Origin of the sequence: Sporolactobacillus sp. CQH2019, assembly GCF_028765345.1 — a bacterium.
Taxonomy (GTDB): Bacteria; Bacillota; Bacilli; order Bacillales; family Sporolactobacillaceae; genus Sporolactobacillus.
Genome location: NZ_JARAJZ010000009.1, coordinates 1 through 57,671, shown reverse-complemented (window position 1 = coordinate 57,671; position 57,671 = coordinate 1). Strand labels below are relative to the sequence as shown.

The following is a 57,671-nucleotide window of genomic DNA, read 5'->3' as shown; positions in this document are numbered from 1 at the left end:
AAAAAGACAGTTGTTCCCAGACGCTTTAATTTTCGGATCTGGTCCCAGAGATGGGTGCGGTTCTGAAGATCCAGGCCCGTCGTCGGTTCATCGAGAAACAGAATTTCAGGTCGATGGATCATGGCGAGAGCAATCTCCAAACGGCGTTTCTGACCGCCCGAATAAGTTTTTACTTTTCTTTCCTGCAGCTCGCCGAGATCGAATAATTCAATCAGTTCATCCGCTTTTTTCTCGGCATCGTTTCGGCTGATCCCATAGAGCCGGCCGGCAAGAATCAGATTCTCCCGCCCGGTCGCCGGCAGATCGCTTCCGCCCAGCTGACTGACATAGCCGATTCGGCGCCGCACTTTCCGGGGCTGCCTTTTGACACTGAAACCGGCAACCAGCGCGTCTCCGCGCCCGATCGGCAGGAGGGTCGTCAGCATCCGCATCGTTGTTGTTTTGCCGGCACCGTTCGGTCCGAGAAAGCCGAAAATTTCACCTTGCTTTACATTTAAGCTGATTCCCTGAACCGCCCTGACCGTTTTTCTTCGTCGGGAAAATTCTTTCTGCAAATCTCTGACTTCAATAATATTTTCCATAAGTGCCGTCCCTTTTCTAATTCACAGTATGGTTACGTTTTTAAGATCGGCCCGGTAGCCCTTAAGAAGTGCATAGGTTCCCTTATCCATCGCCGCACCGTCAAAAATGGCCTCGCTTGCTTTGGTTTTAAAGCAGACATTTTTCAGAATAGCGTTCCGAAAAGAAGTTTTTTTAAGGCCGGCATAGGTGAAATTTACATTGTCCAGGGTCATGGCGTCGAAAGATACGCCCGCCAGACTGGATTTGCCGAAGTCCGTCCGCTTCAGAATACAATGATCGAAATTGACTTTTTTAAGATTGCATGCAGTGATTTTGCAATCCGTGAGATTGGCATATGAAAAATTCGAATTTTCCAGATTGCTGGCTTTAAATACGCACTGAGTTAAATTCGCGTACTGAAAATCTGAGCCTTTCAAATCACTGTAGTTAAATTTTCCGCTGCTCAAGTCGGTTGATGCGAAATCGGAGCCTTCCAGTTTACTGAGCGAAAAATCCATTCCGATCAGCTGCTGCAATTCCCGGGTCTTGTCCTTTATTTCTTCAATAAGCTCTTCAATATTGCCGATCGATTCCGTTGCTCTTTTAAAAGCCTTATCTTCGTCATGTCCTTCTTTCTTTAAGTCATTTATTTTTTCCTGAAGGTCATGGGACAGTTCCTCTTTTAATTCTTTAATCTGCGGCAGCTCTTCATAAGGCGAGAAAATTTCATCCAGGTATTTAGATAATTTTGCTGACATTGGGAATCTTCCTTTCTTAAATGAGTTCATCCAGAATATGCTTGGCATATTCCCAGTTCTGTTTATTTGTGTGAAATTGTTCCACACCGTTCGTGTTTATATGGTAATACTTCCTTCTCCCTCCCTGAGACTCGTCGCCCCAATAAGAGCTGATCGCTTTTTCCTTTTCCAGACGTCTCAGGCTGGCATACAGGGTTGCCTCTTTGAGCTCGTATTCTCCTCCCGACTTGACCGTCACTTGTTTTGCCAGTTCGTAGCCATATTTATCGCCCTCCATAAGCAGCTTTAAAATAATGGTGTCTGTATGCCCGCGAAGGAGATCCGCGGAAATTTTTCTATCCGACAATTTCAACACCGCCTTGAATACAATATACGCTTAAATACTGTATCTGTCAAAGTAATTCATTGCTTATAGATATCGCTGAAATGATATTTACCCGGGCACTTTTTAAAGGCTGGATGAAAACAATGTACGGACGATTCGCAGCGCTTTATCCGCGGTTCATCCTAAATGAAGCTGAGGATAGACAGGATGGACGGCAGAAAATAGTTATCATAGGCAGGCCTATGGTATAATATGGATATTGAGACTGCCGATACTCACCGGTATTGGATTGGGCCTGTACAGAACAAAAGGGGCCGGTGGCATTCAGAAACAGGCAGCTGCCTGAAAGACGCGGATGGATTAACCGGAAACAGGACAGGGTCCCGACGGTCTGCAGCGGCAGGAATCAGCAAGGGCGAGTCACAGCCGTAAGCCAAACAAACGCACGGGTAAGGTGCCTGGCCGCCGGGCCGTAATTTATACGCCTGATATAATCAGTAAGCCATTCCGAAGCTGCTGCGGCGCAGACGGTTCCGCATCTTATTTCTGCAGAATATTTACTGAATCCAAATGTGATTTGATAGATAATAAGATTGTCGTTTATTTGAAAAAAATATACGGCAGTCATGCCATTCGCCTTTTGTTAAGACGATGATCGGACGGTCCATAATCTATAGTGTGATCAGGTGATGGCGGTGATTTATTTAATTGTGGACTTCGAGGCCAATATGGGGCACTTATATCCAAACGGCATTGATGAAATTATCCAATTCAGTTCCGGTTTATATGAAAAAAGCGGGACAAACAGCCGCATAAACTATTTTAATTCTTATATAAAACCACAATTTGGAATACAAAAGCCGATCCGGGAATTAACCGGCATTACGCTGGATCTTGTCAGGGATGCACCGGACTTTCAGGCGTATGTATCCAGACTTCAGAACAATTTCTATGAATCAGTCATTTTTGTCAGTTTTAGTAGTCATGATATTTGTTATTTCCTGGAAAACGCCTTGAAATATAAGGCAAGCACAAGATGGATCAAAGGATATATGGATTTGCAGGAAATAGTGATGTATGACTGTCATTTAGATCAGCAGCCGAGTTTAAAAAAAGCTCTTTCACTGTTCGGGCTTGAATTCGTCGGGAAGCAGCATAACGCTTACTATGATGTTTTGAATACGATCCGATTATTCAGACGGATAGACAATAAATACCCCTCGCTGGATCGATGGGTGTATGACAGAAAAGAATTGCTTCGAAAATTCAATTTGTTAATACGTTATGATAGGGAAGGGCATTTAATCGTAACAAAGAGCGGAAAAAAGATTTTAAAAAAAGTATTTTTTCATTATAAACACAGAGATGTAAATTTTATTCTGAATACCGGCACCATGAAAAAAATATTGGAGCAAAATTTTATTGACCGTCATGATAAGCAGTATATAAAAGTCGTTCGCAATTATTTTGAGAATCTGCTTTTCAAGCAAGAGACCAACCGTTTTCGGGGAAGATTCCGGGTTCATTGATGATTAAATAGGGCGGGCTTTAAGAATCCCTGAGCGAACCGGCCGGCCGAACAGAGCCCGTAACCGGCTTTGAATTTGCAGAACACAATCAAGGGCACCTTAGCCGGGTGCCCTTTCTCAAGGGAGGTCTGATATGGGTGCCTATGGATACGGCATTTGTTTTTAGTAAACGAAAGCAGTGCCTACAATGATCAACAGAATAAATAAAACGACAATCAGGGCAAAACCGCTGACGGGACTGTATCCATCCATGGATGACACCTCCTATCACGTGATAATCCACTATATGTGCGGGCGGGCATTTACGTGAGGGACAAATGGAGGAGTATAAAAGACCATTTTGAGCAGACCATTGCGGCTGTACTCCTGGCGCACCCTTTTCCTTCAATAATCACTTAAGAAGGGCACCGATGGAGCGTGCCCTTAAAGGGATGGAACAAATAAGGTTGTGTGCGGCGATGAAAATGGGCCGTGGCATTGATCAATAAACAAAAGTTGCACCGACAATAATCAACAGAATAAACAGGACAACAATTAAAGCAAAGCCGTTTCCGAATCCGTAACCGCCATAGCCGCCGTATCCACCCGGGCATCCGCAATATCCGCCATAGGGCCGATTATTAAACAAGAGACACACCTCCTTATATTTCATTCATCGGTTAACGCACAGAGATAGTACTTTGTAAAAAGAAAGGACATCCAAACTACAGGGCAGGAGGCCTTCCGCGAAGTCCCGGACAAGGCCGATTAAACGGTGGAACAGAGAACAACAGGCGGCATTCCGCGCCCGGTTCGCCTTTTATCACACCTGCGGCTTCGCTCCCTGCCATGCTTAATGATTGGACGATTTATTCATATGCCAGCCGATCCTTTAAGGAGCCTTTCCTTCAGAAAAATAGGCGTGCGTTTTGACCTGAATGATCCGCCGGCAATGAATCAGCCTCCGCTTCCTGTCCGGACGGCAGTCAAAAAGCACAGCGAGGGATCGGCTGTGCTTTCGAACGGTATTGGAACATCCGGCGCAGGCTATTCTCGTCCGATGAGCATCTGGGCGCACCGCCTGCTTTTAGTAACAAAAAGCAGTACCGACAATAATCAACAGAATGAACAGAACGACGATCAGAGCAAATCCACTGCCGTAGCCGTATCCACCAGTAGCAGGATAACCCAATGCAGACACCTCCCATTACGTGATAGTACATTATATGAGCGGAAGGGAAGGGGTGCAAAGGGTGCGAACAAGAAACATGAGCCTATTTCTTCATATAAAGAATAAGCTCCGGAACGCAGGAAGCCGGAACGGAACGGCGGGAGAGATAAAAGCACTGACCATGGTTGTGAAATTATGGTGAAATGCAAAAAGTGAATTTTTTCGGCGGTTTCTAAATGGTTTCGTCAAAATAACCGGTACGAAACCGGCTTGACGGCATTCATAGATTCAGGCCGGCCGGTATCGTTCCCCGATCCTTGATTCAGCGTTCCAATCTGTTTTAGAAAAATTTAAGGAAACTGTGAAATACTAAATAAGACATTTTTGGAAATGGCCGGGACAGACCGCCGTTAATTCAAAACGTGCAAAAAAACAGATGGATGATCAACACTTTTTAATCGCCGTTTCATTCTGATCAAGGCTCTATTAATGACGGGATTTTTGTTTTTTCTCTGTGATAGAATGTAAGTAAATTACCGCTCCGACTGAGAAAGGAGAGAAGTGAAAATGGATGTATCTGAAAGCCGTCTGAGAGTGCCAAAGAAATGCCTCCTCGGCATCTGGTTTCTCTGGGAAGCGCTGTATCACAAGTTGCATCACTTGTCACTGAGAAATGCCAAGGATCTGCTGTACTATAAAATAAAACCCTATCACGGACGTTTTCTGCCGCTTCATGACGGCGAAGGGCTGCATCGGGGTGATTTAATCGTTGAACTTCACTTTAATAATAAAATGCTTCTGAATATTTATTTGAACTCCAAAAGTCACATTCAGATGGCATCCATCCTTATCCGGACGATGAAACGAACGTTTATTAGGCTAAATGCCTATCTGGAACAGGTGAAAAACCGGAAAATCGATGTCAGAGCTCTTTATGGCGTATCGTTACTGCATCAAGGGGCGGAACAATTCGGGTTCGATGTCATCGATCTGCCTGCGGGACAAAGAAAAAAGTGGCTCCGTTTCTTTATGCTGGTTCTTCTGATCATCGTCCATCCGGACGGCGGCAGAAGATTGACGGACCATTCAAAGAAATTATTTCCGATGATTATTGTTTCTTCAACGAAATCATTTCGTGACAATATTGTGAAACTGTCGGCCGCTGAGGAAAAAAAGAAAGAGATCATGGGATGAAATGCGGGGAGCTTTTTACATATTCAAAAATATTTTGATAAGGAGGCTGTGCTATCTGTAAAAACATTTGTCGACGGAATCTTTTTCGGAGATAGACCTCCGACTGGCCCTGTGCTATATTAAAGATCGGAAACGCTTACAAATAAAATCTTTTACATTTTGACTTTGAGGAGACCCCGGCTCTATGAAAAACAATCAGCGCAATAATCGAACTTATCGAATTGTTTTGATGGGAATATTCACCGCAATCATTATTTTGCAAAATTTCGTCCCTTTTTTGGGCTATATACCTGTAGGCCCATTGAGCCTGACTGTGATTCACATTACTGTCATTATCACGGCGATCGTACTGGGACCGGTTGACGGAGCGATTATAGGAGGGATCTGGGGGATGACGACGTTCATCAGAGCCTTTACATTCCCCAGCAGCCCGATCGCCCCAATTGTTTTTACCAATCCCCTGATATCCATCGTTCCGAGAATACTTATCGGGCTGTTTGCCGGTTACGCTTACCGGCTGCTAAGAAGAATAAAACGGTTTGATCTCGCGGCGATGTCGCTGTCGGCCATCCTCGGATCGTTGACGAATACAGTTCTGGTTTTAGGGCTGATTTATTTGTTTTACAGAGTTCCTTATGCCAATTACTATCAAATGGACGTGTCCAAACTTCTTCCCGCCCTGTTATTTATCGTTTGTACGAACGGTTTGGCAGAGGCCTTTGCGGCGGCCGTCATCTCGCCGCTTGTTGCCAAACCCCTGCTTAGAATAAGAGGAAGAAAGAATGGCGGCTGATTTTCGGCATCCGCCGTTTATCGATTCTGCCTGCAATGCTTGCAAAATGAATAGATCATAAATAGAGTCCTGCAGAAATACAATGGACGGTAGAAGGGAGCGCGATTGCTATGGAAACCATTCTCGTGCTAGCTACCATTCTTTCACCGATCATTACCGCGTTAGTCGGACTCCTGAAAAAATCGGTTTCATTGCCTAAAAATCTTGTCCCCGTGTATGCCGTTGTCATCGGTATGATCATCGGTTATCTTGCAATACCGTTCACCGATCTGGATGCGGCTTACAGGCTTTGGGCAGGCGGACTCTCGGGGCTGTCTTCTACGGGCTTATTCGAACTGGCCTTCAATCCCCGGCAGGGAAGAACCAAGTAGACAGGGAAAGACAACATAAAGAGGGGCACATTCTCCGCGCTGTTTCGAGAGAGTGTGCCTTAATCTGTTTATCATCGGTGTCATAGATTCCGGTCAGAAATAGTGAGCAATCAGTTATATAGGTTCGGGCGGCCCGGCGAAAAATAGGAAAGAAGATAGATGAGGGAAAATTTTCTATTAACGGCATAACGGCACGAAAGAATGAATCGGCAATAAAAAATCGAGACACTTTTTTGTCTAGATTTTTTTGAACAGATAAACAGGAAGGGATCCTTTTCAAGCGGCATAAAAGCCGGATTTCACGGCTGCTGCCCGCCTTATGCCCGATCGGATAAATCTTCTGATTTTCCGTTTCCTTGGCAATGGCATGTGCAGCTTATACATGAGATCTTCTGCGCTGGAGGTACTGGGACAGGTGAAAATGGATAAAGCAGCCGATGCAGAAACCAAGGATGGCGATAAAGGCCGCCAGTCCGACGATCGCCGTGAAAATGATGGCCGCTACATGCCAGTTCAAAAGATAGCTGATAAAAGCAAGAGAAAGACAGGATACGGCAATCGTCTGATTAAATTTTTGCTGATCGCGGTCCTCCGGTATATAGGAAGACGCAGGCTTGCGTAAGAAAAGTTTTGCAAGTTTCATAACCGGATTGAATTGAAAGAAGAGTCCTGAGAGCCCGGACAGAAGCGGAATCAGCAGAATCCAGAACTGGCCGGTCAGCCAGGTGGCAGCTACGCTCAGTACAATAATCCACTGGTTCGTTCGGACGAGAGGACGAGGAATGGACGGCGGTTGTTGAGCCATTTAAAACACACCTTTCATATGTGATTACATCAATTTTACGCTTTTTCGACAGGGTTGTGAACTGTTTTGTTTTCCCTTTGAACGAATTTGACAGATTCATAGCTAAATCTCAGGGGCATGATCCGTTCTGTCTAAAACAGTGTATGAATTGTATCCGATTTAAAATCAGATAAAATGAAAGAATGCTGGGCTCAATGCTTGAGCATAAACGATCCGGGTGACGATGATGAGCCGCTTCCGGTAAAATCTGAAGCCGGTCGCCGCCTCTTGTCATAGATAAATCAGAAACGGATGGCTGAGAAGGGAGAATGGCATTGGATCCGTCTCGGTACGGTGGATGAACTGTATGACCGAATAGAAGATGAATGGGGAAAAAGATTCCGAACGCTCAGATCCTGATCCGTTCCGAACTGGAACATGAGCGCCTGAATTGCCAATAAAGACCGCTGCAGAGCGGGAAAAACACTATTTTTTATAATCGGACAATCATTCTGCCGCGTGACCGGCCCTTCAAAAGAAGAGGCAGTGTCCCAGGCAGATCCTGCAGGCCGATTTCTTTTCGAAGCGATGCCAGCACTTTTCCCGGGTTCAGATCGGAGGCCATTCTCTGCCAGATTTTTTTTCGCAGATCCATCGGACAATAAACCGAATCGATGCCTAAAAGGCTGACACCTCGCAGAATAAACGGATAAACGGTTGTCGGCACGTCTGTTCCGCCGGTCAGGCCGCTGACGGCGACCGCACCTCCGTAGCTTGTTTTGCTTAAAACGGCTGCAAGAGTATTCCCGCCGACCGGATCAACCGCCGCAGCCCACAGCTGTTTGTCCAGCTTCCTCATCTTTCCCGGACAGACGTCCTGCCTTGAAATGACTTCTTTTGCGCCGAGCCGATGCAGATAATCCCGCTCGGTTTCCTTGCCGGTACTGGCAACAATCTGATAGCCCGATTTCGCCAGCATGGCAACCGCAAGACTTCCGACACCGCCGGTAGCTCCCGTGACGAGCACTTTCCCGTCCGCGGGGGTCAGGCCGCTATCTTCCAGTTTTTGAATTGACAATGCCGCAGTAAAACCGGCGGTGCCGAAGATCATCGCCTCCGCCAATGTCAGTCCGTCAGGCAGAGGAACAAGCCAATCCGCAGGGATTCTGGCATATTCACTGTAGCCGCCGAAATGGGAGACCCCGATTCCGAAACCAGTTGCAATAACCCGATCTCCCTTGCGAAATCGACGGTCTTTTGAAGAGACAACCGTGCCGGCCAGGTCGACGCCGGGAATAAAAGGGTAAGACGAAACAATTTTGCCGTCCGGGATCGATGCGAGGCTGTCTTTATAATTTACGCTGGAATAACGGACTTTAATTAAGACATCACTCTCGGGCAAATCATGCAGTGAAAGTGTTTCAATGCTTACGGAAAAACGGTCATTCTTCTTGTCTACGACCAAAGCTTTGAATCTTTCAGACATAAAGCCCCTCCCTGAATGTGATTGCATTTAATAATACTCTCTCCGGTGAAGCCGGAGAGAGCTGACAGAAACGGTATGAAAAATGGACCGGCAGGCAAGAACCTGCAGTTGGCCGATTGCATCGGAATCGTGCGGCTTAATTGATCTGTGTCGTTGGGCGCACCAGTACTTCATTGACTGCGACGCCGTCCGGCTGGCTGACGGCATAGGCCACTGCATTGGCAATGTCCTCGGCAGAGATGCCGTGAAATTTTTCCCGGTCGATTATATTTTGTTTCAGTTGCGGATCAGTGATCGTGCTCGGGAGCTCGGTTAAAACGGCACCGGGGGAAATGCTGGTGACACGAATCAGGCTGTCGGGCGATTCTTCCTTTCGCAGGCCTTCGGAGATTGACCGAACAGCAAATTTTGTTGCGCTGTACACGGCACCTCCGGGGCTGACGACGTGGCCAGCAACGGAAGCCGTGTTAATGATCTGGCCCGATTTTTGCTTCCTCATAATCGGCAGAACGGCGGCAATACCGTAAAGAACACCCTTGATATTGACGTCAATCATCCGCTCCCATTCGTCGATTTTAAGATCACGAAGATATGAGAGAGGCATCAGCCCGGCGTTGTTAAACAGGACGTCTACACGATGGTACCTCTCAACGGCCGTATCGACGAGTTCCTGCACTTCCCTTGCAGAAGTAACGTCTGTTTTCTTGCTGACGGCTTCCCCTCCGTTTTGGCGGATCGTGGAAACCAGCTCCTCCAGACGCTCTGTACGTCTTGCACCGAGAACAACCGCCGCGCCTTCTCCGGCCAGCTTTTTGGCGGTGGCTGCTCCGATACCGCTCGAGGCGCCTGTAATAATAATGACTTTCCCTTTGATGTTTTCCATCAGAAGCATCCTCCTTCTATACGTCCGGTTAGTCTATTCACAAAAACTATATGCCAACGGCTGATTAAATTCAAAGGAAGTGACTCGAATAGATTTTACAAGCTTTTGCGGATCTGTTATTTTAGTAATGGAAGTTATTGAAATATATATGAATGATTTTGATGTAAAAAGATTGATTTTGAACGGAATCATGGTAAAATAATGGCATGGAGGAATGGAGTATGTTGGCCGAAGAGAGACAGCAAATTATTTTGAAGAAATTGGAGAATGCCCGTGTCGTCAAATTACAGGATTTAGTTCGTTTTCTTAATTCTTCTGAGTCGACGGTCCGCCGCGACCTGCAGGAGCTGGAAAGCCGCCATTTGCTGCGCCGTATTCACGGAGGGGCTTCCTTGCTGCTACCGCGCAGTGAAGAGCCTGACATGGAAACGAAGACTTCTAAATATATGCAGCAAAAGAAAATAATTGCTCAACTGGCCGGACGTCTGGTGAAAGATAATGAATGCATTTATCTGGATGCGGGAACGACGACTTTGGAAATGATTCCTTATATTGATGCGAAGAATGTAACCGTTGTCACCAACAGCCCTGCTCATGGTGAGGCGCTTGTCAGCAGGCGGATTGTGTCCTACCTGATCGGCGGCTTGATGAAAGGGACAACCAAGGCGCTTGTCGGCAGCATTGCCGCCCGGACTCTGAATCTTTTCCGGTTCGATAAAGCCTTCATCGGCGTCAATGGAATAGACGCCGAAATGGGCTACACGACACCCGATCCCGAAGAGGCGGCGCTTAAGAGACGCGCCAGAGAGCTGGCTGCCCAGTCATTTGTCGTGGCGGACGGAAGTAAATTTTCCGAGATATCTTTTTGCAAAATGTTCGATATTGAGCAGGCTTTGATTATTACCGACAGACTGCCTGAAACCATCGGTTCTTCGATACTCGAGAAGACGAAAGTCATTTGTGCCGATGATGAACATGACGTTGAATAATCATTGACTGAAAACTCCTTAATTCCTGGCAGACGGGGTGTTACTATGTTTCTTTTTGGGGAGACTGAGGCCATATGTGAAATCGTTTCCTCCGAAAGAACGGCCTTCAGATTCTATTTCCTTCATGAGGATGCTGAGAAAAAGGGGTGGACCAAATGAAGATAACGGATCTCATGATTGAACGCGCCATGGTTATGGACATGAGAGCGACGACAAAAGAAGCGGCCATTGACGAGCTCATCTCGAGTCTGATGAAAAATGGAAGAATAAATGATCCCAAGTTGTTTAAAGAGATGATCCTGAAGCGGGAAGCGGAGTCAAGCACGGGGATCGGCGACGGCATCGCCATGCCTCATGCGAAGACAAAAGCCGTCAATGAGGCGACGGTCGTTTTCGGACGAAGCAGGAGCGGTGTGGATTACGAAGCCCTGGATGGGAAACCGTCCTATCTGTTTTTTATGATTGCCGCTCCCGAAGGCGCAGCCGACGTCCATCTTCAGACGCTGGCGGCTCTCTCAAGATTGCTCATTGATCAGAAATTTGTCGCACAAGTAAAAGAGGCCGGAACAGCCGGCGAGGTCGTAAAATTATTTAACGATCAGCAGGCGAAAAAAGAAGCTGAAGAGAAGAATGACGAAGCGGGCGGCGACAGAAGCGCGTCGAAGGATTCACAGTTCGTGCTTGCCGTGACAGCCTGTCCAACCGGTATTGCCCATACGTATATGGCTGAAGATGCGCTCAAGAAAAAAGCAAAAGAAATGGGCATTCCGATTCGTGTTGAAACACAAGGCTCAGAAGGTGTTAAACATCGTCTGACGAAGGAAGAGATTAACCGGGCGGCGGGCATCATCGTTGCCGCGGATAAGAAAGTGGACATGGCCCGTTTCGACGGCAAACCTGTGCTTCAGACCCCTGTCAGTGACGGGATCCGCAAGCCGCAAGAACTGATCAATAAAATAATAAACGGGCGGGCGCCCGTCTACCATGCCGAGGGCGGTCCGGCTGAAGACGAGCCGACCGGCGGCTCTGTCTGGAGCAGGATCTACAAGGATCTGATGAACGGTATCTCTCACATGCTGCCCTTCGTTGTCGGCGGCGGTATTCTTCTTGCCATTTCGTTTCTGCTTGAAAATACGCTGGGCAAAACGAATCCGATTTATCTGATGCTTGGCGCGATAGCCGGCGGCGATACGGGTGCCTTCCATTTTCTGATCGCCATTCTGGCAGGCTATATAGCTGTCAGCATCGGCGACCGGCCGGCGTTAATGCCGGGGGTGGTCGGCGGTTTCCTTGCCTCTTCATCCAATGCCGGTTTCCTCGGCGGCCTTGCCGCCGGCTTTCTTGCCGGCTGGGTGATCGTTCTGCTGAAGCGAATGTTTAAGAATCTGCCGCAAACATTGGACGGTCTGAAACCTATCCTGCTCTATCCGGTTTTCGGGTTGCTGATCAGCGGAGCGCTGATGTACTTTATTCTTGATCCGATTTTTAAATGGATCAATAGCGGACTGATCGGGGCGCTGAATAATCTGGGAACGGGGAATGCCGTTATTCTTGGCCTGGTTCTCGGCGGCATGATGGCTGTCGATATGGGCGGCCCGGTCAATAAAGCAGCCTACACATTCGCCATCGGCGTATTCACAAGCGGCGCCTCGAACGGCGGTCTGATGATGGCGGCCGTGATGGCCGGCGGCATGGTTCCGCCGCTTGCGATCGCACTGGCTACAACGCTTTTTAAAAATAAATTCACCGAAGATGAACGTAAGGCAGGCATCACGAACTATGTTTTGGGTGCGTCGTTCATCACGGAAGGCGCCATTCCGTTCGCGGCTTCCGATCCGCTGCGGGTCATCGGTTCGAGTATTATCGGCTCGGCCATTGCCGGCGGTCTGACTCAGTTCTGGCATGTGAATATTCCTGCTCCTCACGGCGGCATTTTCGTGGTTTTCCTTGGTAATCACGGCGTGCTGTTCCTTCTCTCAATTATTATCGGGGCGGTTATTTCCGGACTGATTCTCGGCTTCTGGAAGAAAACGGTTGAGCAGAAAGGCACTTCCGAAAATATGGCGAGGCAGAAACAGATTGTCTGACAATGGATGTATAAAGCCGGTCCGGGAATCCGCCGTGGATTCCCGGACCGGCTTTTATTCAATTTTTCGAAGACAGAATGTTTGATAATCAAAAATTTTATGCTACAATGAAAGCAGTTTAATAAAGGATTTATCCTTCGGGGTCGGGTGAAATTCCCAACCGGCGGTGATGGCCTAGTGCCTTAGCCCGCGACCCGCCTGCCAATGTTTTGGCCGGCGGTGGATTCAGTCAGAAGCTGAAGCCGACAGTAAAGTCTGGATGGGAGAAGGATTGGAGAAGGGCGTTCAAATATGTACTGTTTGAATTGCCTGGATCCTGCGGAACCAATTTGTTTGTTTTTTATTGGGAATGACCAAAGAATAAACTGGCTCTGATGCCGTCAAGCCCCCGGGGAAGTTCATCTCCGGGGGCTTTTTCACATTTAACGGGACATTCATTCGGGGGATGATCTTTTGGAAGAAAAATACATGAAACTGGCAATCGATTTAGCGAAAGCCGCCGCCGGCCAGACCAGCCCGAATCCTGCGGTAGGTGCCGTGGTTGTCAATCATGGGGAAATTGTCGGGATGGGTGCGCATCTGAAGGCAGGAGAAGCCCATGCGGAGGTAAATGCGCTGCGCATGGCCGAAGATCGGGCAAAGGGCGGCACAATCTATGTAACACTTGAGCCCTGCTCCCATTTCGGCAGGACGCCGCCATGTGCCGATTTAATTATTAAAAAACAGTTGAGCAAGGTTGTCATTGCGTCGTCCGATCCGAATCCGCTTGTTGCCGGCCGCGGCATTGAGAAGCTTAGAAATGCAGGTATTGAAGTTGAAACCGGCGTTCTTCGGAAAGAAGCAGATGCGCTGAATCCCGTCTTTTTTCATTATATCCGCCATAGAACGCCCTATGTCACGCTTAAACTTGCGTGCAGTCTGGATGGGAAGACAGCGACATCAGGGAAAGAAAGCAAATGGATCACGTGCCGGGCTTCACGGTCCGACGGCTATGCGCAGCGCCGGATCCATGATGCGATTCTGACCGGAATCGGGACGGTCATGGCGGACGATCCTCATCTGACGGCCCATTCGGCATACAAAGCCAATAATCCGATCCGGGTGATTCTGGACACGCATCTGCATATTCGCGAAGATGCCCGGGTTGTGACGGACGGCGCAGCGCCGACATGGATTTTTACAGGAAAAGCGATCGACGGCGCCAAGGCGCGCCGCCTGCAAAACGAATGGGTGAACGTGATCCGGCTGCCGTCGGACCGTATCGCGATTGAAGATGTTCTGAACTATCTGGGAGAGAAGGAGGTGGCTTCGCTGCTCGTGGAAGGCGGAGCAGCCATACACGGGAGTTTCCTGCAGGCCGGAGCATTTAATCAGGTAATTGCCTATATTGCACCCAAGCTGATTGGCGGCAGGGAAGCACTATCGGCGATCGGCGGTACGGGGATTAAACATCTGACTGATGTTCCGGATTTGTCGATTGAACATGTTGAACGGCTGGACCGGGATCTGAAAGTCACATTAATTTTGAAAGAGGGCGATTCTTAATGTTTACGGGACTGATAGAAGAAGTCGGACATGTTGCGTCGATTGAGAAACGGCCTGACGCCATCCGTCTGTCGATTCAGGCCGATCGGGTGCTTGAAGACGCAGCCATCGGCGACAGTATAGCGGTTAACGGGGCCTGTGTAACAGTTACGGGACGGTTAGAGGATGCTTTTAGCGCGGACATTATGCCGGAGACGATACGCGCGACTACTTTGCATTCGCTGCAGGCCGGCGATTCCGTCAATCTGGAACGCGCTGTAAAAGCGGGAGGAAGACTGGGCGGCCATTTCGTGACCGGCCACATTGACGGGACAGGAAAGATTGTCAGGATTGTACCGAAAGGAAATGCCTATTATCTTGATATTCAGGCGTCTCCGGATATTCTGGCCGGTCTGGTGCAGAAAGGATCGGTTGCCGTTGACGGAACGAGTCTGACCGTTTTTCACGCCGGGCCGCAATTTTTTACCCTATCGCTGATTCCGCACACGTACGCCCATACGGTTTTGGGATCTAAAAAAGTCGGCGATTCCGTCAATATCGAGGGCGATATACTGCAAAAATATGTACAAAATCAGCTGACTGCGGGCAAGTCCGACGATTCCGGTTCCCTGACCTATGACATGCTTAAAGAAAACGGATTTAACACATCACTAAATAAATAACGGTGTTACATATGCCGGAAGGATCATAAGGAGGTTAAAGCATATGCCTGCTACAATAGAAGAAGCCCTTTCTGATTTGAAAGAAGGAAAAATAATCATTGTCTGTGACGATGAGGGGCGTGAAAATGAAGGCGATCTGCTTGCTCTGGCAGATAAAACGACAGCGGAGACCGTCAATTTTATGATTACGCATGCCAAAGGGCTGCTCTGCATGCCGGTCAGCCGGCCGCTTGCCGAATCGCTAGGGTTCAGACCGATGGTGGCAAACAATACCGACCATCATGAAACAGCATTTACGATCAGTGTCGACGATAAAGATACGAAAACGGGCATTAGCGCATTTGAACGCGCACAGACAATCAGAAAGATTGTTTCTGACGATGCCACCGCATCGGATTTTAATCATCCCGGCCATGTCTTTCCGCTGATCGCGAAAGATGGCGGAGTACTGGAACGCGAGGGCCACACAGAGGCGGCCGTGGATCTTGCAAAGCTGGCCGGTGCCAGACCGGCAGGCATCATCTGCGAGGTTGTTCGCGATGACGGCAGAATGGCACGCTTTCCCGAACTTGAGAAGCTGGCCGAAACATTCGGCCTGAAGATCATTACAGTTAAAGATCTGATCGCGTATCGGCAGAATCACGGGGTCAGGAGAGTCGTGACTGCCGATTTGCCGACAGAGTACGGGCATTTTAAAGCCATCGGCTATACCGGCCCGTTCGATGAAAGCGAAACCATTGCGATTGTCAAAGGGGATGTCGGCGGCAGCGATCCGACACTTGTCCGCCTTCATTCAGAGTGCCTGACAGGCGATGTGTTCGGGTCGAAACGGTGCGACTGCGGTCCGCAGCTTCACGCCGCTCTGCGAATGATCGAAAAACGCGGCGCCGGTGTCGTGATCTATTTACGTCAGGAAGGGCGGGGCATCGGGCTGATTAATAAACTGAAAGCCTACAAGCTTCAGGAGGCCGGAGAGGATACGGTAGAAGCCAACGAACATCTCGGGTTTCCCGCGGATCTGAGAAACTACCGCACTGCGGCTGAGATATTATCCGATCTCGGCGTTACCAATGTGCAATTGCTGACAAATAATCCATTAAAAATTTCCGATCTGAAAGAACACGGCATTTCAAACATTGAACGTGTACCTCTGGAGATGCCGATCGGCAAGGAAAACAAACGATACATGGAAACGAAAGCCGAAAAAATGGGCCATCTGCTTCATTTGTGATCGATAAAAAGCGACAGTGTACAGACTGCTGACAGGAGGACTTAAAATGGGAAAAGTATTTGAGGGCAAATTGATTGGTCAAGGGTTGAAAGTGGGTATTGTCGTCAGCCGTTTTAATGAATTTATTACAAACCGGCTTTTGTCCGGGGCAGAGGACGCTCTGCTGCGCCACGGTGTTGACGAGGAGAATATTGACATTGCCTGGGTTCCGGGAGCCTTTGAGATTCCGTTTGCTGCCGGGAAAATGGCTGCGACCGGACAGTATGATACAATATTGGCGCTTGGAGCGGTCATACGCGGTGCAACGTCGCATTATGACTATGTCTGCAATGAAGTGTCCAAGGGCGTTGCAAAGATCGGCCTTGAGACCGGAGTTCCTGTCATGTTCGGCGTTGTCACCACTGAAAATATTGAACAGGCCGTTGAACGGGCCGGAACGAAGGCAGGCAATAAAGGCTGGGATGCCGCCGTCAGCGGCATCGAAATGGCCCGGCTCAACGAGCTGCTTGAAAAAAAGAAAAAATGAAACCATGAACCGGATGGATTATTATAAAATTCTGCGCAGAGTAAACCTGCATAATGAGCCGCCGGATGGCAGCGACGGCGGCCCATTTACGATCAACCGTCAGAAAACCGGGAGCTTCCGGCTGAAGCGGGCGCTCTATCGGTAAGAAATCAAGGAGCCGGCTGACCGGAACGGTTTTATCGGGTTTAAGAGACCGGGTCTTGTCGGCATATACAGGCCGGCAGCGGTACACCATTCGATAATACGAGACAGCAGCCATTGGCGGTCACGGCGATGATAAAGAAGACATCCCGGATAAAAGACTAATTGCGAATATCCGGAAAAATTTGTACGGCAGTGTGAAACAAAATGTGCGAAACGTCCATTTTCGATAAAATAATTTTACAATGCTTTAACGCGGGCTTAATCTGTGACTGGTAAACTATTACTTGAACGAAAGCAAGGCCCCCTGATTTCATCAACTCCACACTTCATTTTTTATTACAGACCTTTTGGGTCTTTTTTTTTCGGCATACAAAAAAAGCTTTCAACCAGTATGAACTGATTCAAAGCTCTTTCAATCTTCAATCCAAGTTAATCAGAGGAAGCGTCTGACGACGTCCTTCATAGGCGGCATCTTTTCCAGTTTATGATTTTCAATCACTGATTTTGATGCAAATCTCGCATAGCCTTTGGCTTCGTCAATCACAATTTTACCGGGCAGCGGTGCGGCATTTGCGTTTACGGCGACATCGAGAATCACGGGAACTTGTGACTCTTTGGCTGCTTCGAATGCCGGCTGCAGGTCCTCATATTTCTCGACTCTGAATCCTTTTCCGCCGCAGGCTTCGGCAAATTTTGCATAATCGATGTCCTGAAGCCCTATTCCATAATTTAACTGCCCCGCCGACTGCTGTTCATACTTAATAAAGGAAAGCTCCTTATTGTTCAGCACAACAACAAGGATCGGCCACTTATATTTGACGGCGGTAACGAAGTCCTGCATAACCATTGAAAAAGCCCCGTCGCCGCAGATCGCGATAGCCTGGCGATTCGGAAAAGCCTGCTTTGCCGCCATCGCTCCCGGAAGCCCGCAGCCCATCGTGCCGAGCCATGCCGAGATAATGAAATCCTGGTTCGTCACATGCAGATAACGTGTAGACCAAACGGTTGCCGTACCGACATCGGCTGAAAAAATCGCATCGTCTTCGGCAATGGACTGGATAGCCTTCATAACAGCCTGCGGAGCAATCGGGGTCGTCGTATTCGCTTTATCCTCATTCATCCATTTCCACCAAACAGCCATTTTTTCCTGGCATGTGTTCAGAAAAGGACGTTCCGGCACCGGTGTCGTGTGTTCGGTCAGATAAGCCAGAGCCTGAGCGGCGTCGCCCACAATACCGACTGTTACCGAATAACGTTTGCCTATATGCACCGGATCGATATCGATCTGGATACATTTGGCACCTTCGGGAAGATAGGCTATATATGGGTAATCGGTACCGACCATAATCAGCAGATCTGAACTTTTCATGGCTTCATAAGCCGGTTTCGTACCTATTTTGCCAATATTTCCAAGAAAATTCGGATGTTCATCCGGAAGTGCGCCCTTGCCGGGGAGGGTCACCGCAACAGGGGCCGAAATCCGTTCGGCGAATGCCCTCAGTTCCTTTTTAGCGCCTTTCGCTCCGACACCCGCAAGAATAACCGGGTTGCTGGCATTATTGATTAGAGCGACGGCGTCGCTCAGGTCATCTTCAATGAGACCCGGAATCTTTTTTTCAAAAACCGTCGACATTTGCGGTGCGTTCTCGGAAATCACACCGAGCGGGATATCATCCGGAATCGACAGAACGGCAACGCCGCGTTCCTGATAAGCCGTGCGAATGGCTTGATTGACAACGGCCGGAAAACTTTCCGCGCTGGTGATTTCTTTATTATAAACGGCAACATCCTTAAACAGTTCAACGGTATTGACTTCCTGAAAATAATCGGTTCCCGTCAGTCTGGACGGAATGTGCCCGACAAGCACAAGCATAGGAACATGATCCATTTTCGCATCGTACATGCCGTTTAACAGGTGGATGGCGCCCGGTCCGCCGATAGCCAGGCAAACACCGATTTTTCCGGTTAATTTTGCGTAGGCTGCGGCGGCCAGTGAGGCTACCTCTTCATGACGGACCTGATAAAATTTAATTTTACTTTCTTTTTTTCTAAGCGCTTCGACCATTGTGTCGATTGAATCGCCGGGGATCCCGTAAATGTGATCAATCCCCCAGTTTTCAAACAGTTTGACAACTGCTTCACTTGCCTTGATCTTTCCCATATTAAATTCCTCCTCCAGAAGGTTTATAGCTAGCCTGAAACATAGGTTCACCATCGTTCCGGGCTTTTTTTTTATATATATTTGACAATCCAGTGAACCTTATGAGTCTATTCTATGACTTTTTATTTAAAAAAGAAATGCTTTTGCTCAATCGCGTCGTTTTTTATCAAAATTAATTTACAAAGAAGAATCGTATTTTTGCCTGAAACACAGGGGATCCGTTTCCGCTGTCGCATGAATCTGCCTGTCCCGTTATAATAGAGGATATATCATTTAATTGTTCTGGAAAAAAGGAGAAAATTCATGAGTTTTGTATCGATTATTGCTACCGATAAAATGGCGTCTTCCGTGAGCGACGGCCGCCTGGTCAATTTAAATGAAAATGGACAACCGGCGATGATTCCCGGCGAAAAGCCCGGCATAATCCGCCTTTCCGGTCGACAGATCCTCGCCTGTACGGGGAGTGCGGCGGCGCTGAAAAGCCTTAGGAAAGTTTTTCCTTATCAGGATCGTGCCTGGTCGTTCAATGAATCACAGATCCATGTACTCGAACGGTTTGTAAGGGCGGTGCCGTATGAAAAACAGGATGTGCTGGTCGCATTGGTGGATGCGGGAGGACCGATGACTTGCCGTATGTTCTCCAATGAACCGGGTGAAAAATGGCATGTGCTTCGGCCGGAGAAGGAGCGTCTGGCTACGATGTTCCTGGCCGGACGCGAAATCGATAAGACAAAAATGAGACGGATTTCAGAAGAATTCGGCCGTTTGCTTCATATGTACGGGGAAGACAGTCCGGAGCATATTTTTGCCGCACAACGAGAACTCAATCATTTTGTTTCTGAAATGGATCCTCTCGTCGGGCGACGGATTTTTCATCAGACCGTCACGAAAATATAAAAAAGGCAGGTTGAAAAAGAACAACCTTTTATACGCCATGCCGTCAGTACAACATGCAGTAGCTTTAGAAGCGCCCGGACCTGAAAATTGCGAGCAGGACGAGAAGAAACATCAGAGCGACAATCATGACGGCGATGTCAAGAAGCGGAATGTTTGTAAACAAAGGGTGGGCGCCGAACGTTTCTCCGATAATCATTGCGCCGAGGATAATGCTGAATGCCAGAAGCATGATACTGAAGGAAATGCGATTGGCCACGCGGTCAAGCCTGGAAAGCAGAAGATCCAGGTGGGGCAGTTCCATTTCGACATGCGTTTTTCCTTTGTACAAATGTGTCAATGTTTTCTTTAAAAGAGAGGGGATCTGTGCACTGTTTTCCAGTGCTTCATAAACGCTTTTTAAAGTTTTCTTTGCCACCCGCTCAGGATTGTAGCGGTTCAGCAAAAGCTTCTGCCCATAAGGTTCCGCAAGTTCCAGTATGCTGATTTGATTATCAAGGCGCGTAATAAGGCCTTCAAGGGTGATCAGTGCTTTGCCGAGAAGTGTATAGTCCTTCGGAATGCTGATATGATGTTTTTTGGTGGTTTCGAAAATATCCTGAATGACCTTTCCAATATGGATTTCTTTGAATGGAAGCTCATAGTATTTGTCGCGCATTAACTCAAGGTCGGCCTTAAAAAGTCTTTCATCCAGGTCTTCAGGCATTGAGGACATCAGGAAGATCGTGCGGAACAGCAGATCTATGTCTCCCCTCATCAGCCCGATAATCAGGCTGGCAAAATTATGTTTCATTTCTTCATTTAATGTGCCGACCTGTCCGAAATCGATATAGCCGATCTTATTCCCCGGAAAGAAAAAAAGGTTGCCGGGATGAGGATCACCATGAAAAACGCCGACAACCAGCGCCTGATCGAGAAATGAGCGCACCAGTCGTTCTGAAATGATTTTTTTATCGATGCCTTCAGGGACTGAAGCAATCAGGTCGGCATATTTTGCACCGTTGATATACTCAAGGGTGAGCAGCTTGTTAGTTGAATAGTCCCAATACACTTTCGGGATGATAATGTTTTCATTGGAAGCGAAATAATTATAGAGCTTTTCAGTATTTCTGCCTTCTCTGAAATAATCCATTTCATTGCGGATGGCAAGGGAAAATTCTTCGACAATATCGCTTATCTGAAATTTTTTTGCCCAGGAATAGCGTTTTTCCACAAGTGCAGCCAGATCCCAGAGAATCTCTATGTCGGTTGAAACCACGGTTTCAATATCGGGACGGCGGACCTTGATCACGACTTCTTCACCCGTCTTCAGAACGGCGCGGTGTGCCTGAGCGATCGATGCCGCCGCCAGGCATTGTTCATCAAAATCAGCAAAGATATCGCCGACCGGCGCACCCAGTTCCTGCCGGATGACAGACTTAATGACTGCCGGATCGATCGGCGTCACGCTGTCCTGCAATTCGCGCAGCTCGTTAGCGATCTGTTCGGGTATGAGATCCGACCTCAGGCTGAGCAGCTGGCCGAGCTTAATGAAAGTCGGCCCGAGTTCTTCGAGCATCAGGCGGATTTTCCGGCCGACCGGTTTTGAATCATTAGTTCCGGAAAAATCGGACACGATCTGTTTCGGGAGCGAGAGCAGATGAAACAGTCCGACATCTTTAACAATATACCCGAATCCGTATTTGACAAGGACGGTTACGATTTCTCGATAACGTTTGATATGGCGTATGCGTTTTCCAAACATTCATTTCACCTGACCGACAACCCGTTATTTTTCCGTGCTCTGTTCATCCGTTCCGTTTTGATCCTTCGATAATCCGGCTTCCAGCGCTTCAACTCTTTCGGCCAGCTTGTTGTACTCCTCAGAGGTAACGAATCCCAAATCGATCAGAGTGTCCTTAATGTCCTGACGGATGTCATTCTGCCATTGTTCTTTTTTAGATTTTCCTTTATCATTCAGAGCGTCGAGAAAAGATTTTGCTTCTTCCGCTGCCGCGCCGCCGCTTTTTGACAGATCATTGAAAAATTTATCTGCTTTTTCCTTACTTGCAACTGTTGCGCCGAGACCGATAAAGAAACCCTTTTTGATCCAATCATTCATGCTGATCCCTCCATTTCTCTTTTCTCTATTTTACCCGACTTTGCAGACTCTGTACATTCATTGGCCGAGGGACAAAAGCGCAGGGACAGCGGACGAAAAAATATATGTATCGTTTTGAAACAAGGGAGGGCTACACGGTGGTACATGTTATTTACCTGGCAATTATTCTAATCCTGATCGGGATCATTTATTTTTTATTCCAGAAGCAGCAAAAAATAAAAAGTCGGGCCGAGGAACAGATCGAGAAAAGCCAAAATGAGACTTCGGCGACGATCAGTGAGACGGAAAACCGGATTAAAGAGGAGTCGGAAACTAAGATTAAGCATATTATGACCGAAAATAGCGCCACGATTGCCGGTATTGAGGAATCTTACGAAAAAAAACTGGGACGCTATGAAGAATTAATTGCTTATTTACGGGGAACACAGAGATCCGAAAAGACATTTGCCGTTTATCAGAATCTAACGGCAATCAGGAAAATTCTTGTCCAATCCAAACGGATTTCGGCCCGGCAAATGGCGTTTGCAGGAAATATCATCGTTCCGGTCCGAGCCGGCGGGAGTGATTTTTCCAGAGCGGATATCATTCTGCTGCTGCCGACAGGGCTGTATTTACTTGATACAAGAAAGTACAAAGGAAAAGTATTCCATGGGATAAGCCCGGAACATGCCCAGGGTTTTGAACGGCTGATCAAGGAAAACATTCCGAGCCTTGCAAATGGTTCTGAAGAAACGCTGGTTATGTCCGGAGACAGGAAACAGAGAGACGGCAATCTGGACTTTCTGAGAATAACGATTGACTGTTATTCCGATCTGGCTGCACCGATCATGCAGGCTGTCCCGGAATTCCGGGCCTATCTTGGCAATCGTCAGGTGAATGCAGAGCGTATCGTTCCCGTCCTCTACTTTATGGACGATTCGGCCGATCACGCAAAAGCAGAGAATTTTTCCGAAAAAGAGTGGCCTTTGATCTGTCTGAACCAGAACGATCTTTATCAGATGATCAGTCAGGAATTAGATCGGGAAGAGTGGATCTTTACGGCAGAAAAACTATTGAAAATCAAGCGGCTCTTCTCTGAATTCAAAGAATGAAAGGCGACCGAAACAAAAATATTTTAAGCCGGAGCAGCCATCAGCATCCATGATGTCCGCCCCGGCTTTTTGCATATTCCGGAGAAAGGAAAAGCGCACGTATCGCTTGCCGCGGCAATCAGTTTATTGTACGGAATACGCCGATTACCTTTCCGAGTATTATACAGTTGTCTAACAGTATGGGTGCCATGGCCGGATTTTCGGGCTGAAGGCGGATGTGGTCTTTTTCTTTGAAAAATCTTTTGACAGTCGCTTCATTTTCATCGGTCATTGCCACGACAATTTCGCCGTTTTCTGCGGTTCTCTGCTGGCGGACAATCACTTTGTCGCCGTCCAGAATACCGGCGTTGATCATGCTTTCTCCCGATACATTGAGTATAAAGACATTTTCCTCGTCAACCATAGATCTGGGTACGGGAAAGTACTCCTCGATATTCTCCACAGCGCTGATCGGCTGACCGGCCGTTACCTTGCCGATCACCGGCACAGCAACCGCTTTTTCACTGAATATATCGCCATCATGATCGAGAATTTCAATGGCACGCGGTTTCGTCGGATCGCGCCGAATCAATCCTTTTTTTTCAAGCCGTTCCAGATGACCGTGAACGGTTGAACTTGAAGCCAATCCGACCGCATCGCAGATTTCACGAACCGACGGAGGATAGCCCTTGGTCGCCACTTCATGCTTAATATAATCGAGTATTGATTGCTGTCGACTTGAGAGTTTCATCTGCCTGCTCCTTTTTCTTCTTCTTAAGCCCATTATATCATGCCATTTTTTGCAATGCAAACATCCGTTCGAATCATTGACGCAAACGGATGTTCGCTATATAATCATTGGTAGCGAACAAACATTCTCGGGAATACATATTCTCAATCATTTATTGGAGGGGCTGCAGATGAATGAGCACTTGAATCGTAAGCTGAAAGGTACATCTTTCGTTATTTTATTTATTGTTCTGACTATCGTCCTTTTTTTTACGCTGACAAATCGTGTGGCCGCAGACGGCAATGATTATAAGACAATAGCTGTCGAAAAAGGGGATACGCTTTGGTCTCTGGCTCAACGTTATCACAGCAGCAATTCCGGACTTTCAGAGGAAGCCTTTGTCAATTGGATTGAAAGGGAGAACGGAATTGACCGCAATTTTATCCAGCCGGACCAGAAATTAATCATACCTGTCCGGAAATAATCCGGGTGTTTCTGCGGACGGTTTAGCGTTCTCCGCCGCGCCTTGCCGTTTCGCACCGGTTTTATTAAATTTACGAAGATGCTGTCTTATCGCTTGCAAGATACATTATTTGTGCTATACTGTTATATAACAAGAGGAAATATTAATCATTGTAATGATACAACAACGAGAGATATTCTTCTTAATTTTGTTTAATCGCGAGCTTTCGCATGCCGATCCAAAGCTGTGAAATCCCGATTAAAATATGTTTGTTTCCCTTCGGCGATTTAACCTTGCCTTTTCGCTGACGGGTTAATTTTCATCCTCCTTCAGAAGAAAGCTTCTATTCACTGAATAAAGGAAAAGAGCTTTCTTTTTTTTTGCTTCCATTCATTGATATCCGGCAGAATGCCGATTCCAATTCGCGTTTTCAGGCAGTAAGGCAGCAACAACGGCTAAAATTGACGGTATCATGTTCCGATATAATTTTTATAGTGCGGATTAAAACCGCATCAACTACTTTGATGATGTCTGATCGTTTTTTTCCTCAGGACAGAGGCAGACATACTGCATGAGGAGGAGGGCGAATGCGCAGTTACCACATTTACCTGATTAAAGACAATATCGCAAAACATTATTTCGGTCAGGAAGAAAAGCTGTTTCAATTATTTAAGGATTTCCGTTCTGCACGGGATAAGCATATGAAGGAAGTGTTGTACAGACAGATTCGTTTTGTTTCTCATCAACTGGATGCCGGCAAGTTCAAAACGCTGCTGCAAACGGCTTGCAAACTCATGACGGACTATACATATGAAGATCCGATTCATTATTTGAAAAGCAAAAGACCGTTTAGCGAGGCCACACTGGAACTTCAGGGCCGGGAACTGAAAATGACGTCGCAAGGAACCTCAGACATGGAAGTGACTTTTTTTGAAATTTTGCGGAAGCTGGACGGACATTTTTTGGCGGTGAATTTCCAAGCGAGACAATGCGCCTGGCTCAATCCTATAAAAAATGCAGATTTCCTCCAAAGTAAGGTTGACCTGATTTCACGCGATAGTGTACACTGAGGTATGGATATTTGACACAAGGAGGAAACAGGGCACATGCTGTGGCTATACATACTAGTGGGCGCTGTCTGCCTGGCCGCCGGATTGGTTCTCGGCTTTTTCATTGCCCGGAGATACATGCTGAGCTATTTGAAGAAGAATCCGCCGATCAACGAACAGATGCTTCGCGTGATGATGACCCAAATGGGCCAGCATCCGTCGCAAAAGAAAATCAATCAGATGATGAAAGCGATCAATAACCAAATGAATAATAAATGAGGGGCCGCAACACGCGGCGTCTGTTCATCAACCGGCGGATTTTCCTTTTTAAATAATCCTGTCGTAAAGGCTTTTTTAGGGATAAAAGCCGTTTGTAGCGATCCTTCATCTGATTTTTGATCACGATCATTTCAGCTTTCTGCTTGATTTTTCGGATTGATTTTCCTTAGTCACTTCTCTTCTGTGAAAGATTCACCACAGAGAGGGGTGACTTTTGTTATGGAATTAAATTTGGATGATGTCATGCAGGAATATTTCTACAGCTGTGAAGCCAAAGGGTTTACCGAAAAAACCATGAAAAATAAGACGTTCGAATGTGAACACCTCCTGACCTACCTCACCGAAAAACGGGGCCTTCAAGATCTGACCCAAGTGACCCCGTTCGACCTCAAATCCTACTTTCACTTAAAAAAGCTGAAAGGGAATAAACCCCAGTCCATTTCCGGTCTTTATAAAATCGTCCATGCCTTCTTCTCTTGGACCGTTAAGGAAGAATACCTGAATAAAAACCCAATGGACAAAGTCGAATGTCCCAAGGTCCCCAGAACCACCATTCATACGTTTACAGCGTCCGAAGTAAACAAAATGATTCACGCCTTCCGTTCAGACTCCTTTGTAGAAATGCGTAATCAAGCCATCCTGTGTATGCTGGCGGACACGGGCATGCGATTCAATAGAGATCCGGAGAATCAAACCCAAAGATATTAAACGGATCTCTATCAACGTTCTGGGGAAGGGAAACAAAGGACGGGTTATTTTTATTTCCCCGGCCCTGAAAAGGATCCTCATTAAATATGAACGTATCCGAAAAAGTTATCTGAAACAGATGGTTCCCCATGACGATTTTTATTTTTTGAATTATATGGGACACAAACTGACACATACCGGCCTGTATAACATCATTCGAGAGGCCGGAAAGCGGGCACATATTACAGGAAAACGGGTTTCGCCCCATACGTTTCGGCACTTCTTTGCCGTACAGTCACTTGCTTCCGGTAAAATTGATGTCTATTCACTCAGCCGTTTACTGGGGCATTCATCGCTAAACATCACGGAACGCTATTTGCGCTCGCTGCAGGATAGCCAGATTCTGGACAAAGCCGTAGCCAGCAGCCCGCTGATGAATTTAAAAAGAAAGGACTGACGTTTTTATGTCAAAAAAATTGAAACACGTTGAAAAATATGTTGAATCCGGAGAACAGATTAAATTCTTGCTACGCGGCGTCTTCAAAGAATGGCTGATTGTGACGGACAAAAAGGTTTACATCATTAAAAAGGGATTCTGGACAGGAAATATTTTTCAGACAGGCCTATTCAAAATTCAATTTAACCGACTGGATGCGGTTAATGCAACCACCGAAAGGGCGTCGGCAGCGCCGACATCCATAGAGGGTTCGTATGATTCGCACGTCCTTACAAGGATGTTTTCTGAAATTTACATTGTAGTTATAAGTTTTATAATGCAAATTCCATAAACAACAGCAGGGGTATAAACCTTGGTTGTAGTAATACAAATACCCCCGTTCTGAGGGGAACTGACGGAAAATTGTATAGAACCATTGTTTACTCAGCAAAGGGAATTTATGAGATCTGTCGGTGGAGTAAGCAGCTAGGAATAACAATGGGTACCCACATTTATAATTCGGGTCCTATTTATTAGCTGCTGGAACTGACGCTAAATCCTGTTTTATTTGATTCACCATGTCATTAGCGATTGTATTCCAACTATAGGTTTGAATGATCTGCGCTTTGTCACGCTCAATATTTGCTTTATATTTGCTGCTATTTAATGTTTCAGTGAGTGCTGCAGCAATTTCATCACTTGTCCCCTCTTTTACGAGAATCCCATAATCTTTTATGATTTCAGGCATGGAATATTTATTTAAGCCAATACATGGAATTCCTCTAACTAAAGCTTCCGGAAAAACAATTCCATAAGCTTCAAAGTAAGAAGGCATACAAAAAACATCGGCTAGCTGATAGTAGTGACTTAACGTTATATGATCGGAATCACCCAGGAAGATTACGTCTTCTGGTACGGACTTTTCATAGGGCCATTTTGACGGACCGGCTATGATTAATCGCAAATGCCGATCCTTGCTGATTTTATGAAATGCCTCAATAACATTTCTTCCATTTTTCCGATCAAAATCACGGCCAATAAATAAAATGTACCGATAGTCATCCTTTTTTAACTCTTCGGGTCTTAACCGCACATTTATGCCGGCATGAACCGTATGCGTTTTTCCAGCAGCACAGGAATAGTTTTTATCGATCGTTTGTTTAAGCCAGTCGCTCATGGTAAAAATACCTTTAGAATTCCTGTATACTTTTTCCTGCCATTTATTCCTTTTCACCAGGTCATCATAGGAATACTGACCAAAGTTTGAAAATCTCGAATAAATAGGCTTGTCCTGGTCGTACAAATTCATTAAGCTTGCTATACACAAGTCCTGGTATGTATAGTAATTCTTGTTTTTAGCAATGCCAATATCCCCGATTTCAATCACAGCGTCACAATCAACATCCTTCAGCTGCTGATTCATCTTGCTTTGAAGTAGCCCCAAACGGAAAACATTAAAATTCTGCTTGTCTTTATACAGTGAATTAAGAAGTTTGTTCTCAATTCGATTCAATTTAAGACTGATATTGACAACGTTTATATTTTCAATAGAATCCAGCGACTGGAACAACGAATAAGGAGTACCAGACCATGTTCTCGCCCGGTCCGGACCCCATTCACAAACAAATGCAATATTAATCATGTCTCTTTTAGCCTCTGTCTTTCTTTTTCTAATCTATCTCTATATATAAATAATGCTGGTTTATGTAGGTATTATACATCAAAAAAAATAAATAATCTTAGAATATAATTTATAATAAATATTATATAAAAAATGGACAATAAATATATAAATTCTGTCATGAAAGTATATAAAAACGGTCAAACATACTATAGTGACAACGATTTCAAATAATGGTATAATTTACAAATTCTTAATGCTAATCTATAATGGCATTTGTAGTTGATACATGGTGTTTATAAATGATAAATGAAGGAGAGCATTAGTTAAAAAAATGATTCGGATTTTCAGCACAGAAACAAGTCGCTGCCTTCTCTGTATATATAAGCTCAAAAAAAGGGAGGCAATAGAGAATCAAAAGCGTTAAAAAAAATAGAAAAAAATGCTGAAAATCTAGAAAAACATCGATATTTTATTATTTTTATGCTCCCGCCTTATTTTCTATTTCCGGGGAACGTGCTGCCGGGAGGTAACTTTTGAGTTTTTTCTGTTTTCTAAGCGTTTTTTTATCTATAATTTAGGGGAAGGATCAAATATGGAATCTGCATTTAAAAAGTTGATTAGCCAGCTAGTTGGGAAGTGACTCAAATCTCTAGTTTCATGCTTTTGTTTTTAGTTTACTTTGCTAATTATCTTATTTTATCTTTGATTATTACGGTGTCATTTTATATTTTTAATGAAAAATACCGGAAAAAGTTTCGGGAGATGTCTAGCCAACAGTTTCATGCTATCGTTATTTATGATCTGTTGTGCGGTCTTTTTATCTCTTCATTCATTGCCGGATTAGTCTATCTTTTTTAAAATTTATGGGTGATGTGGATTGCTGGAACGAAACAAAATTTATAATATAGATTGTTTGATAGATATGCCGATGATGGTTTTTCTGAGCAGCGTAGCTGCTTCTTATATTATTTCTTATTTCGTCACAGGGAATACGCTTCTGCTTTACGGGTTATTTCAGTTTAGATTTTTAATAGAGTTTCATCGCTCATTTTAAAGCTTTTTCCTATTATCCGTCGGCAATGACTTCACACCACCGAGAAGGCCGCTAACTGATTCCAAACTGCAGTCTGAAGAAATTCTTTTAACTATGTCATATTGATCATCGTAACGAGATGAACGGCAGAAAATTGAAGCCATATAGCATAAATCTATCGAATGTCGTATAAAGTTTAATAGCCGTATTTTTAAGAGCCGGCAGTCATGAATAGCATTTGAGGGAGTGATCATGTGGTCGTTAATGTTTCAGCGTGGAGAAGGCTGACAAAAAGACAGAGGTATCTTATGATTGTCGGACTGTACACCTTGCAGCACGGGGATATGAAAAGAAGGCAGGATCGACGGCCTTTTAAGTGATTCATTTTATAGACATACTACAGAATCAATGGTATGGTTTTTCTATTCAGTGATTGCCTGTCTGCCGTGCTGATGGTTCAGCGGTGTTTGTCGTTTAAAAGGATACATTATATAATAGATGAAAACAGTGAATGGCTGGGTGAAACAGTTTCCCCCTATTTTAATTATATAGGGGGGATTTCATTGTCCGGCTGTTTTTTCTGAAGCAGATGAAACGGATCGTTTTTAGCGGAAGGCTGAAAAATAGATGGGAGCGATAATTGTGCTTAAGATTGGGATTATCGGGATTGGATCGATTGCGAAGAAGGCCTATCTTCCGATTTATGCCGGGCTGAGCGGTGTGGAATGCCATTTTTGTACGAGAAATCGAGAGACGCTGGAACAGATCCGGGCCGGTTACCGTTGGGACCATTTTTATCAAAATCCTGATCAATTAATTGAAAGCGGTGTCGAAGCTGTTTTTATCCATGCTGCGACCCCGGCGCATCCGATGATTATTGAGAAAATGCTGAACCATGGTATTTCCGTCTATACGGACAAACCGATCGCCGAAGATTACGAGACGGCCAAAAAACTGACGGAGATGGCTGAAAATAAAAAAGTGCTCCTGATGACCGGGTTCAATCGCCGTTTTGCACCTTATAATCTTGAAGCATCGGCAATCCCCGAGAAATCGATGATTGTGTATCAAAAGAATCGGGTCAATGATCCGAAAGATATCCGGGCGTTCATTTTCGATGATTTCATTCATGTGGTCGATACGGTCCGGTTTCTTCTGGGGAGACCCATTGATACGATGACGGTTCATGCAATTAAAGACCGGGAGGGGCTCTATACGGAACTTTCCGTTGTTTTTCATGCCGGCCGTCAACTGGCAGTAGCGATCATGAGCAGAAGAAGCGGCGCCAACCAGGAAATCCTTCAAGTGATGTCGCCACAGGGCGAATACGTTGTTCGCGATCTGTCTTCTATCGAAAGGATTCAGGGAGCGGACACGACGATCAAGCATTTTGGCGACTGGACGCCTATGCTTTATAAACGCGGCTTTGAACAAATTGTCGATGCTTTTCTGAAAGCGGTAGCTGAGGGCAGGGAAGAACCCATAGCCAAAGCAGACGCGCTTGAGACGCATCGCATCTGTGAAAAAATCATTCAGATAATTAACGGAAGCAATGAAGCATCGAAATGAACGGCAGACGGGCGAAACATTTTTCTTCACAGGCCGGGTTCGGTATAATGGGATTATAAAATCTCTGAAGCCGGAAGGTGAGTCAAATAGCTGCAGGCATCGGATTATTAATAGGCATTCTGATGGCAGGTTCCGTGATTGTGATCCGGCTGAAAGCATCCAAGAAACCGACGAATGCCAAAAAGATATTGCTTCCTCCGCTTTTTATGTCGACGGGATTTCTGATGTTTGCTGAACAGAGCACATGGATTTCCTACTGGGAGGCGATCATCGCCTTTCTGATCGGAACTTTCTTTTCATTGTTTCTTATTAAAACGTCAAAATTTGAACGGCACAGCGGTGATGTTTATCTGAAGCGTTCTAAAGCCTTTGCGCTGATTTTAGTCGGGCTGCTGGCGGTTCGAACAGTCATGAAACTTTTTCTTGAACAGAGTGTCAGTCTTCCGCAGACCGCCTCGTTTTTCTTTATTCTTGCTTTCGGTATGATTTTGCCGTGGCGCATAACCATGTACATCATGTATCGAAGGCTGTCGAGGGAACAAGGAATCGAGTCAAATGCGTGAGCAGAAGCCCCCGTTTTTAACGGGGGTTTTACTTTGACAGAAGGGAGTGAGGGCAATGATCAGAATCGGTCTGACAGGATGGGGCGATCATCCAAGCCTGTACGATCCGGAAGCGCAGGCGTCGAGGCTTGAAAGCTACAGCAGCTATTTTCCGATTGTTGAATGCGACAGTTCCTTTTATGCGATTCTACCGGAAAAAAATTATGTAAACTGGATTAAAGAAACACCCGAAAATTTCCAATTTATCATTAAAGCCTATCAAGGATTGACCGGACATTTGCGCGGCAGAACGGCTTTCAAAAATATCGGTGAGATGTTTGATGCTTTTCGAAAATCAATTGATCCGATGCTGCGGTCGGGAAAATGTGCGATGATTTTATTTCAATATCCGCCCTGGTTCAACTGCTCAGGGAAAAACATCGACAAGCTCAGATATACGAAACAGAAAATGAGCGGGATTCCCGTTGCTCTGGAGTTTCGCAACCCAAGCTGGTTTTCAGAGGGGATGAAAGAGAAGACACTGAAGTTCGCTGAAAGAGAAGGATGGATTTACACCGTATGCGACGAACCGCAGACCGAGACCGGCTCCATTCCGATTGTGCCTGCCGCCTGGGGAGACCGGGTTCTTGTCCGCATGCACGGGCGCAATAAGGCGGGATGGCAGAATCACGGCCCGAACCGGCGTAAGCTCCGCTGCCTATACCGCTATAATCGAGCGGAACTCGAGGAATGGAAATCGCGACTTATTAATCTCGAAAAAAAAGCAGATAATGTTTATGTCCTGTTTAACAACGACTCCGGCGGAGACGCTGCGGATAACGGGAGGCAAATGATCCGTTTGCTCGGAGTCAGCTACCCGGGGCTTGCACAGAAACAGCTTGATCTTTTTGAGCCGTAAGAACTATTCGGACTCGGCAGGGTGAAAATATAAATTTTTGTCTAGTTGTCTAGACATTAAGCGGGTATTGGTGATAAAATAAAAGAAAAAGGAGAGCGAAAAAAATGGCGAAAAGAGTTGCTGGCTGTTCCATCTATTCTGAACATGACTGGATCAGAGACGGGAGCCTGGCATTTGATGATGGAAAAATTATTTCCGTCGGCCGGTCGCTGAGTGTCAGTGAAGATGAGACTTTCCATTTTCCGTCGGAATATAAGTGTATTCCTGGAATGATCGATATGCACATTCACGGTGCCAACGGAGCGGACACAATGGACGCGACTCCGGAAGCGTTGCGCACGATCGCTGAGACGCTTCCCAAAGAAGCGACCACCTCATTTTTAGCAACGACGATCACGCAGTCTAAAGAGGCGATTGAAGCGGCGCTGAAAAATGCAGCGGATGTGATCGGCCGTCAAAAAGCGGGGGAAGCAGAAATACTTGGGATTCATTTAGAGGGCCCGTTCATCAGCAGCGAGAAAGCAGGGGCGCAGCCGATCGAGTATATTACAGAACCCGATCTTGCCTGTTTTGACAAGTGGCAGAAATTGACGGGCGGTAAAATCAGGGAAGTCACGCTGGCGCCTGAAGTTAAGGACGGTCTTGCCCTGATCCGCCATCTTGCCGATCAAGGCGTTGTTGCGTCGATCGGGCACAGCAACGGCACCGCTGAGGACGTGCTCAAAGCGATTGATGCGGGGGCAACACAGGTGACGCATGTTTATAACGGCATGAGAGGCATGCATCACCGTGAGCCGGGCATTCTCGGCGGCGCGCTGCTGCATCACGAACTTTACACCGAACTGATTGCCGACGGCCGCCATGTTTGCCAGGGCATGGTCAATCTGGCGTATAAATTGAAAGGCAGCGACCGGATGATTCTGATTACGGATGCGATGCGGGCCAAATGTCTGAAGAACGGCATTTATGATCTGGGCGGGCAGGAAGTGCACGTTAAAGATGGACTCGCTCTCCTTGCTTCGGGAACCATTGCCGGAAGTGTCCTGAAAATGGATCAGGCTTTAAGAAACATGCTGTCCTTTACCGATGCGACCCTTGAAGATATTGTTCAGATGGGGGCAATCAATCCGGCGATTCAGTGCGGTGTATTTGATCGCAAGGGATCGCTTGAACCCGGCAAAGATGCGGATTTTATTATTCTGGATGGAGACAATCAATTAGTGATGACTGTTTGCCGAGGCACAGTATCATATCAAAGAGAAAGGACTGTCGGAATGTGAAAATAGTATCTGCAGCCAATAAAGAAGAAATGAGCCGTAAAGCGGCTCAAATAATCGTTGATCTTATTCATGTAAAACCTTCCGCCATACTCGGACTCGCGACCGGGAGCACTCCGGAAGGAACCTATCGTTTTTTGGCCGATGATCGCCGCAAAAAAGGGACCGATTATCAGAAAGTCCGCACGGTCAATTTGGATGAATACGCAGGGCTGAAGCCGGAAGATCCGAACAGCTATCATGCTTATATGGAAGGCCATTTTTTCAGATATGTGAATATCCCCTCCGATCAGCATTTTCTTCCCAACGGAACAGCTGATTCATTGGATGAGGGATGCAAAGCCTACGACCGCCTGATTGAGCGCATGGGCGGCGTCGACCTTCAGCTGCTCGGCATCGGCAGGAACGGACATATAGGATTTAATGAACCCGGTACGCCGTTCGATGCTGGCACGCATGTCGTCAAATTGACGGAATCGACGCGTCAGGCCAATGCACGTTTCTTCGGCAGTATACAGGAAGTCCCGGAAAAGGCGATAACCATGGGCATCGGCACGATATTGAAAAGCAAGGCCATTCTTCTGCTTGCTTCAGGCCCAAGCAAAGCCGAAGCAATCGCCAAGCTGCTGAGCGCAACGGCACCGGATACGGATTTTCCGGCCTCCGCGCTGCTTCGCCATCCGAATGTCACGGTGATCGCCGATACCGACGCCATGTCTCTCGCAAACACGAAGGCAGGGAGCCTTTAATGTTTGACCGGCGTTCACCGGTCCCGATGTACTATCAGATTGAAAAATACATCGAGGATTTGATCGAAAACAAAAATCTGAAACAGGGAGACCGGATCCCTTCCGAGCATGAATTGACGGAAAAGTTTCAGGTTTCAAGAATGACTGTTCGCCAGGCTGTCATGGATCTGGTCAATGCCGGCATTCTGCTGCGCAGGAAGGGCAAAGGAACCTTCGTATCCGGGCAGCGAAAGATCGAAAAATCGCTGAATGGATTGAACGGTTTTACGGAAGATATGATCAATCGGGGAATGAAACCGGACAGCCGGCTCCTCGATTTTCAAAAAATGCGGCCGCCTGCCGCTGTACGCAAACGACTTTCGCTTGAGGACGAAGAAGAGGTTTATGCCATTAAAAGAACCCGCCTTGCCGACGATCTGCCAATGGCCATTGAAACGACATTTATTCCCGCCGCTCTGGTTCCGAATCTGAGCAGCGGAGCGTCTAATCAGTCTCTGTACGATTACATCGAAAAAAAATACGGGCTGATTCTCGACCATGCGGACCAGTCGCTGGAAGCCGCGCTTGTGACTGCGGAGGAAGCGGCGATCCTCGAAGTTCCCAAAGGGTCTCCGGTGCTGCTGATCGAACGCTGCTCCTATCTGGCAGGAGGGAAAGCCTTGGAATATACACGGTCTCTTTACCGTGCCGACCGTTACAAGTTTATGATCCGCCTGCCGCGGAAATGAAAGCGGATGTAAAGGAAGGTAACGGAAATAGAAGCTTCACTTAAGATCGGCCCCTGGCTTTTACCGGCAGTCGGTGAATGAGGAAAAAACAGCTATGAATCCGTATCGCCATACGGTTTGCAGCTGTTTTTATTTTGTCTGAAATCCGGAGTTGTAAGACGATGGCGAGTGAAAAGGAATATGAGGGGAGCAAGGTTCTTCTTAATAAGAAAAACTTATCGTTTCGAATAATATAATAAAAATTTACTTATTTAAAAAATTCACTTAAGATAAGAATAAGCACAGTTATATGAAGAGTTCAGAGAGGGTGACAAGATGGCAGCAGTGACAGAGAAAAAAACGGCAGGATCGAAAGATTTATTCAACGCCCGCCGGACGTTTTCAAGCAGTGGAAAGACCTATTACTTTTACAAACTGGATGTATTGGATCAATTCGGGAAGATTGAACGTTTGCCTTATTCGATTAAGGTTCTATTGGAAGCGCTTTTACGTCAGTGCGACGGGACGGTCATTAAAAAGGAGCATGTTGAAAATCTTGCCAAGTGGGGAACGGCTCAGCTGAATAAAAATATCGACGTTCCGTTCAATCCGGCCCGTATTATTTTACAGGATTTCACCGGAGTTCCGGCCGTTGTCGATCTGGCTTCACTGAGAAAAGCAATGGCTGACCTCGGCGGCGATCCGGAAAAAATCAATCCGGAAAAACCGGTGGATCTTGTGGTTGACCATTCGGTTCAGGTCGATCGCTTTGGCACGAACAATGCATTAAAATTCAATATGGAACGGGAATTCGAAAGAAACGGGGAACGCTACAGATTTCTTAAATGGGCGCAGAAATCATTTGAAAATTTCCGGGCAGTTCCGCCGGCTACCGGCATTGTGCATCAGGTTAACCTCGAATATCTGGCGTCGGTTGTTCGCACTGCAACGGAAGAAGGAGGCAGTCTGGTTGCTTTTCCGGATACTCTGGTCGGAACGGACTCGCATACAACGATGATTAATGGAATCGGCGTCCTCGGCTGGGGTGTGGGCGGTATTGAGGCTGAAGCCGGCATGCTCGGCCAGCCATCCTATTTTCCCGTTCCGGATGTTATCGGCATCCGGCTGACCGGGAGCCTGCCCGAAGGAACCACGGCGACGGATCTTGCATTAAGAGTGACCCAGCTGCTTCGTGAAGAGAGCGTCGTCGGCAAATTCGTTGAGTTTTTCGGTCCGAGCCTTTCGCATATGTCGCTTGCGGACCGGGCGACCATTTCGAATATGTCTCCTGAGAACGGGGCAACGTCGACTTTCTTTCCGGTGGATCAGGTCACGCTCGATTATCTCAGACTGACGGGGCGCCCCGAAGAACAGGTGAAGCTTGTTGAAGATTATTGCAAGGCAAACGGTTTGTTCTACACACCGTCTGCAAAAGATCCGAATTTTACCAAGGTCATCGATCTGGACCTCTCGGAAGTACAGCCGTCCCTGGCCGGCCCCAAACGTCCTCAGGATAGAATTCAGCTGACAAAACTGAAAGATGAATTCGAAGCCTCGCTAACGCGCGCAGCGGGCAATCATGGATTCGGACTTGGTGCGGACGAGATTCAGAAGGAAACGGCAGTCGACTATCCGGACGGAAGCCAAGCTGCTCTGAAAACCGGTGCCGTTGTGATCGCGGCCATCACCAGCTGTACAAATACAAGCAATCCGAGCGTGATGATCGGAGCCGGCCTTGTTGCCAAAAAAGCTGTTGAAAGGGGCCTTAAGGTTCCCAGCTATGTTAAAACAAGTCTGGCGCCGGGATCGAAAGTGGTTACGGATTATCTGGCTGAGGCGGGACTGACGCCTTATCTTGAGAAACTGGGCTTTAATGTCGTCGGCTATGGCTGCACGACATGTATCGGAAATTCGGGACCTCTTCCCGAAGAAGTCGAGAAGGCAATTATCGATCGCGATATGACGGTTTCAGCGGTTCTTTCCGGCAACCGCAACTTTGAAGGGCGGATTCATCCGCTGATCCGGGCCAATTATCTGGCTTCACCTCCGCTGGTTGTTGCGTTTGCGCTGGCCGGTACTGTTCATTTCGATATGATGCACGATTCTTTCGGGAAAGACAAAGACGGCCATGATGTGTATTTTAAAGATATCTGGCCGTCCCGTGATGAAATTGCGGAAGTCATGAACCGGTCCGTGAGTCCGGAAATGTTTAAGAAAGAGTATTCCCGGGTGTTCAGCGAAAACGGGCGCTGGAATGCCATTCAGACGAGCGAAGGCGAGCTGTACGAATGGGATCCGGATTCAACCTATATTCAGAACCCGCCGTTCTTTGAAAATCTGTCTGCCGATCTGAATGAAATCAGGCCGCTTGAGAATCTGCGCGTCATCGGAAAGTTCGGGGATTCCGTCACGACGGACCACATATCGCCGGCAGGAGCCATTGCGCAGAAAAGCCCGGCGGGACAGTATCTGCTCGGGAAGGGTGTCAAACGTTATGATTTTAACTCGTACGGTTCCCGGCGCGGCAATCATGAGGTCATGATGCGCGGGACGTTTGCAAATGTCCGGATCCGCAATCAGGTTGCTCCCGGAACGGAAGGCGGCTATACAACGTATTGGCCGACGGGAGAAGTGATGGCAATATATGACGCGGCGATGAAATATAAACAGGACGGAACCGGACTGATCGTCTTAGCAGGAAACGATTACGGAATGGGCAGTTCGCGGGACTGGGCCGCTAAAGGCACAAATCTTCTCGGTATTAAAGCCGTCATTGCGCAGAGCTTTGAACGGATTCACCGCAGCAATCTCGTCATGATGGGCGTCCTGCCGCTGCAATTCAAAGAAGGGGAAAGCGCCGATTCGCTGGGCCTGACCGGGAATGAGTCGATCACGATCAGCCTGGATGAAAAGGTCAGACCCGGACAGACCATTCAGGCAAAGGCAGTTGCTGAGGACGGTCAGGTCATTCCTTTCCAGGTGGTTGTCCGTTTCGACAGCGAGGTTGAAATTGATTATTATCGCAACGGCGGAATTCTGCAGACCGTTTTGCGCCGGAAGCTGAAGGAGCATGAATAATTTTTCCCGGGATGTATGTTTTTTGCGTGAACGGGCAAGATATTGGATGAAGAAGATGACGGTTGTTTTTAGGGATTCGAACGGTTAATCGGAGGAGAGGATTCCATTGAAAAGGTCAACTTATTCGATGCTTCCTTGTCGTCTTTGCAAAAAGCGTCTTCGAACTTCAGTCGCAAGACCTGAATCGGCTTGATCAGTCTTCTTCATTTAAAAGGGCTGTCCTTAAAGGACAGCCCTTTTTAACATACATAATACAAAAAAACCGGAATGAAAGGCAAAGATCCTTTACATCTGCCGGGGAAGCAAATAAAGAAAATCGACCAGAGCTCTCAGGCCGCGATCAAAATTGACAAGGTGAAAATGTTCATTGGGTGCGTGAAAATTTTCACTGTCCAGTCCGAAGCCCATGAGCACGGGCGCCAGTCCGAGCTTATCATGAAAGGTGTTGACAATCGGTACGGATCCGCCCTGACGCGAAAAAACCGGCTTAATCCGAAAGGCATTTTCAAGGGCGGCGTCAGCCGCCTTTAGAGCTGGATGATCGAGCGGCATGATAAAAGGTTCTGCATGATCCATCAGAGCGACATCCAGTTTAACGCCGGCCGGGAGGTGCTTTTCGAGATGCTTTTTCAGCAGGCGGCCGATCGCTTCAGGATTCTGATCGGGAACGAGCCGGCAGGTGATCTTGGCTGTTGCAGCCGAAGGAATGACCGTTTTCAATCCTTCTCCCTGGAATCCGCCGAAAAGGCCGTTCAGTTCAAGCGTCGGACGCGTCCAGATCCGGGCAACCGTCGAATAGCCTTCTTCACCGTAAAGGGCGTCGACATCAAGCTGTTTCATCAAAGCCCGATCATCCGACAGTTTCGCGCACGTTGCCCGTTCTTCTTCGCTTAACGGCCGGACCTTTTCATAAAAACCGTCCACCGACACTTTGCCTTTCTGATCATGCAGCGAAGCAAGAAGTGCGACCATCGCATGCAAAGCATTCTGAACCGCTCCGCCGTATACGCCTGAATGCAGGTCGCCGTTTGCGCCTTTTAACCGCACCTCCAGGCCGCAGAGCCCGCGCAGGCCGTAACAGACCGCCGGCTGATCCGGTCCGACCATCGTCGTATCCGAGACAAGCAGCACATCGGCTTTTAAAAGATCGAGATGCGCATCGACAAAATGATTGAGATGCGCGCTGCCGATCTCTTCTTCGCCTTCAAAACAGAATTTAATGTTCACGGGCAGCTCTTTTTTGACGTCAAGAATGGACTCGGCCATCTTGACGAGCATGAAGACCTGTCCCTTATCATCGCTGCAGCCGCGTGCATAAATGATATTGTCCTTAATCACCGGCCTGAACGGATCGGTTTTCCATTCGCCTATCGGATCGACCGGCTGGACATCGTAATGTCCGTAAACAAGAACAGTCGGCTTTCCGACCGCTTTCAGATAATCTCCGTAGACAACCGGGTGCCCCTCCGTTTCCATGATCCGGACGTGCTCCACGCCCCCGCTTTTCAAATCGCCGGCCAGCCATTCCGCTGTTCTTCTTACATCGCCCTTATGCGTTGAATCCGAACTGATGCTTGGAATAGCCAGAAAATCGGTCATCTGTTGCAAATAAAGAGCGCGATTTTTTTCCAAATAGGCATAAATCTGTTCGTTCATAAAAAAACCCTCCCAGCAGTGAACTGACTTCTCTATTGTAGCAGACGATTTGCAGTGTGAAAAAAGAAATACCGGCCTTGAAAAGGTTTAATAAATAAAATACAGGGAAAAATAAAAATATAATATAGTATTCACACATTTCGAGAAAAGTATGTTTAAAGCTTTATCATGAACATGTAAAATGAATAGGGAAGGTGGGGAAAAGCAATGAAAAGAAAAAATACATTTAAAGATCTCGTTCTGAAAAATAAGTCTGAAATTCTTCAAAACGAAAAGGCACTGGAAAAGATTGAAGAAAAAATTGATCGAAGGCATGTCCTGAAATAAAGACAACCGAAAGGAAGCAGCTTTATAAACCTTTTAAAGGTGAAGAGCCGGAAAGAAATCAGCAGATTGATTTCTTTCCGGCTCTTTTTTGCGCGGAATGGTTCGGCTATAGAAACGATTCTTTCAACCGCGGGGAATTGATCCACATCGCTTTTTCAATTTCGGATAAGCTGCCGGAATCGTCATATTTTAAAATAAATCATGCTCAGACGGCCGGCCCTATGCTAAAATGGTATCGATTCGAATTTTATGTCGATAAAGTAAAAAATCTCGCAGTATTAGGGGAGAGATCAGATCATGCGACATGTTGTCGTTGTGCCGTTCCGGGATGAGTGGAAACGGACATATGAAAAGGAAGCCGGGCGGCTTTCGCACACGCTGCATCCTTTAATCACGGCTGTTCACCATATCGGCGGTACCGCTGTGCCGGGCATGGCTGCACAACCGACCATTGATCTGCTTGCGGAGGTCGGCGATCTTAATGAGGTCGATAAAAAGAACGAGGCCATGGCGAAGATCGGATACCGGGCTTTCGGAGAACACGGCATCAGGGGCCGACGCTATTTTTGCAAAACGGATGCCGAGGATAATCACCTTGCCCATGTTCACATATTTTCAGCGGGTTCAGAAGAAGTGATCCGCCACCTTGCTTTCCGTGATTATCTGGCGTCTCATGAAGAGGATGCAGACTTCTACGGCCGACTGAAACTGGAGCTCGCGGCCCAGTTTCCGTATGACATAGAGAGCTATCGTATCGGGAAAAACGCAGCTGCTGAGAAAATTGAAAATCTGGCCTTGCAATGGTGGTATAGTGAATAAAGAGAAGAGGGGTTAGAGGGGTGCTGAATCATTAAGAAGATTGTTGTACTTATGGTCGTACTTCTGGCATTGATTTCCATAGGAAGCTACGGAATTTATCGCTATACAGGGCAGAGAACGGCTCCGCAGCACAAAAAAACGCAAATGCTGTCTTACCGGATCACAGCTCTTGGCGATTCGCTGACTCAAGGAGTCGGCAGCGGGACAAGCAACGGCTACGTCGGATTGGCGGCAGCGTCCCTCAAGAGCCAAAAGAATGTGAAATCGGTCTCATTTAAGGATTTCGGACATATCGGGGATACATCGGGGGATTTGTTAAAGGTTTTGAAACGGCCGGATGTTAAAGAAAATATCAGACAATCGAATACGATATTTCTGACGATCGGGGGCAATGATCTCGTTCGGGTGCTCAGGGATCATTTCATGGATCTGCAGACCCGTGATTTTTTAGCCCGGCAAAAAACATTTTCTGCAAATCTTAATGAAATTTTTACGGAAATACGTCAGCTGAATCCTTCTGCTCCCATATTTTTCTTCGGTTTATACAATCCGTTTGAAAGTTATCTCGGCAGCGCAAACCGGGATTTTGTCCCCATTCTTAATCAATGGAATAATAACAGCCGGACGATTGCCGGGAAGTTCCATCGCATTTTTTTCATCCCGACTTTCGACATTTTCCACGGCAAGGGCCAGTCCCTTCTGTACGAGGATCACTTTCACCCGAATAAAGAGGGCTATATCAAGCTGTCTTCCCGGCTGCTCCAGTTTATGAAAAAGGATTCATAAGCTTCAGGAACTTGATCCATCGGGAAAAGCGTTGTTTATTTTGAATATAAAGAATATACTATCCCTATAAGAAAGAATCTTATCATGCTGTGAGGAGGAATCGGGCTGTGGCGACGATTTTATATCAGGATCAATTTTTGCCGAGAGATCGGGGAAAGGTGGATATGGAGGACAGAGGCTATCAATTCGGCGACGGTATTTATGAAGCCATCAGAGTCTACGGCGGCCGTCTGTTCCTGCTTGATTTGCATATGAAACGGCTTGAAAGGAGCGCCGGGGAACTGAGACTTCAGCTGCCGTACAGCATCGGTCATTTGACGGACAATCTGCAGACGCTGATCGAAAAAAATAAGATTGACGACGGGCTGATTTATTTTCAAATCACGCGCGGAGCCGCTCCCCGCAAGCATCTGTTTCCGGAAGGGGCGGAGAGTGTGCTGACGGGATCCGCTATCAATCTGCCGCGTCGAAGTGCCCCGGGAGAAGCCGGAATAAAAGTAAGCCTGATCGATGACATCCGCTGGCTGCGCTGCGACATCAAAACGCTAAATCTTCTCGGCAATGTGCTTGCCAAACAGGAGGCGCACGAACAAGGTTCTGAAGAAGCAATTCTTCACAGGGGGAATACGGTCACCGAAGGATCGTCCTGCAATGTGTTCATTGTAAAAGAGGGGCGGCTGGTGACTCATCCCGCCGACCATTTTATTCTGAACGGCATTACACGCCTCTTTGTACTGGGTCTGGCGAAAAAGCTGAGCATCCCGGTCGAGGAACGGCTCTTTTCAACGGAGGAGCTTTTCTCTGCCGATGAAGTCTTCATTACGAGTACCGGTGCCGAGGTAACACCGGTTGTCCGGATCGACAATCAGCTGATTGCCGGAGGCCGGCCGGGTGCGGTTGCCAGACGGCTGATCGATGCGTTTAACGAGGAAGTCGCCCGGATCAGAACAGCGGCTCTGTCCTGAACCAGCGGATGCAACTCTGTTTCCGCTTTTCCGGCGATGAATATGAAAAGTGGAGGTTTACCGTTCACGGAGCCCATCGACCCGGAACGTTAAACCTCCAATTAGTTTCTTAAGTCCGTTTACACAGTTGTTGTCAGCGGCCACCAGTGAAAGCCGTCTCTCGCCAGAAGCTGATCCGCCGAGGCGGGACCCATCGACCCGGCTTCATAGTGATCAAGCGGCAGTTGTTTTTCCGACCAGGCAGCAACGATTGAATCCATCAGCGACCAAGAATAGGCTACTTCATCCCAGCGGGTGAAATTTGTCGAGTCGCCCTTCAGACAATCTGCCAGCAGCCGTTCATAGGCATCGGGCGTATTGCCTTCATTCGCACAATTATTGCAGAATTTCATCGTGATCGGCATCGTATTTCCTGTTTCGTTAAACTGTTTCACGTTCAGTTTCAGCGACAGACCCTCATCGGGCTGAACATGGACCACGAGAAGATTGGGTGCGGCGTCATTTAGATGGTAAAAATATGGATTTTTCGGATTATCCTTAAATTGAATCACAATTTCCGTGGATTTTGCGCTCATTCGTTTCCCCGTCCGGATATAAAAGGGGACGCCGGACCAACGATAATTATCGATAAAAAAGCGGGCGGCGACAAATGTTTCCGTGTTCGAATTTTTATCGATTTTTTCTTCATCGCGATAGGCGGGCACCTTAGTCCCGTCCGCCAGGACGCCGCCTGTATACTGCCCGCGGACTACCTGGTTGAAAATATTTTCGGCGGATGCGTGCCGGATCGATTGAATGACCTTAACCTTTTCGTACCGGGTTTCTTCTGTTTCAAAACGGCTCGGCGGCTCCATGGCCGTCAGCGCGATCATCTGCATAATGTGATTCTGGACCATGTCCAGAAGGGCGCCGGTCTGGTCGTAATAACTTGCCCGTTCGCCCACACCGAGTGTTTCGCTTAATGTGATCTGCACATTGGAAATATAACGGTGGTTCCAGACGGATTCAAAGATCGGGTTTGCGAATCGCAGGCTTTCGATATTCTGGATCATTTCTTTTCCGAGATAGTGATCGATTCTGTAGATTTCTTTTTCATCAAAAACCTGAAGCAGGTCGTTATTCAGCTTTTTTGCCGACGCAAAATCATGCCCGAAAGGTTTTTCGATAATGACATGTTTCCATCCCGATGTCTCGGTTAAACCGGCATTCCTCAGATGTTTTGCCGCCAGCCCGAAAAAACGCGGTGCGAGGGACAGATAAAAGATTCTGTTCCCCTGTAATCCGTATTGCCCGTCAAGCCGGTCGCTCAGCTCTTTCAGCGTACTGAAATTTTCAGGACGCTCGATGTCAAGCGGAAGATAGTAAAAGCGATCGAGAAAGCTGCTGCGGTCTTCGGACGACTTCGGCAGCGTTTGGTTGATCAAATCCCGGTAGGATTCGTCGGTATGCGGACGCCTTGCCAGTCCGATCACGGCAAAATCCTGATTTTTTTTATACAGCTGGTAGAAAGCCGGATAAAGTTTTCGCCGGGCCAGATCACCGGTAGCACCGAACATGAAAATAAGCGTCGGCTGTTTCTGTGTCTCCATCATTGAAAGTGTCCCTCATTCCTCTTTCAGAATTATGCCCCGTCATCACACGTATCAATGTGTTGTGTTACACATTAATATACCATGATATACCGGATTATTAAATAATCCTGCTTGAGATCCGCAGTGAAGCCGATCATTCCTTTTTAATAAAAGGTTTAACAAAAGGAAATATCCTAATTCGTTGCATTTCATTTCTGTACATGTTATGGTGAAACTATGTGTTTAGGCAATCATAAGGATGGAAGAGGTTTGCTTTTGAAAATGAAGATCATGTTTGCTCAATTCTTGGTAGGCATTTTCCGTCCACTATCGCGGAGGATGCCTAATCATTTCTAAAATAAAACTGAATGCATTATAAAAGGAGACTTTATTGTTTAATGAAATTTTCAGAACTTGAAGTGAGTGAAGAAATAAAGAAAGCGACGGACAGGATGGGATTTACGGAAATGACCCCCATCCAGGAACAGGCGATTCCAGTGGCTAAGACCGGTGTCGATCTGATTGGACAGGCACAGACGGGAACGGGTAAAACGACGGCATTCGGCATCCCGTTGATCGAATCTGCAGATCCCTCCGACCATGAGATTCAAGGCGTTGTCATCACACCGACCCGTGAGCTTGCTGTTCAGAACGCTCAGGAATTAAACGCACTCGGCTACTATAAGAAAGTCAGGACAGTGGCGATTTACGGAGGTCAGGACATCCAACGACAAATCCGCGATTTGAAAAGACGTCCCAGCATTATTTCCGCAACGCCGGGCCGTCTGCTCGATCACATCAAACGCCATACCATTCATCTCGACCAGATTAAAATCATCGTTCTTGATGAAGCTGATGAAATGCTGAATATGGGATTTATTGACGATATTCATGAAATTCTTGAAAAAACGCCCGAAGGACGGCAGACGCTGCTTTTTTCAGCAACGATGCCGCGCCCGATTCAGGCTCTTGCCGAAAAGTTTATGCACAATCCTAAAAAAGTCCAGATCAAAGCGAAAACATTAACGGTTTCTTTGACTGAGCAAATTTATGTAAAGGTGAAGGAATCGGAGAAATTTGATATATTGACCCGCTTTCTCGATATTCAGATGCCTGAGCGCGCCATTGTGTTCGGACGGACAAAACGCAGGGTGGACGAACTGATGCGTGCTCTTCAGAAACGGGGATATGAAGCGGAAGGGATTCACGGCGACCTGACGCAATCCAAACGGGATCTTGTGCTCCGCCGTTTCAAGCAGAACGAAGTCAAACTGCTGGTTGCCACAGATGTTGCTGCCCGCGGTCTTGATATCAGCAATGTGACGCACGTCTACAATTTTGATCTTCCCCAGGATCCTGAAAGCTATGTCCACCGCATCGGCCGTACCGGCCGTGCCGGCAAGACGGGTCTGGCGCTGACGTTCATTACGCCGAGTGAATTCCCGCATTTACGATCGATCGAGCGTTTAACGAAACAGCCGATGAAACAGGTCAGCGCCCCCAGCTATGAAGAAGCACTTGCGGGACAGCAGAAAGTAGCTGTGGATACATTGCGCAGCTCTCTTGAGAAGGACAATTACCACGCATATGAGGCCAAGGCAATGGAGCTGCTGTCCGACAATGACGCAGAAGACGTGGTTGCCGCTGCTTTGAAGGTCCTGACAAAAGAACCGGATACGACGCCGGTACGCCTGACCCGTGAAGCACCGCTGATGGTTAAAAGGAGCAGCCATCATTCTCAGCAGCACGGCGGCAGAAGCAAAAGCTTTTACAGCCGTCCGCGGGAATTTGAGCGGCGGCAGAACAGCGGCTACCGCGGCAGAGGCAGACAACGTTCTCAGCACTTTTGAAAATGAAGAAAAACAGGCCTAAACGGCGCTGCTGTTAAGAAAATATTATGGACACTAAGGAGAAGGAGCAGGTTTGCTCCTCCTTCTTTTTGTTTTAAGAAAGCAGAAAACCCCTTTATCTAAATAATTGGAAAAGTTAGTGGGAAATAATTGAAAATGGTTGTAACTTTCAGATAAATAGTGTAGAATGGTTAAAAGTGCAAAGGGGGGCAATGAAGATGAACAACGATCACTCTTTCCAGCAGAATACAAAAGCGCTTGTTCTTTATAAAGAACAGCAGGCGAAAGTCTCAGTTGTCGAAATGTATGCCCAAATGATCCTGGATGAAATGGAATTTAATCAAAAAATTAAGCAGCTTCAGTCCGCGATTGATGCAAGCCTTGATTCTAGGGATAAAGCACAGTTTATGAAATTAACGAAGGAATATAAGGCATTGAAGCGCTGATTGATGGCGCAGACTTGAGTCATAGATTAAAAAAACTTTCGTCTGAACAAACCGATACGGGGAAACAGCGGAAGTCAAGCCGGGGATATAAAAGGGCGTCTCACCAGCCGATTTTTCGACGATGAGACGCTCTGTTTCGTTATATAGGCGTTGAATTGGATCTCATAGCTTCTTGATGGCACTGTTGGGCAAGCAGCTCTCATATGCCGGCCGGCGCTTTGAATCGGCCAGGACTTAGCGCGGCCGCTCGGCCAGCGGCATGCCGGCAAGTATCAGGATACAGCCCGCCCGTTCGCTTTTTCCCGGCTGCTCATGCTGGATCAGGACGGAAGCCGACAGTGCAAAGAGCGGTTCCATCGTGAAGATAATTCCGACATGGGTTGCGGGTGTCGCTTTCTGCAGCTCGGTCTGCAGCAGGAAAGAAGAATGCCATAAATAAAATAACGGCCTGGACATCAGGAGCTGCCAGTTGACGAAAATCAAAGATCCGACTGCCGTCTGCGGCAAGTATCCGCTTGAGAGTCATTGATGATCGCACTCTCGATCCGGAGAAACTTGCTGTTCGCGGATGGCAAGACGTGCAAGGGAATCCGCATTGACATTCTGCCGGTCAGGAATCCATTTGCAGAAAAAAAGCTCGAATTGTTTGATCAGTTCGAGTGCTTCCCGCAGATAACGGTTATAAATATCTTTCTTGACGTACCGTTTTTCCAACGCCTGATTGACCAATTGTGAATCGGTTCGGAAAGAAACGGAAAGGTAGCCCCGCTTAAGGCAGAAACGGAGTGCCGCTACCAGTGCCGCAAACTCCGCTTCATGGTTGCTTGACAGAATGCCAAGCGGAAACGTCTGTCTTTCTTCGCGCCCGCCGTTCAATTTTATGTACAATCCTCCTCCGGCAAGCCCGGGATTTCCGCTTGCCGCCCCGTCGAATGAAACTTCAATCAATCACTGCCACCCCGCTTATTCGCTTTATGTGATAACACTAGCATACATCAAGAACCGCATTGATAAAAAGCAGTAATTTTTCGAATCATAGCAGACAATATGTTATGATGGATGTACTAATTCATTTTCCGAATGGGTGATCAAATAAAAATGACAAGCGATGCAAAAACGGTGAAATCAGACATTGAAATTGCACAGGAAGCCGTACTGGCGCCGATCAGCGAAATTGCCGGCGGACTCGGCCTTGACGAAGAAGACTGGGAGCCGTACGGGCGCTATAAGGCTAAAGTATCGGCCGATACTTTAGAAAAACTGAATGGTAAAAAGGACGGGAAAGTGATCCTCGTGACCTCGATTAACCCGACGCCCGCGGGAGAAGGAAAATCGACGGTGACCGTCGGGCTCGGGCAGGCGATGAACCGTATCGGAAAAAAGACGGTTATTGCGCTCCGTGAACCGTCGCTCGGACCAACGATGGGGCTGAAAGGAGGAGCCGCAGGAGGGGGCTATTCGCAGGTTGTCCCGATGGAAGACATCAATCTTCATTTTACCGGCGATTTTCATGCGATTACTTCGGCTCACAATGCCCTTGCCGCCTTTATTGACAATCACATCTATCAGGGCAATGAGCTGAATATTGATCCGCGCAGGATCGTCTGGAAACGTGTGCTTGATTTGAATGATCGTGCACTCCGGCATGTCATCGTCGGCCTCGGGGGAAGAACAAACGGGGTGCCGCGCGAAGACGGATTTGATATCACGGTCGCTTCAGAAATTATGGCCATTCTCTGCCTTTCCGTCAATCTCGATGATCTGAAGAAACGTCTCAGCAAAATGCTGGTTGCCTATACTTTCGACGGAGAACCGGTTTTTGTCAGGGATCTGAAAGTTGAAGGTGCGCTGACGCTTCTCCTGAAAGAGGCGATTCATCCTAACCTCGTACAGACACTCGAGAATACGCCGGCCTTTGTACACGGCGGTCCGTTTGCAAACATTGCCCACGGATGCAACAGCGTGCTTGCCACTAAAATAGGGGCGAAACTCGGGGAGTATTTGATCACAGAGGCAGGTTTCGGTGCAGACCTCGGTGCGGAAAAGTTTCTCGATATTACGACGCGGGCCGGCCATATCAAACCGAGTGCCGTAGTCATTGTTGCAACGATCCGTGCGCTGAAGATGCACGGAGGCCTGACGAAAGAAGAACTGAGACATGAAGATATGGAGGCACTGGCGCAAGGCATGGAGAATCTTGCCTGCCATATAGAAACCATCCGCTCGTTCGGTCTGCCCTATGTGATTGCGATTAATCATTTCATTTTTGATACGGATCGTGAAGTGGCCTTTGTCAAGGAGTGGTGTGCGAGAAACGGCCATCCGGTCGCCCTGGCCGATGTATGGGAAGACGGGGGCAGAGGCGGGGAACAGCTGGCCCGACTGGTCGTCGATACGGTAGAATCACGGGAAAATCATTTCAAACCGCTCTACGAATTGGACGATTCTGTCGAAGACAAACTGTCTGCCATCGTTACGAAGGTTTACGGCGGCAAGGATCTGGAATTATCCCCCAAAGCACGTAAACAGCTGGCTTCCATCAAAAAAAACGGATGGGATAAGTTTCCTGTCTGCATCGCTAAAACACAATATTCGCTCTCGGACGATCCGAAACAGATCGGGCGGCCGAAAGGCTTCACCATCCACGTGCGTGAGCTGAAAGTGTCGGCCGGTGCCGGCTTCATTATCGCTCTGACCGGCAATGTCCTGACGATGCCCGGCCTGCCGAAACGTCCCGCTGCTCTGAACATGGATGTCGGCGCTGACGGCAAGGCGACCGGCTTGTTTTAATCCATCTTCATCCTGTATCTGGGAGACTTGTTCATAATGACGCGAATCGAAGGGTATCACAGGAGAGAATACTGTGGTATCTTTTCGTTTGTCTGACTTGTGTCCTTTCCCCAGAGCTCGAAAAACTGAAATCATGTGTAAGAAGGTGCAAAATGGTATCTGATGTATCAAAAATAACCTCCTATCAGCAGGATGAATCGGTGCAGAAAAGACGCTGGATCATCCTCATTATCCTCAATCTGTTTACCTTTATGTCCACTCTTGATGCAAGCATCGTCAATGTAGCTCTTCCCGATATTTCGCACAGGCTTCACCTGCCGATTGCGAACAGTGAATGGGTCGTTACCATTTACCTGATGGTTATCTGCGTGTTTATCCTGATGTTCGGACGGCTCGGAGACATGTTCGGCAAAATTTTGATATTCCGTATCGGCACCATTCTGTTTATAATCGGTTCGCTGCTCTGCGGACTGAGCGGGAATCTCCCGTTTCTTCTGGCTGCAAGAGTCGTTCAGGCTATCGGGGCCTCAATGACAATGGCCAATAACTTCGGGATTGCGACGGATATATTTCCGGGAAGAGAAAGGGGACGCGCTCTCGGACTGATCGGTACGTTCGTCTCGCTTGGCGGCATCACCGGACCGGGGCTCGGCGGATTTATCGTTTATTCGCTCGGCTGGAATTATATTTTCTGGATCAATGTTCCGATAGGAATCGTCGTCATTTTTCTCGGCTGGAGAATGCTTCCGAAGGATATCTATCGATCGAAGGGCCGTTTGGATAAAAGCGGGACGCTGATCTTTGCCGCCTTTATCATTCTGTTTTTCACCGGGCTCCTGCTTGGGCAGAATGTCGGCTATCAGGATATACGGATTATCGCGTCTATCCTTCTTGCCGCGGTTCTGCTGTTTATTTTTATCGAGGTTGAGTGGCGTAAAAAAGAGGATCCGATGCTTCAGCTGAGACTGTTTAAAAACGGACTCTTCTCAGTCAGTATCATCTGCGCTTTTCTCGTGTTTGTCTCCAATTTTTGTTTCAATATCATCGCTCCTTTTTTTACCCAGGACATTCTGGGGCTGACGGCGCGGGATTCCGGTTTCGTGCTGATGCTTTTCCCGATTGCGATGGCTATTGTCGCTCCGCTGAGCGGTGCACTTTCTGATAAAATCGGTTCGGAAATTCTGACCTTTATCGGGCTGATGGTTCTCGTTGCTTCGCAGATCGGTCTGGGATTCTTAAACGCGGAGAGTCCGGCGGCTTACGTCGGTTTTCTTACGGCGCTGATGGGGGTGGGAAGCGGCTTTTTTCAATCGCCGAATAATTCGCTTGTTATGTCGACAGTCCCAAGATCGCAGCTTGGAAGCGCGGGAAGCGTTAATGCGCTGATCAGAAATCTTGGTATGATCGTCGGGATCACTTTTGCTACAACGCTGCTGTTTTTCAGCATGAGTATGAAAGCAGGCTACCGTGTGACCGGTTTAATCTCAGGCCGGTCGGATATCTTTTTGTACGCGATGCACATTGTTTTCCTTGCTTCGGCCGGTATTTGCATGATCTGTGCCATTCTTACGGGAGTGCGCTATCTGCATGCCAGGAGCGTGCACGTCCATGCTCATTGATGTGTTTTTTCTAAGAAATTAAAAAGCCTTGCAAATGAGGGATTAAAATGGATCTGACAAGAGCTCAGAAGAAAGAATTGCTTGATAAGCTGCAAAGCTATTATTTTGATGCGAATCATGAACGGCTCGGTCTGATCGGGGCCGAGAATTTGCTGACATTTTTCATGAATGAATGTGCGCCGCTGGTTTATAATCAGGCACTGAAAGATGCCAGATTCGTCGTTGAGCAGCAGTTTTCATCACTGGATGAAGAACTCGGCGTCCTTGAAAAACGATAATTCATCAGTTACCAGGCCGAATTATAAATGATAAAAAATAATGGCAGTCGATAATGATAATTAAAATCAGTTATGAAACTAAGAGGATGGATCCCTATAAATCAATACATAGGGGTCCATTAGTTTGATTATAAAAAAATAATTATTATACTTGTAAGCGTGATAAAGCCGTGCTATTATGGATGCATTGCGAAGCGTTCCGTTCGATTGAATCCGTTATTTTATCTTCTTTTATAATAATCAGTTGCTGCCAAAATAGAAAATGTTCCGTAAAAATTAAGCGGAAAGGACCGTTGTCATTTTAATATGAGTTCAAAAGATGAGAAGTATCTGTCGTTTTTGGGGAAACTTGCATTACTTCAGTCGATGCTTTACCAATACTGGCAGGAAAATCCCAAACTGGTGCACAATCGTCAGGTTTACGCAAAGCTTGCCGGGGTAGAGCGGCAGATGATCCGGATTCTGCAGGCGGAAGACATTCATAGCAATATCCACAGTCTGTTCAACGTGACAGTTTTCGTTGCACGGCTGCTGGGATTTACATTTGTCACTCAATGGCTGATGAGAAAGAAGGAACGCCGGATCCGCCGCCTTTCCGTCTCAAACGACGGACTGTCCCTGGAGAAAATCGGAGAAATCCGTTCGCTCGTCGCATCGGAGAAGGAGCTGATCGGTCAATTAAAGGAAAGCCGTCTCGATTTTGTCGGTGCAATTATTCTTGGCATGAACGATGCCCTTGTCGAGATTACGGGAAGCGTGGCCGGTTTTACTTTATCAATGTCCAACTCGATGATGATTGCGATCGCCGGACTTATAGCCGGCATCGCCGCTTCACTGTCGATGGGAGCAAGTGAGTTTATGGCGGAAAGATCGGAAGGGAATATTAAAAAAGCAGCTACTGCCGCAATTTATACAGGATTTTCGTATATTTTCACCGTCGTTCTGCTCGTCCTGCCTTTTTTCCTGGTACCGAATAATCAATATATACTGGCTCTTCTTATCACCGTCATGATCTCTGTGTCCATTATATTTATTTTCAGCTATTACATGGATGTTGCGAAAAAGATCGGGTTCAAACAGCGCTTTTGGGAAATGGCGATCATTTGTCTCGGCGTTTCGGCTCTTACCTTTTTCATTGGTTTTGTCGTGAAAACTTATTTTGGCGTCGGTGCCTGATCCCGGACAAGCGGGCGCAATCAGCCGTTTGTCCGTTTTTTAATTGAAGAAAAGGTTCTGCTTTTTCGCTGCCGCCGCAACGCCTGCTGCGTGACCGGTAACGAATGCGGAAGTAATATTATAGCCCCCCGTGTAGCCATGAATATCCATGATTTCTCCGCAGAAAAAAAGGCCGGGCATGATTTTGGATTCCATCGTTTTCGGATTGATTTCTTTCAGTGAAACACCGCCTCCCGTAATGAACGCTCTTTCGATCGACAGGCTCCCGTTGATCCTGACGGGAAATGATTTGAGGATTGCTGCCATGCGGCGGATTTCGTTTTTAGAAAGCTCATGAAAATTCTTTTCGGAAGACAGATGAATCTGTCCGAATAAAAAAGTCAGATAGCGTTCCGGAACGATCCCTTTCCAGATGTTTTTGATCGCCTTTTTCGGTTCTGCTTCCGCTTTTTGAAAAAGCAGATCAAAGAGCTCCTGTTCATTCAGATCGGGGAGCGGATCAATTTTGACGATTACATCGGCTGTTTTGAATTTTTTCAGGGCCTTAACGACAAACTGGCTGAGTCTTAAAATTGCCGGACCGGACAAGCCGAAATGTGTAAACAATATATCCCAGCGGTGCGTCTGGATCGGCTTCCCGTGAGGATCGACCAGGGTAGCGGCGGCATCACGCAGAGAAAGGCCCTGCAGAATCTTTGACTGAATGAAGGGTTCGGCTGATGTCAGCGGCACTTCGGTGGGATAGAGATCAGTAACAGTATGGCCGGCAGCTTTCGCCCACGCGTAGCCGTCGCCTGTAGAGCCGGTCTGCGGGACCGATTTTCCGCCGACCGCAACAATCACACAGCGGGCCGGTATTTTTTCACCCGCGGCTGTTTTTACTCCTTGTATACTTTCCCGGTACAGAACGGCCTGCACGGGCTGGTTGACTGTGATTGCTACCCGGAGTGCCCGGACCTTTTTAAGCAGTGCTTGAACCACCGAAAGAGCACTGTTTGAGACAGGGAACACCCTCCCGTGGTCTTCCTCTTTCAGGCGGATCCCCAGTTTTTCAAAGAAAGCGATAATATCGCGGTTGCTGAATGCCGAAAGGGCGCTGTATAAAAATCTTCCATTGCCCGGAATGTTCCGGATCAGCTGATCGATCGGCATCGCATTTGTCACATTGCAGCGTCCGCCCCCTGAAATGGCCAGTTTTCTGCCGAGTTTGTCTCCCTTGTCAAGAAGCAGAACTTCGGCTCCGTTCTCCGCTGCTGCGATCGAAGCCATTAAGCCGGCCGGACCGCCGCCTACTACAATCACATCATAAGTCATTCCCGCAACCCGCTCTCTTTTTTTGTTAGTTATCGTTCCCGTTTTTGACTATACCAGAAGATGATGCTCTTTGCATCCTGAATCGTCCCGGCTTGTTCGATTGATTCGCCTTCCTTCACCATGTGCCCCTTTTCAAAAAATAAGGTATCTCCTTGTAGACCGGCAGCAGTTAAGTCGCAGCAACGAATCTCTGGATTTTAAGTGCAGGGGGAGTGCTCAGATGCGGAGGCATTCTAGCGGAAGAACCATAGCTGACACAGATGCAAATAAGGTGTTTTGTTACATAGGAGTGCTTACTGGACGTAAAAAAAACGATTCCTGTTCAGGCCGTCTAAAAAGAAAAATTAATTCTTAAAATGAGCAAGTCTATTAAAATCCATATCAGTCCTTTACTGAGAATTGGTGATTGTGCAGCAGCGTCGGACGGTGAATCGACTGAAGTAAAAAGCCGTGATAATATGGGACGATGAATTTTTTGTCAGGCTGATTCGGCCGGATTCAACTTGAGCTTTCGGCGCGAATTTTCAGCAATTTGGAGCGACTCTTGTCCGATTCGGCGCGAGTTTTCAACAATTCGGAGCAACTCTCGATCGCTTCGGAGCGACATTTCGGCGTTTCAGTGCGTCTCTGACCGCATTCGGTGCGATCGCTCAATTTCGGAGCGACTTCCCAATGACTCGGCGCGAGTTTTCAGCAATTCGGCGCAATATTTAAGTGATTCGGAGCGACTCTCGCTTCGGAGCGGCCGTCTCATGCTTGGTTCAGCCTTCTGAATTCGATCGGATGGCTGCGCAATCCGTCAGCTGCACGATAGTTTTTTTCTTAACTGAAAAAAGCATTTTCAGATTGAATCCGGCCCATGAATAAACAACTTTTTTACATGGCAGCTATAATTCAGCAGAAGCATGCTGTTCGTGCTGCTTTGATGAAATATCCTTGTCTGTATTTATCAGCGGGCCGAGCAACCAAAAAGTGTGATATTTGTCACTGGGATGAATTTTTGATAGGATATGAAATGTTCTTTACGATTTCTGCAGGAAGAGCAGGATCGGATGAATTCTGAGCGGGGTGTGAAGAATGACTGAGTTAGAAAAACCTTATCGTATTTTATTGTATTACCAATATGTGGCCATTGACGATCCGGCCATTTTTGCTAAGAAGCATCTGGATTTTTGTAAGCGTCTCGGATTGAGGGGCCGGGTTCTGGTTGCGAAGGAGGGGTTGAACGGCACATTGTCCGGGCCGGCGGAGCAGACGCAGATTTACATGGATACGCTGCACCGCGATCCGCGTTTTAGGAATATGGCATTTAAAATCGATGAAGCCGGCGGCCATGTATTTAAGAAAATGCACGTCCGGCCGCGAAAAGAAATTGTTGCGTTCAAGCTTGAAAATGATATCGATCCGCAGCGGCTGACCGGGAAACATCTTAAACCGAAGGAATTTTACGAAGCGCTTCGGGATGAGAATACGATTGTTATTGACGCGCGCAACGACTATGAAACGCAGATCGGCCATTTTAGAAATGCGATATTGCCCGAAATTAAGACTTTCCGCGATCTGCCTCATTGGATTGAGCAGAACCTGTCAGATCAAAAGGATAAAAAAGTGCTGACCTACTGCACCGGCGGCATCCGCTGCGAGAAATTCAGCGGGTACTTGATCAGGGCCGGATTCAAGGATGTCGGCCAGCTGGACGGCGGCATCGTTACGTACGGCAAAGACCCGGAAGTGAAAGGGAAACTTTACGACGGCAAATGCTATGTGTTTGATCAGCGCATATCTGTACCGGTCAATCGTACGGATGAAGATGTAGTGATCGGCCGCTGCCATCATTGCGGCAGGCCGACTGACCGGATCGTCAACTGTGCGAATCCCGAATGCAACCGGCAGTATATTTGCTGTGAAGCGTGCGAGAAAAAATATCAGCGTTCCTGCAGCGATGCCTGCCGGAAACATCCGCGCAACCGCTGGTATTTGGAGCGGGAAGATCAAAAAGATGCAACGCCGGTTAAGTAACAAATAGTTAATTCCCAACCCGCATTTGTAACATAAATGATTCGCAGTAAAGACCGGCATCTTCATTTGTTGAATGAGTCAATGAGGGTGCTTTATTTTGGATGCGGATTTTTTATATTGCGAATGATATGTGCCATAGCCAGGCCAAAGGTATGTATAATGGACCCAATCATTTAAATATGAAATAAAGATGGCGTTTTGGTAAAGATTTCGAACAATGAAAATAGAATTGTTTTTTTACGCATAAGAAATGGATCTGGAAGGCTGGCAAGTATAAAAAACGTAGTAAGGGATAATACAATGGGTAAAGGCAAGTATCATTCAACGAAAAGCAGTAAAGTCTATTTCACATGGAACAATATGAATCGACGAACAAGTATAAATTCCGATGATAAAAACTGGCGAAGCAGCAAAAATTGTTCTGTTGTCGATGAATGGCACAACTTCCGGAACTTTGCTGAATGATATTATAACCGGGCATAAGATGGGATGAGACAAAGGTATCCTTGTTAAAGGCAACAAGATTTGTTTCCTAAACAGGCTGTTTTGTTCCTCACGAACTGAGTTCATTTTTTACAAGCCATTCGAATGACGGAGGGCTGCTGCCGGCTGGCGTGAATAGATATGTGGATACATTTAAAGCACAATTAATTAACTGGAATAAGATGCCCTGGGATATGGATACACCTGAGAAAGCATTTCAGGTATATCAAGGACGGAAAAGAAAAGCGGATTAAGAAGCTGCTGGAAGGTGGATACCTGATAAGGTATAGGTATATATAGAGCAATGATCGACCGGACTGTGGAAATTAGCGATTAAAGTTATATACTTTTATTTACTGCATGTAGTATAATTTAATAGAAATTGAACGTATACTAATACCACTATATATTAGGCGGTGTTGGTCATGTGTGATAAAGAGGAGCGTGAAGATATGTCAGCAGTAAAAATTGCTGAAAGCAATAAAAAAATATCTGACTCTTTACTTAATATCCGCCGCATCGCACAGCAGCAAATGAAAAAACATGGGCAAACATATGATGATGTTTTGAAAGTGGTTAAAGAATATAGAAATGGCAGATAAAGTTATTATTGATACTAATATTTTTGTGAATGCTTTTTTTAAACAGGACACTGAATTAGAGTGCCTGGATATTATATCCAATTTACAGCAATTCAACATTCGATTGCTTTTTTCTCAAAATACAATTGGCGAATTAATGTATGTAGTTAAACGAAGTGCCAACTCGGCAAATTGGGATGAAGAGGCAAAGTTAAATGTTTTACGTTTATTGGCAGATGTTTTCTATTATGGGAAATCTGTCAATACACGACATATAGATAAATCATCTCTCCCATCTATTAAAGATCATGATGACGATATGTTTATAGAATTAGCTTATTCAACTGAAACAGATTATTTAGTCACAATGGATGGCAAAAGCGGGATGTTGGATTTGGGCAATGCACCATTTAAATGCTGTACACCTGCTGAATTTTTGCAATACATGAGATAACGATGATTATTAAGATGGAAAATCACGAGGCTGTCTCAAAAGCCCTGTTAAAACTCAAGAACCGGAGAGAAAATTTGTAAAAAAATTTCTCTCCGGTTCTTCTTTGCGTGAAAATGAGGGGCTCCTTCCTGGGTGAAATCCCTTCGGACTT

57 protein-coding genes and 1 riboswitch (1 of these 58 running past the window's edge) are annotated in these 57,671 nt (G+C 46.9%); of the genes, 38 read left to right on the top strand and 19 right to left on the bottom strand.

Annotation, left to right across the window (positions count from 1 at the left end; translation table 11 throughout):
• The 3 genes in view from OYT88_RS13590 to OYT88_RS13580 are tightly spaced (at most 21 nt apart) and all read right to left on the bottom strand, a layout consistent with a single transcriptional unit that may run on beyond the window.
• Positions 1–581, bottom strand: the 5' portion of a protein-coding gene (locus tag OYT88_RS13590; RefSeq protein WP_274400767.1) for an efflux ABC transporter ATPase subunit, DrrA-related. It extends 397 nt beyond the left edge of the window; only the first 581 of its 978 coding nucleotides appear in the window; it begins with the start codon at positions 579–581; its stop codon lies beyond the left edge, outside the window.
• Positions 582–602: 21 nt separating this feature from the next.
• The gene (locus OYT88_RS13585) at positions 603–1,319 is read right to left on the bottom strand and encodes a pentapeptide repeat-containing protein (protein ID WP_274400766.1); all 717 of its coding nucleotides are present in this window, start codon (positions 1,317–1,319) and stop codon (positions 603–605) included.
• Positions 1,320–1,335: 16 nt separating this feature from the next.
• Positions 1,336–1,665, bottom strand: coding sequence for a PadR family transcriptional regulator (locus OYT88_RS13580; protein WP_274400765.1), 330 nt, complete (start codon positions 1,663–1,665; stop codon positions 1,336–1,338).
• Positions 1,666–2,339: 674 nt separating this feature from the next.
• On the opposite strand from OYT88_RS13580, the gene OYT88_RS13575 reads away from it, so the two are divergent.
• Positions 2,340–3,173, top strand: a complete 834-nt coding sequence (locus OYT88_RS13575; RefSeq protein ID WP_274400764.1) for a 3'-5' exonuclease — start codon at positions 2,340–2,342, stop codon at positions 3,171–3,173.
• A gap of 162 nt (positions 3,174–3,335) precedes the next feature.
• Here OYT88_RS13575 and OYT88_RS13570 read toward each other — a convergent pair whose 3' ends face one another.
• The 3 genes from OYT88_RS13570 to OYT88_RS13560 form a co-directional block, all read right to left on the bottom strand.
• Positions 3,336–3,425 (bottom strand): YjcZ family sporulation protein, encoded by a 90-nt coding sequence (locus OYT88_RS13570; RefSeq protein WP_274400763.1) that lies wholly within the window; start codon positions 3,423–3,425, stop codon positions 3,336–3,338.
• 229 nt (positions 3,426–3,654) lie between these two features.
• On the bottom strand, positions 3,655–3,801 hold the full coding sequence (locus OYT88_RS13565) for a YjcZ family sporulation protein (protein ID WP_274400762.1): 147 nt from the start codon (positions 3,799–3,801) through the stop codon (positions 3,655–3,657).
• 438 nt (positions 3,802–4,239) lie between these two features.
• The gene (locus OYT88_RS13560; RefSeq protein ID WP_188805106.1) at positions 4,240–4,344 is read right to left on the bottom strand and encodes a YjcZ family sporulation protein; all 105 of its coding nucleotides are present in this window, start codon (positions 4,342–4,344) and stop codon (positions 4,240–4,242) included.
• Between the two features lie 546 nt (positions 4,345–4,890).
• Here OYT88_RS13560 and OYT88_RS13555 point away from each other — a divergent pair.
• From OYT88_RS13555 to OYT88_RS13545, 3 genes are all read left to right on the top strand, one after another.
• Positions 4,891–5,517 (top strand): YkoP family protein, encoded by a 627-nt coding sequence (locus OYT88_RS13555; protein ID WP_274400761.1) that lies wholly within the window; start codon positions 4,891–4,893, stop codon positions 5,515–5,517.
• Positions 5,518–5,701: 184 nt separating this feature from the next.
• Positions 5,702–6,310: an ECF transporter S component gene (locus OYT88_RS13550; protein ID WP_274400760.1), complete on the top strand. Its 609-nt coding sequence runs from the start codon at positions 5,702–5,704 to the stop codon at positions 6,308–6,310.
• A gap of 110 nt (positions 6,311–6,420) precedes the next feature.
• On the top strand, positions 6,421–6,681 hold the full coding sequence (locus OYT88_RS13545) for a holin (RefSeq protein ID WP_274400759.1): 261 nt from the start codon (positions 6,421–6,423) through the stop codon (positions 6,679–6,681).
• 376 nt (positions 6,682–7,057) lie between these two features.
• Here the strand turns inward: OYT88_RS13545 and OYT88_RS13540 are convergent, their stop codons facing one another.
• From OYT88_RS13540 to OYT88_RS13530, 3 genes are all read right to left on the bottom strand, one after another.
• Positions 7,058–7,486, bottom strand: a complete 429-nt coding sequence (locus OYT88_RS13540) for a DUF4395 domain-containing protein (RefSeq protein ID WP_274400758.1) — start codon at positions 7,484–7,486, stop codon at positions 7,058–7,060.
• A gap of 472 nt (positions 7,487–7,958) precedes the next feature.
• Positions 7,959–8,951, bottom strand: coding sequence for an NADPH:quinone oxidoreductase family protein (locus OYT88_RS13535; RefSeq protein ID WP_274400757.1), 993 nt, complete (start codon positions 8,949–8,951; stop codon positions 7,959–7,961).
• 136 nt (positions 8,952–9,087) lie between these two features.
• Positions 9,088–9,834, bottom strand: a complete 747-nt coding sequence (locus OYT88_RS13530) for an SDR family oxidoreductase (protein WP_274400756.1) — start codon at positions 9,832–9,834, stop codon at positions 9,088–9,090.
• Positions 9,835–10,055: 221 nt separating this feature from the next.
• On the opposite strand from OYT88_RS13530, the gene OYT88_RS13525 reads away from it, so the two are divergent.
• The 6 genes from OYT88_RS13525 (at position 10,056) to ribH (ending at position 16,874) form a co-directional block, all read left to right on the top strand.
• Entirely contained in the window at positions 10,056–10,823 is a 768-nt protein-coding gene (locus OYT88_RS13525; protein ID WP_274400755.1) for a DeoR/GlpR family DNA-binding transcription regulator, read from the top strand.
• Positions 10,824–10,978: 155 nt separating this feature from the next.
• Complete coding sequence (locus tag OYT88_RS13520) at positions 10,979–12,910, top strand: PTS fructose transporter subunit IIABC (RefSeq protein WP_274400754.1); 1,932 nt, start codon at positions 10,979–10,981, stop codon at positions 12,908–12,910.
• Between the two features lie 129 nt (positions 12,911–13,039).
• A riboswitch (FMN riboswitch) is annotated at positions 13,040–13,185 on the top strand.
• Positions 13,186–13,378: 193 nt separating this feature from the next.
• Entirely contained in the window at positions 13,379–14,455 is a 1,077-nt protein-coding gene (gene ribD / locus OYT88_RS13515) for a bifunctional diaminohydroxyphosphoribosylaminopyrimidine deaminase/5-amino-6-(5-phosphoribosylamino)uracil reductase RibD (RefSeq protein ID WP_443217516.1), read from the top strand.
• Positions 14,455–15,117: a riboflavin synthase gene (gene ribE, locus OYT88_RS13510; protein ID WP_274400752.1), complete on the top strand. Its 663-nt coding sequence runs from the start codon at positions 14,455–14,457 to the stop codon at positions 15,115–15,117. Before ribD ends, ribE begins: the two co-directional genes overlap by 1 nt.
• A gap of 43 nt (positions 15,118–15,160) precedes the next feature.
• The gene (locus OYT88_RS13505; protein ID WP_274400751.1) at positions 15,161–16,348 is read left to right on the top strand and encodes a bifunctional 3,4-dihydroxy-2-butanone-4-phosphate synthase/GTP cyclohydrolase II; all 1,188 of its coding nucleotides are present in this window, start codon (positions 15,161–15,163) and stop codon (positions 16,346–16,348) included.
• Positions 16,349–16,394: 46 nt separating this feature from the next.
• Positions 16,395–16,874, top strand: coding sequence for a 6,7-dimethyl-8-ribityllumazine synthase (gene ribH / locus OYT88_RS13500; RefSeq protein ID WP_274400750.1), 480 nt, complete (start codon positions 16,395–16,397; stop codon positions 16,872–16,874).
• Positions 16,875–17,451: 577 nt separating this feature from the next.
• Here ribH and OYT88_RS13495 read toward each other — a convergent pair.
• On the bottom strand, positions 17,452–19,179 hold the full coding sequence (locus tag OYT88_RS13495) for a pyruvate oxidase (protein WP_274400748.1): 1,728 nt from the start codon (positions 19,177–19,179) through the stop codon (positions 17,452–17,454).
• 303 nt (positions 19,180–19,482) lie between these two features.
• Here OYT88_RS13495 and OYT88_RS13490 point away from each other — a divergent pair, with 303 nt between their 5' ends.
• Positions 19,483–20,076 carry a hypothetical protein gene (locus tag OYT88_RS13490; protein ID WP_274400746.1) on the top strand — a complete coding sequence of 198 codons (594 nt, stop codon included), beginning with the start codon at positions 19,483–19,485 and terminating at the stop codon, positions 20,074–20,076.
• Positions 20,077–20,140: 64 nt separating this feature from the next.
• On the opposite strand, the gene OYT88_RS13485 is transcribed toward OYT88_RS13490, so the two are convergent.
• Both OYT88_RS13485 and OYT88_RS13480 read right to left on the bottom strand, forming a co-directional pair.
• Entirely contained in the window at positions 20,141–21,817 is a 1,677-nt protein-coding gene (locus tag OYT88_RS13485) for an ABC1 kinase family protein (RefSeq protein ID WP_274400744.1), read from the bottom strand.
• 24 nt (positions 21,818–21,841) lie between these two features.
• Complete coding sequence (locus OYT88_RS13480; RefSeq protein WP_274400742.1) at positions 21,842–22,174, bottom strand: phasin family protein; 333 nt, start codon at positions 22,172–22,174, stop codon at positions 21,842–21,844.
• A gap of 137 nt (positions 22,175–22,311) precedes the next feature.
• Here OYT88_RS13480 and OYT88_RS13475 point away from each other — a divergent pair, with 137 nt between their 5' ends.
• The gene (locus tag OYT88_RS13475; protein WP_274400741.1) at positions 22,312–23,265 is read left to right on the top strand and encodes a hypothetical protein; all 954 of its coding nucleotides are present in this window, start codon (positions 22,312–22,314) and stop codon (positions 23,263–23,265) included.
• Positions 23,266–23,383: 118 nt separating this feature from the next.
• Here OYT88_RS13475 and lexA read toward each other — a convergent pair whose 3' ends face one another.
• A complete protein-coding gene (gene lexA, locus OYT88_RS13470; protein WP_274400740.1) occupies positions 23,384–23,995 on the bottom strand; it encodes a transcriptional repressor LexA in 612 nt (203 codons plus the stop codon).
• A 169-nt stretch (positions 23,996–24,164) separates the two neighbouring features.
• Here lexA and yneA point away from each other — a divergent pair, with 169 nt between their 5' ends.
• From yneA to OYT88_RS13445, 5 genes are all read left to right on the top strand, one after another.
• The gene (gene yneA, locus OYT88_RS13465) at positions 24,165–24,458 is read left to right on the top strand and encodes a cell division suppressor protein YneA (RefSeq protein ID WP_274400738.1); all 294 of its coding nucleotides are present in this window, start codon (positions 24,165–24,167) and stop codon (positions 24,456–24,458) included.
• A gap of 566 nt (positions 24,459–25,024) precedes the next feature.
• Entirely contained in the window at positions 25,025–25,507 is a 483-nt protein-coding gene (gene sirA, locus OYT88_RS13460) for a sporulation inhibitor of replication protein SirA (RefSeq protein WP_274400737.1), read from the top strand.
• Between the two features lie 36 nt (positions 25,508–25,543).
• The gene (locus OYT88_RS13455; protein ID WP_443029733.1) at positions 25,544–25,765 is read left to right on the top strand and encodes a YneF family protein; all 222 of its coding nucleotides are present in this window, start codon (positions 25,544–25,546) and stop codon (positions 25,763–25,765) included.
• A gap of 219 nt (positions 25,766–25,984) precedes the next feature.
• Positions 25,985–26,473 carry a tyrosine-type recombinase/integrase gene (locus OYT88_RS13450; RefSeq protein ID WP_274400735.1) on the top strand — a complete coding sequence of 163 codons (489 nt, stop codon included), beginning with the start codon at positions 25,985–25,987 and terminating at the stop codon, positions 26,471–26,473.
• Positions 26,394–26,909, top strand: a complete 516-nt coding sequence (locus tag OYT88_RS13445) for a tyrosine-type recombinase/integrase (protein ID WP_338000555.1) — start codon at positions 26,394–26,396, stop codon at positions 26,907–26,909. The genes OYT88_RS13450 and OYT88_RS13445 overlap by 80 nt, the downstream gene beginning before the upstream one ends.
• Positions 26,910–27,414: 505 nt before the next feature.
• Here OYT88_RS13445 and OYT88_RS13440 read toward each other — a convergent pair.
• The gene (locus OYT88_RS13440; protein ID WP_274400733.1) at positions 27,415–28,530 is read right to left on the bottom strand and encodes a glycosyltransferase family 4 protein; all 1,116 of its coding nucleotides are present in this window, start codon (positions 28,528–28,530) and stop codon (positions 27,415–27,417) included.
• Positions 28,531–30,172: 1,642 nt separating this feature from the next.
• Between OYT88_RS13440 and OYT88_RS13435 the strand changes: the two genes are divergently transcribed.
• From OYT88_RS13435 to acnA, 7 genes are all read left to right on the top strand, one after another.
• A complete protein-coding gene (locus OYT88_RS13435; protein WP_274400732.1) occupies positions 30,173–31,114 on the top strand; it encodes a Gfo/Idh/MocA family protein in 942 nt (313 codons plus the stop codon).
• Between the two features lie 86 nt (positions 31,115–31,200).
• Positions 31,201–31,677 (top strand): CcdC family protein, encoded by a 477-nt coding sequence (locus OYT88_RS13430; RefSeq protein ID WP_274400952.1) that lies wholly within the window; start codon positions 31,201–31,203, stop codon positions 31,675–31,677.
• 55 nt (positions 31,678–31,732) lie between these two features.
• Entirely contained in the window at positions 31,733–32,575 is an 843-nt protein-coding gene (locus OYT88_RS13425) for a DUF72 domain-containing protein (RefSeq protein ID WP_274400730.1), read from the top strand.
• A gap of 104 nt (positions 32,576–32,679) precedes the next feature.
• On the top strand, positions 32,680–33,855 hold the full coding sequence (gene nagA, locus OYT88_RS13420; RefSeq protein ID WP_274400729.1) for an N-acetylglucosamine-6-phosphate deacetylase: 1,176 nt from the start codon (positions 32,680–32,682) through the stop codon (positions 33,853–33,855).
• Positions 33,852–34,601 carry a glucosamine-6-phosphate deaminase gene (gene nagB, locus OYT88_RS13415; protein ID WP_274400727.1) on the top strand — a complete coding sequence of 250 codons (750 nt, stop codon included), beginning with the start codon at positions 33,852–33,854 and terminating at the stop codon, positions 34,599–34,601. Before nagA ends, nagB begins: the two co-directional genes overlap by 4 nt.
• Positions 34,601–35,329, top strand: a complete 729-nt coding sequence (locus tag OYT88_RS13410) for a GntR family transcriptional regulator (protein WP_274400726.1) — start codon at positions 34,601–34,603, stop codon at positions 35,327–35,329. Before nagB ends, OYT88_RS13410 begins: the two co-directional genes overlap by 1 nt.
• 315 nt (positions 35,330–35,644) lie before the next feature.
• Positions 35,645–38,386: an aconitate hydratase AcnA gene (gene acnA, locus OYT88_RS13405; protein ID WP_274400725.1), complete on the top strand. Its 2,742-nt coding sequence runs from the start codon at positions 35,645–35,647 to the stop codon at positions 38,384–38,386.
• Positions 38,387–38,671: 285 nt separating this feature from the next.
• Here acnA and OYT88_RS13400 read toward each other — a convergent pair whose 3' ends face one another.
• The gene (locus OYT88_RS13400; protein WP_274400724.1) at positions 38,672–40,042 is read right to left on the bottom strand and encodes a dipeptidase; all 1,371 of its coding nucleotides are present in this window, start codon (positions 40,040–40,042) and stop codon (positions 38,672–38,674) included.
• 207 nt (positions 40,043–40,249) lie between these two features.
• Here OYT88_RS13400 and OYT88_RS13395 point away from each other — a divergent pair, with 207 nt between their 5' ends.
• The 4 genes from OYT88_RS13395 to dat all read left to right on the top strand — a co-directional run bounded on the left by OYT88_RS13395 (position 40,250) and on the right by dat (position 42,939).
• Positions 40,250–40,369 carry an FbpB family small basic protein gene (locus tag OYT88_RS13395; protein WP_274400723.1) on the top strand — a complete coding sequence of 40 codons (120 nt, stop codon included), beginning with the start codon at positions 40,250–40,252 and terminating at the stop codon, positions 40,367–40,369.
• Between the two features lie 297 nt (positions 40,370–40,666).
• Positions 40,667–41,188, top strand: coding sequence for a GrpB family protein (locus tag OYT88_RS13390; protein WP_274400721.1), 522 nt, complete (start codon positions 40,667–40,669; stop codon positions 41,186–41,188).
• Between the two features lie 51 nt (positions 41,189–41,239).
• Positions 41,240–41,974, top strand: coding sequence for an SGNH/GDSL hydrolase family protein (locus tag OYT88_RS13385; RefSeq protein WP_274400719.1), 735 nt, complete (start codon positions 41,240–41,242; stop codon positions 41,972–41,974).
• Between the two features lie 107 nt (positions 41,975–42,081).
• Positions 42,082–42,939, top strand: coding sequence for a D-amino-acid transaminase (gene dat / locus OYT88_RS13380; RefSeq protein WP_274400717.1), 858 nt, complete (start codon positions 42,082–42,084; stop codon positions 42,937–42,939).
• 119 nt (positions 42,940–43,058) lie between these two features.
• On the opposite strand, the gene zwf is transcribed toward dat, so the two are convergent.
• The gene (gene zwf / locus OYT88_RS13375; protein ID WP_274400715.1) at positions 43,059–44,531 is read right to left on the bottom strand and encodes a glucose-6-phosphate dehydrogenase; all 1,473 of its coding nucleotides are present in this window, start codon (positions 44,529–44,531) and stop codon (positions 43,059–43,061) included.
• Positions 44,532–44,908: 377 nt separating this feature from the next.
• On the opposite strand from zwf, the gene cshA reads away from it, so the two are divergent.
• Both cshA and OYT88_RS13365 read left to right on the top strand, forming a co-directional pair.
• Positions 44,909–46,360, top strand: coding sequence for a degradosome RNA helicase CshA (gene cshA / locus OYT88_RS13370; protein WP_274400713.1), 1,452 nt, complete (start codon positions 44,909–44,911; stop codon positions 46,358–46,360).
• A 218-nt stretch (positions 46,361–46,578) separates the two neighbouring features.
• Positions 46,579–46,806, top strand: coding sequence for an IDEAL domain-containing protein (locus OYT88_RS13365; protein ID WP_274400711.1), 228 nt, complete (start codon positions 46,579–46,581; stop codon positions 46,804–46,806).
• A gap of 234 nt (positions 46,807–47,040) precedes the next feature.
• Here the strand turns inward: OYT88_RS13365 and OYT88_RS13360 are convergent, their stop codons facing one another.
• Positions 47,041–47,289, bottom strand: a complete 249-nt coding sequence (locus OYT88_RS13360) for an EamA family transporter (protein ID WP_274400710.1) — start codon at positions 47,287–47,289, stop codon at positions 47,041–47,043.
• Positions 47,290–47,328: 39 nt separating this feature from the next.
• Complete coding sequence (locus tag OYT88_RS13355) at positions 47,329–47,754, bottom strand: reverse transcriptase-like protein (protein WP_274400708.1); 426 nt, start codon at positions 47,752–47,754, stop codon at positions 47,329–47,331.
• A gap of 150 nt (positions 47,755–47,904) precedes the next feature.
• Here OYT88_RS13355 and OYT88_RS13350 point away from each other — a divergent pair, with 150 nt between their 5' ends.
• The 4 genes from OYT88_RS13350 to OYT88_RS13335 all read left to right on the top strand — a co-directional run bounded on the left by OYT88_RS13350 (position 47,905) and on the right by OYT88_RS13335 (position 52,669).
• Positions 47,905–49,596 (top strand): formate--tetrahydrofolate ligase, encoded by a 1,692-nt coding sequence (locus OYT88_RS13350; protein WP_274400705.1) that lies wholly within the window; start codon positions 47,905–47,907, stop codon positions 49,594–49,596.
• Positions 49,597–49,748: 152 nt separating this feature from the next.
• Positions 49,749–51,215, top strand: a complete 1,467-nt coding sequence (locus OYT88_RS13345) for an MFS transporter (RefSeq protein ID WP_274400703.1) — start codon at positions 49,749–49,751, stop codon at positions 51,213–51,215.
• 47 nt (positions 51,216–51,262) lie between these two features.
• The gene (locus tag OYT88_RS13340) at positions 51,263–51,493 is read left to right on the top strand and encodes a DUF2164 domain-containing protein (protein ID WP_274400701.1); all 231 of its coding nucleotides are present in this window, start codon (positions 51,263–51,265) and stop codon (positions 51,491–51,493) included.
• Positions 51,494–51,832: 339 nt separating this feature from the next.
• Positions 51,833–52,669 carry a VIT1/CCC1 transporter family protein gene (locus OYT88_RS13335; RefSeq protein ID WP_274400699.1) on the top strand — a complete coding sequence of 279 codons (837 nt, stop codon included), beginning with the start codon at positions 51,833–51,835 and terminating at the stop codon, positions 52,667–52,669.
• A gap of 39 nt (positions 52,670–52,708) precedes the next feature.
• Here OYT88_RS13335 and OYT88_RS13330 read toward each other — a convergent pair whose 3' ends face one another.
• Positions 52,709–53,983, bottom strand: coding sequence for a BaiN/RdsA family NAD(P)/FAD-dependent oxidoreductase (locus OYT88_RS13330; protein WP_274400697.1), 1,275 nt, complete (start codon positions 53,981–53,983; stop codon positions 52,709–52,711).
• A gap of 859 nt (positions 53,984–54,842) precedes the next feature.
• On the opposite strand from OYT88_RS13330, the gene OYT88_RS13325 reads away from it, so the two are divergent.
• The 4 genes from OYT88_RS13325 to OYT88_RS13310 all read left to right on the top strand — a co-directional run bounded on the left by OYT88_RS13325 (position 54,843) and on the right by OYT88_RS13310 (position 57,520).
• Entirely contained in the window at positions 54,843–55,046 is a 204-nt protein-coding gene (locus OYT88_RS13325; RefSeq protein ID WP_274400696.1) for a hypothetical protein, read from the top strand.
• Between the two features lie 14 nt (positions 55,047–55,060).
• Complete coding sequence (gene trhO / locus OYT88_RS13320; RefSeq protein WP_274400695.1) at positions 55,061–56,002, top strand: oxygen-dependent tRNA uridine(34) hydroxylase TrhO; 942 nt, start codon at positions 55,061–55,063, stop codon at positions 56,000–56,002.
• A gap of 908 nt (positions 56,003–56,910) precedes the next feature.
• A complete protein-coding gene (locus OYT88_RS13315) occupies positions 56,911–57,087 on the top strand; it encodes a hypothetical protein (RefSeq protein ID WP_274400694.1) in 177 nt (58 codons plus the stop codon).
• On the top strand, positions 57,077–57,520 hold the full coding sequence (locus OYT88_RS13310) for a putative toxin-antitoxin system toxin component, PIN family (protein ID WP_274400692.1): 444 nt from the start codon (positions 57,077–57,079) through the stop codon (positions 57,518–57,520). The genes OYT88_RS13315 and OYT88_RS13310 overlap by 11 nt, the downstream gene beginning before the upstream one ends.
• The last annotated feature ends 151 nt before the right edge of the window (positions 57,521–57,671 follow it).

Coding starts and splice junctions, on each gene's coding strand:
- OYT88_RS13585 (WP_274400766.1), bottom strand. CDS start 1,319: ATGTCAGCAAAATTATCTAAATACCTGGATGAAATTTTCTCGCCTTAT.
- OYT88_RS13570 (WP_274400763.1), bottom strand. CDS start 3,425: ATGGATGGATACAGTCCCGTCAGCGGTTTTGCCCTGATTGTCGTTTTA.
- OYT88_RS13555 (WP_274400761.1), top strand. CDS start 4,891: ATGGATGTATCTGAAAGCCGTCTGAGAGTGCCAAAGAAATGCCTCCTC.
- OYT88_RS13550 (WP_274400760.1), top strand. CDS start 5,702: ATGAAAAACAATCAGCGCAATAATCGAACTTATCGAATTGTTTTGATG.
- OYT88_RS13545 (WP_274400759.1), top strand. CDS start 6,421: ATGGAAACCATTCTCGTGCTAGCTACCATTCTTTCACCGATCATTACC.
- OYT88_RS13540 (WP_274400758.1), bottom strand. CDS start 7,486: ATGGCTCAACAACCGCCGTCCATTCCTCGTCCTCTCGTCCGAACGAAC.
- OYT88_RS13535 (WP_274400757.1), bottom strand. CDS start 8,951: ATGTCTGAAAGATTCAAAGCTTTGGTCGTAGACAAGAAGAATGACCGT.
- OYT88_RS13530 (WP_274400756.1), bottom strand. CDS start 9,834: ATGGAAAACATCAAAGGGAAAGTCATTATTATTACAGGCGCCTCGAGC.
- OYT88_RS13525 (WP_274400755.1), top strand. CDS start 10,056: ATGTTGGCCGAAGAGAGACAGCAAATTATTTTGAAGAAATTGGAGAAT.
- OYT88_RS13520 (WP_274400754.1), top strand. CDS start 10,979: ATGAAGATAACGGATCTCATGATTGAACGCGCCATGGTTATGGACATG.
- ribD (WP_443217516.1), top strand. CDS start 13,379: ATGAAACTGGCAATCGATTTAGCGAAAGCCGCCGCCGGCCAGACCAGC.
- ribE (WP_274400752.1), top strand. CDS start 14,455: ATGTTTACGGGACTGATAGAAGAAGTCGGACATGTTGCGTCGATTGAG.
- OYT88_RS13505 (WP_274400751.1), top strand. CDS start 15,161: ATGCCTGCTACAATAGAAGAAGCCCTTTCTGATTTGAAAGAAGGAAAA.
- ribH (WP_274400750.1), top strand. CDS start 16,395: ATGGGAAAAGTATTTGAGGGCAAATTGATTGGTCAAGGGTTGAAAGTG.
- OYT88_RS13495 (WP_274400748.1), bottom strand. CDS start 19,179: ATGGGAAAGATCAAGGCAAGTGAAGCAGTTGTCAAACTGTTTGAAAAC.
- OYT88_RS13490 (WP_274400746.1), top strand. CDS start 19,483: ATGAGTTTTGTATCGATTATTGCTACCGATAAAATGGCGTCTTCCGTG.
- OYT88_RS13485 (WP_274400744.1), bottom strand. CDS start 21,817: ATGTTTGGAAAACGCATACGCCATATCAAACGTTATCGAGAAATCGTA.
- OYT88_RS13480 (WP_274400742.1), bottom strand. CDS start 22,174: ATGAATGATTGGATCAAAAAGGGTTTCTTTATCGGTCTCGGCGCAACA.
- lexA (WP_274400740.1), bottom strand. CDS start 23,995: ATGAAACTCTCAAGTCGACAGCAATCAATACTCGATTATATTAAGCAT.
- yneA (WP_274400738.1), top strand. CDS start 24,165: ATGAATGAGCACTTGAATCGTAAGCTGAAAGGTACATCTTTCGTTATT.
- sirA (WP_274400737.1), top strand. CDS start 25,025: ATGCGCAGTTACCACATTTACCTGATTAAAGACAATATCGCAAAACAT.
- OYT88_RS13455 (WP_443029733.1), top strand. CDS start 25,544: ATGCTGTGGCTATACATACTAGTGGGCGCTGTCTGCCTGGCCGCCGGA.
- OYT88_RS13450 (WP_274400735.1), top strand. CDS start 25,985: ATGGAATTAAATTTGGATGATGTCATGCAGGAATATTTCTACAGCTGT.
- OYT88_RS13440 (WP_274400733.1), bottom strand. CDS start 28,530: ATGATTAATATTGCATTTGTTTGTGAATGGGGTCCGGACCGGGCGAGA.
- OYT88_RS13435 (WP_274400732.1), top strand. CDS start 30,173: ATGGGAGCGATAATTGTGCTTAAGATTGGGATTATCGGGATTGGATCG.
- OYT88_RS13425 (WP_274400730.1), top strand. CDS start 31,733: ATGATCAGAATCGGTCTGACAGGATGGGGCGATCATCCAAGCCTGTAC.
- nagA (WP_274400729.1), top strand. CDS start 32,680: ATGGCGAAAAGAGTTGCTGGCTGTTCCATCTATTCTGAACATGACTGG.
- OYT88_RS13410 (WP_274400726.1), top strand. CDS start 34,601: ATGTTTGACCGGCGTTCACCGGTCCCGATGTACTATCAGATTGAAAAA.
- acnA (WP_274400725.1), top strand. CDS start 35,645: ATGGCAGCAGTGACAGAGAAAAAAACGGCAGGATCGAAAGATTTATTC.
- OYT88_RS13400 (WP_274400724.1), bottom strand. CDS start 40,042: ATGAACGAACAGATTTATGCCTATTTGGAAAAAAATCGCGCTCTTTAT.
- OYT88_RS13395 (WP_274400723.1), top strand. CDS start 40,250: ATGAAAAGAAAAAATACATTTAAAGATCTCGTTCTGAAAAATAAGTCT.
- OYT88_RS13390 (WP_274400721.1), top strand. CDS start 40,667: ATGCGACATGTTGTCGTTGTGCCGTTCCGGGATGAGTGGAAACGGACA.
- OYT88_RS13385 (WP_274400719.1), top strand. CDS start 41,240: ATGGTCGTACTTCTGGCATTGATTTCCATAGGAAGCTACGGAATTTAT.
- zwf (WP_274400715.1), bottom strand. CDS start 44,531: ATGATGGAGACACAGAAACAGCCGACGCTTATTTTCATGTTCGGTGCT.
- cshA (WP_274400713.1), top strand. CDS start 44,909: ATGAAATTTTCAGAACTTGAAGTGAGTGAAGAAATAAAGAAAGCGACG.
- OYT88_RS13365 (WP_274400711.1), top strand. CDS start 46,579: ATGAACAACGATCACTCTTTCCAGCAGAATACAAAAGCGCTTGTTCTT.
- OYT88_RS13350 (WP_274400705.1), top strand. CDS start 47,905: ATGACAAGCGATGCAAAAACGGTGAAATCAGACATTGAAATTGCACAG.
- OYT88_RS13345 (WP_274400703.1), top strand. CDS start 49,749: ATGGTATCTGATGTATCAAAAATAACCTCCTATCAGCAGGATGAATCG.
- OYT88_RS13340 (WP_274400701.1), top strand. CDS start 51,263: ATGGATCTGACAAGAGCTCAGAAGAAAGAATTGCTTGATAAGCTGCAA.
- OYT88_RS13330 (WP_274400697.1), bottom strand. CDS start 53,983: ATGACTTATGATGTGATTGTAGTAGGCGGCGGTCCGGCCGGCTTAATG.
- OYT88_RS13325 (WP_274400696.1), top strand. CDS start 54,843: ATGAATAAACAACTTTTTTACATGGCAGCTATAATTCAGCAGAAGCAT.
- trhO (WP_274400695.1), top strand. CDS start 55,061: ATGACTGAGTTAGAAAAACCTTATCGTATTTTATTGTATTACCAATAT.
- OYT88_RS13315 (WP_274400694.1), top strand. CDS start 56,911: ATGTGTGATAAAGAGGAGCGTGAAGATATGTCAGCAGTAAAAATTGCT.
- OYT88_RS13310 (WP_274400692.1), top strand. CDS start 57,077: ATGGCAGATAAAGTTATTATTGATACTAATATTTTTGTGAATGCTTTT.